Source organism: Cellulomonas fimi, from assembly GCF_012952065.1.
GTDB classification, from domain to species: Bacteria; Actinomycetota; Actinomycetes; order Actinomycetales; family Cellulomonadaceae; genus Pengzhenrongella; species Pengzhenrongella fimi_A.
The window spans coordinates 1-42,584 of the sequence record NZ_JABCJJ010000022.1; the positions used below are offsets into that span (position 1 = coordinate 1).

48 protein-coding genes are annotated in these 42,584 nt (G+C 73.8%); 30 read left to right on the plus strand and 18 right to left on the minus strand.

Going from position 1 to position 42,584, the window contains the following annotated elements; translation table 11 throughout:
* A partial coding sequence (locus HIR71_RS12460; RefSeq protein ID WP_211374150.1) for a hypothetical protein occupies window positions 1-251 on the minus strand: 251 nt, incomplete at its 3' end.
* Between HIR71_RS12460 and HIR71_RS12465 the strand changes: the two genes are divergently transcribed.
* Together HIR71_RS12465 and HIR71_RS12470 are read left to right on the plus strand one after the other, a co-directional pair.
* The gene (locus HIR71_RS12465; protein WP_169325399.1) at window positions 235-669 is read left to right on the plus strand and encodes a hypothetical protein; all 435 of its coding nucleotides are present in this window, start codon (window positions 235-237) and stop codon (window positions 667-669) included. The genes HIR71_RS12460 and HIR71_RS12465 overlap by 17 nt on opposite strands.
* Before the next feature lie 7 nt (window positions 670-676).
* The gene (locus HIR71_RS12470) at window positions 677-1,942 is read left to right on the plus strand and encodes an MFS transporter (protein ID WP_169325400.1); all 1,266 of its coding nucleotides are present in this window, start codon (window positions 677-679) and stop codon (window positions 1,940-1,942) included.
* Between the two features lie 4 nt (window positions 1,943-1,946).
* Here the strand turns inward: HIR71_RS12470 and HIR71_RS12475 are convergent, their stop codons facing one another.
* The 6 genes from HIR71_RS12475 to flgN form a co-directional block, all read right to left on the minus strand.
* Window positions 1,947-2,255 (minus strand): DUF2530 domain-containing protein, encoded by a 309-nt coding sequence (locus HIR71_RS12475; protein WP_169325401.1) that lies wholly within the window; start codon window positions 2,253-2,255, stop codon window positions 1,947-1,949.
* A 15-nt stretch (window positions 2,256-2,270) separates the two neighbouring features.
* Complete coding sequence (locus tag HIR71_RS12480; protein WP_169325402.1) at window positions 2,271-3,503, minus strand: EAL and HDOD domain-containing protein; 1,233 nt, start codon at window positions 3,501-3,503, stop codon at window positions 2,271-2,273.
* Between the two features lie 83 nt (window positions 3,504-3,586).
* Entirely contained in the window at window positions 3,587-3,997 is a 411-nt protein-coding gene (locus HIR71_RS12485) for a flagellar assembly protein FliW (RefSeq protein ID WP_169325403.1), read from the minus strand.
* Window positions 3,994-4,914, minus strand: coding sequence for a flagellar hook-associated protein FlgL (flgL, locus tag HIR71_RS12490; RefSeq protein ID WP_169325404.1), 921 nt, complete (start codon window positions 4,912-4,914; stop codon window positions 3,994-3,996). The genes HIR71_RS12485 and flgL overlap by 4 nt, the downstream gene beginning before the upstream one ends.
* Window positions 4,915-4,916: 2 nt before the next feature.
* Window positions 4,917-6,329: a flagellar hook-associated protein FlgK gene (gene flgK, locus HIR71_RS12495; RefSeq protein WP_169325405.1), complete on the minus strand. Its 1,413-nt coding sequence runs from the start codon at window positions 6,327-6,329 to the stop codon at window positions 4,917-4,919.
* A 14-nt stretch (window positions 6,330-6,343) separates the two neighbouring features.
* A complete protein-coding gene (gene flgN, locus HIR71_RS12500) occupies window positions 6,344-6,826 on the minus strand; it encodes a flagellar export chaperone FlgN (RefSeq protein WP_169325406.1) in 483 nt (160 codons plus the stop codon).
* A 261-nt stretch (window positions 6,827-7,087) separates the two neighbouring features.
* On the opposite strand from flgN, the gene HIR71_RS12505 reads away from it, so the two are divergent.
* From HIR71_RS12505 to HIR71_RS12600, 20 genes are all read left to right on the plus strand, one after another.
* Window positions 7,088-8,005, plus strand: a complete 918-nt coding sequence (locus HIR71_RS12505) for a sigma-70 family RNA polymerase sigma factor (RefSeq protein ID WP_169325407.1) — start codon at window positions 7,088-7,090, stop codon at window positions 8,003-8,005.
* A gap of 217 nt (window positions 8,006-8,222) precedes the next feature.
* Entirely contained in the window at window positions 8,223-9,395 is a 1,173-nt protein-coding gene (locus tag HIR71_RS12510; RefSeq protein WP_169325408.1) for a flagellin N-terminal helical domain-containing protein, read from the plus strand.
* A 153-nt stretch (window positions 9,396-9,548) separates the two neighbouring features.
* Window positions 9,549-10,943, plus strand: coding sequence for a flagellar filament capping protein FliD (gene fliD, locus HIR71_RS12515; RefSeq protein WP_169325409.1), 1,395 nt, complete (start codon window positions 9,549-9,551; stop codon window positions 10,941-10,943).
* A gap of 29 nt (window positions 10,944-10,972) precedes the next feature.
* Window positions 10,973-11,431: a flagellar export chaperone FliS gene (locus tag HIR71_RS12520; RefSeq protein ID WP_169325410.1), complete on the plus strand. Its 459-nt coding sequence runs from the start codon at window positions 10,973-10,975 to the stop codon at window positions 11,429-11,431.
* Complete coding sequence (locus HIR71_RS12525) at window positions 11,428-11,769, plus strand: hypothetical protein (protein WP_249051844.1); 342 nt, start codon at window positions 11,428-11,430, stop codon at window positions 11,767-11,769. Before HIR71_RS12520 ends, HIR71_RS12525 begins: the two co-directional genes overlap by 4 nt.
* A 136-nt stretch (window positions 11,770-11,905) precedes the next feature.
* Window positions 11,906-13,390, plus strand: a complete 1,485-nt coding sequence (locus HIR71_RS12530; protein WP_169325411.1) for a lipase family protein — start codon at window positions 11,906-11,908, stop codon at window positions 13,388-13,390.
* Between the two features lie 112 nt (window positions 13,391-13,502).
* Window positions 13,503-14,174 (plus strand): L-aspartate oxidase, encoded by a 672-nt coding sequence (locus HIR71_RS12535; protein ID WP_169325412.1) that lies wholly within the window; start codon window positions 13,503-13,505, stop codon window positions 14,172-14,174.
* Window positions 14,161-15,606 (plus strand): hypothetical protein, encoded by a 1,446-nt coding sequence (locus HIR71_RS12540; protein WP_169325413.1) that lies wholly within the window; start codon window positions 14,161-14,163, stop codon window positions 15,604-15,606. Before HIR71_RS12535 ends, HIR71_RS12540 begins: the two co-directional genes overlap by 14 nt.
* Window positions 15,607-15,966: 360 nt before the next feature.
* A complete protein-coding gene (locus tag HIR71_RS12545) occupies window positions 15,967-16,308 on the plus strand; it encodes a flagellar basal body rod protein FlgB (RefSeq protein WP_169325414.1) in 342 nt (113 codons plus the stop codon).
* The gene (gene flgC, locus HIR71_RS12550; protein WP_169325415.1) at window positions 16,308-16,721 is read left to right on the plus strand and encodes a flagellar basal body rod protein FlgC; all 414 of its coding nucleotides are present in this window, start codon (window positions 16,308-16,310) and stop codon (window positions 16,719-16,721) included. Before HIR71_RS12545 ends, flgC begins: the two co-directional genes overlap by 1 nt.
* Complete coding sequence (gene fliE, locus HIR71_RS12555) at window positions 16,721-17,047, plus strand: flagellar hook-basal body complex protein FliE (protein ID WP_169325416.1); 327 nt, start codon at window positions 16,721-16,723, stop codon at window positions 17,045-17,047. The genes flgC and fliE overlap by 1 nt, the downstream gene beginning before the upstream one ends.
* Window positions 17,047-18,624: a flagellar basal-body MS-ring/collar protein FliF gene (fliF, locus tag HIR71_RS12560; RefSeq protein ID WP_169325417.1), complete on the plus strand. Its 1,578-nt coding sequence runs from the start codon at window positions 17,047-17,049 to the stop codon at window positions 18,622-18,624. Before fliE ends, fliF begins: the two co-directional genes overlap by 1 nt.
* Window positions 18,621-19,712 carry a flagellar motor switch protein FliG gene (fliG, locus tag HIR71_RS12565; protein WP_169325418.1) on the plus strand — a complete coding sequence of 364 codons (1,092 nt, stop codon included), beginning with the start codon at window positions 18,621-18,623 and terminating at the stop codon, window positions 19,710-19,712. The genes fliF and fliG overlap by 4 nt, the downstream gene beginning before the upstream one ends.
* Entirely contained in the window at window positions 19,705-20,430 is a 726-nt protein-coding gene (locus tag HIR71_RS12570; RefSeq protein WP_169325419.1) for a FliH/SctL family protein, read from the plus strand. The genes fliG and HIR71_RS12570 overlap by 8 nt, the downstream gene beginning before the upstream one ends.
* Window positions 20,431-20,602: 172 nt before the next feature.
* Window positions 20,603-21,931, plus strand: a complete 1,329-nt coding sequence (locus HIR71_RS12575; RefSeq protein WP_169325420.1) for a FliI/YscN family ATPase — start codon at window positions 20,603-20,605, stop codon at window positions 21,929-21,931.
* Window positions 21,931-22,404 carry a flagellar export protein FliJ gene (locus tag HIR71_RS12580; RefSeq protein ID WP_169325421.1) on the plus strand — a complete coding sequence of 158 codons (474 nt, stop codon included), beginning with the start codon at window positions 21,931-21,933 and terminating at the stop codon, window positions 22,402-22,404. Before HIR71_RS12575 ends, HIR71_RS12580 begins: the two co-directional genes overlap by 1 nt.
* The gene (locus tag HIR71_RS12585; RefSeq protein ID WP_169325422.1) at window positions 22,401-23,732 is read left to right on the plus strand and encodes a flagellar hook-length control protein FliK; all 1,332 of its coding nucleotides are present in this window, start codon (window positions 22,401-22,403) and stop codon (window positions 23,730-23,732) included. The genes HIR71_RS12580 and HIR71_RS12585 overlap by 4 nt, the downstream gene beginning before the upstream one ends.
* Window positions 23,733-23,803: 71 nt before the next feature.
* Entirely contained in the window at window positions 23,804-24,274 is a 471-nt protein-coding gene (locus HIR71_RS12590; protein WP_169325423.1) for a flagellar hook assembly protein FlgD, read from the plus strand.
* Window positions 24,275-24,299: 25 nt separating this feature from the next.
* On the plus strand, window positions 24,300-25,481 hold the full coding sequence (locus HIR71_RS12595; protein WP_169325424.1) for a flagellar hook protein FlgE: 1,182 nt from the start codon (window positions 24,300-24,302) through the stop codon (window positions 25,479-25,481).
* Window positions 25,482-25,588: 107 nt separating this feature from the next.
* Window positions 25,589-26,332, plus strand: coding sequence for a cytochrome c biogenesis CcdA family protein (locus HIR71_RS12600; protein ID WP_169325425.1), 744 nt, complete (start codon window positions 25,589-25,591; stop codon window positions 26,330-26,332).
* A 45-nt stretch (window positions 26,333-26,377) separates the two neighbouring features.
* Here HIR71_RS12600 and HIR71_RS12605 read toward each other — a convergent pair whose 3' ends face one another.
* The 11 genes from HIR71_RS12605 to HIR71_RS12650 all read right to left on the minus strand — a co-directional run bounded on the left by HIR71_RS12605 (window position 26,378) and on the right by HIR71_RS12650 (window position 36,034).
* Window positions 26,378-27,121, minus strand: a complete 744-nt coding sequence (locus tag HIR71_RS12605; protein ID WP_211374151.1) for a TlpA family protein disulfide reductase — start codon at window positions 27,119-27,121, stop codon at window positions 26,378-26,380.
* Window positions 27,118-27,960, minus strand: a complete 843-nt coding sequence (locus HIR71_RS17520) for a tetratricopeptide repeat protein (RefSeq protein ID WP_169325426.1) — start codon at window positions 27,958-27,960, stop codon at window positions 27,118-27,120. The genes HIR71_RS12605 and HIR71_RS17520 overlap by 4 nt, the downstream gene beginning before the upstream one ends.
* Window positions 27,957-28,430 carry a cytochrome c-type biogenesis protein gene (locus HIR71_RS12615; RefSeq protein ID WP_169325427.1) on the minus strand — a complete coding sequence of 158 codons (474 nt, stop codon included), beginning with the start codon at window positions 28,428-28,430 and terminating at the stop codon, window positions 27,957-27,959. The genes HIR71_RS17520 and HIR71_RS12615 overlap by 4 nt, the downstream gene beginning before the upstream one ends.
* On the minus strand, window positions 28,423-30,408 hold the full coding sequence (locus HIR71_RS12620) for a heme lyase CcmF/NrfE family subunit (protein ID WP_211374152.1): 1,986 nt from the start codon (window positions 30,406-30,408) through the stop codon (window positions 28,423-28,425). Before HIR71_RS12620 ends, HIR71_RS12615 begins: the two co-directional genes overlap by 8 nt.
* Window positions 30,405-30,818 carry a cytochrome c maturation protein CcmE gene (locus tag HIR71_RS12625; RefSeq protein WP_169325428.1) on the minus strand — a complete coding sequence of 138 codons (414 nt, stop codon included), beginning with the start codon at window positions 30,816-30,818 and terminating at the stop codon, window positions 30,405-30,407. The genes HIR71_RS12620 and HIR71_RS12625 overlap by 4 nt, the downstream gene beginning before the upstream one ends.
* A complete protein-coding gene (locus HIR71_RS17225; protein ID WP_282959289.1) occupies window positions 30,815-30,937 on the minus strand; it encodes a hypothetical protein in 123 nt (40 codons plus the stop codon). Before HIR71_RS17225 ends, HIR71_RS12625 begins: the two co-directional genes overlap by 4 nt.
* A gap of 1 nt (window position 30,938) precedes the next feature.
* Window positions 30,939-31,691, minus strand: a complete 753-nt coding sequence (gene ccsA, locus HIR71_RS12630) for a cytochrome c biogenesis protein CcsA (protein ID WP_169325429.1) — start codon at window positions 31,689-31,691, stop codon at window positions 30,939-30,941.
* Window positions 31,688-32,365, minus strand: coding sequence for a heme exporter protein CcmB (locus HIR71_RS12635; RefSeq protein ID WP_169325430.1), 678 nt, complete (start codon window positions 32,363-32,365; stop codon window positions 31,688-31,690). The genes ccsA and HIR71_RS12635 overlap by 4 nt, the downstream gene beginning before the upstream one ends.
* Entirely contained in the window at window positions 32,362-33,018 is a 657-nt protein-coding gene (locus HIR71_RS12640; RefSeq protein ID WP_211374153.1) for an ABC transporter ATP-binding protein, read from the minus strand. The genes HIR71_RS12635 and HIR71_RS12640 overlap by 4 nt, the downstream gene beginning before the upstream one ends.
* Before the next feature lie 268 nt (window positions 33,019-33,286).
* Window positions 33,287-34,885 carry a multicopper oxidase family protein gene (locus tag HIR71_RS12645; protein WP_249051845.1) on the minus strand — a complete coding sequence of 533 codons (1,599 nt, stop codon included), beginning with the start codon at window positions 34,883-34,885 and terminating at the stop codon, window positions 33,287-33,289.
* Between the two features lie 156 nt (window positions 34,886-35,041).
* Window positions 35,042-36,034, minus strand: a complete 993-nt coding sequence (locus HIR71_RS12650) for a prolipoprotein diacylglyceryl transferase family protein (protein WP_211374154.1) — start codon at window positions 36,032-36,034, stop codon at window positions 35,042-35,044.
* 1,070 nt (window positions 36,035-37,104) lie between these two features.
* Here HIR71_RS12650 and HIR71_RS12655 point away from each other — a divergent pair.
* The 8 genes from HIR71_RS12655 (at window position 37,105) to HIR71_RS12690 (ending at window position 42,416) form a co-directional block, all read left to right on the plus strand.
* On the plus strand, window positions 37,105-37,293 hold the full coding sequence (locus tag HIR71_RS12655) for a hypothetical protein (RefSeq protein WP_169325433.1): 189 nt from the start codon (window positions 37,105-37,107) through the stop codon (window positions 37,291-37,293).
* A gap of 114 nt (window positions 37,294-37,407) precedes the next feature.
* Complete coding sequence (locus HIR71_RS12660) at window positions 37,408-37,704, plus strand: flagellar FlbD family protein (protein ID WP_211374155.1); 297 nt, start codon at window positions 37,408-37,410, stop codon at window positions 37,702-37,704.
* Window positions 37,704-38,498, plus strand: a complete 795-nt coding sequence (locus tag HIR71_RS12665) for a motility protein A (protein WP_169325434.1) — start codon at window positions 37,704-37,706, stop codon at window positions 38,496-38,498. The genes HIR71_RS12660 and HIR71_RS12665 overlap by 1 nt, the downstream gene beginning before the upstream one ends.
* Window positions 38,495-39,367, plus strand: a complete 873-nt coding sequence (locus tag HIR71_RS17525) for an OmpA/MotB family protein (protein ID WP_169325435.1) — start codon at window positions 38,495-38,497, stop codon at window positions 39,365-39,367. The genes HIR71_RS12665 and HIR71_RS17525 overlap by 4 nt, the downstream gene beginning before the upstream one ends.
* 5 nt (window positions 39,368-39,372) lie before the next feature.
* Window positions 39,373-39,897, plus strand: coding sequence for a flagellar basal body-associated FliL family protein (locus HIR71_RS12675; RefSeq protein WP_169325436.1), 525 nt, complete (start codon window positions 39,373-39,375; stop codon window positions 39,895-39,897).
* 208 nt (window positions 39,898-40,105) lie between these two features.
* The gene (locus HIR71_RS17530) at window positions 40,106-41,038 is read left to right on the plus strand and encodes a flagellar motor switch protein FliM (protein WP_169325437.1); all 933 of its coding nucleotides are present in this window, start codon (window positions 40,106-40,108) and stop codon (window positions 41,036-41,038) included.
* Window positions 41,038-41,790 carry a flagellar motor switch protein FliN gene (gene fliN, locus HIR71_RS12685; protein WP_169325438.1) on the plus strand — a complete coding sequence of 251 codons (753 nt, stop codon included), beginning with the start codon at window positions 41,038-41,040 and terminating at the stop codon, window positions 41,788-41,790. Before HIR71_RS17530 ends, fliN begins: the two co-directional genes overlap by 1 nt.
* Window positions 41,790-42,416 (plus strand): FliO/MopB family protein, encoded by a 627-nt coding sequence (locus tag HIR71_RS12690; protein ID WP_169325439.1) that lies wholly within the window; start codon window positions 41,790-41,792, stop codon window positions 42,414-42,416. Before fliN ends, HIR71_RS12690 begins: the two co-directional genes overlap by 1 nt.
* The last annotated feature ends 168 nt before the right edge of the window (window positions 42,417-42,584 follow it).

Here is a 42,584-nt window from a genome sequence, read left to right on the forward strand (position 1 = left end):
CGCGCCTCGCGCAGGTGCACCGGCGGAACGTCGCTGCCTGCGTCGGAAGGGGTGTCCCACGCGGCGAGCTCGAAGCGGTCGCGGCCCGCGGCCTTGGCGGCGTAGAGCGCGGACGCCGCAGCGGCGGTCGCCGGCGTCGCGCTGGACCACGCGCCCGAGCGGCTGCCGGCGCTCGTCGGGCCGGCCGAGGCCAGGGTGGTCCACGCCGACGACGCCGCGGTCGCGCCCGCGCCGATGTGGCTCCAGCGCACGGACCTCGCCGCGCTCGTGCCCGCACCCGGCGCCGGCGCCGAGCGCCTCGCGTCCCTGCTCGACCTCCCGCTCGCCGACGAGCTCGGCGACGACGACGCCCGGGGCGGCCCCCACGCTCCCGCGCCCGACGACGACGGCGCCCCCGGCCCGACGCCCGACGCCGCGCTCGCCCTCCTCCCCGGCCTCCCCCGCACGTGGCACGAGCACGAGGACCTGCACGTCGGCGGAGCACCGGTCGACTGGTGGGTCGAGGGGGAGGGGAGCGACGCCGTCGTGCACGCGACGCAGCTCGCGGGACTCGCGCGTGGCCTTGCGCAGGCCGCCGGCCGGTGGGAGCTGCGGCACGCGCTCGAGGTCGTGCTCACGGAGCCGGAACGCGTCGCGGAGCTCCGGGCCGAGGCGGGGTTCGACCGGTGAGGCGACCATGACGCGCTCCGTCGTGCGCCAGATCACCCTGGGCGTCTACGCACCCGCGCTCGTGTTCGAGATCGGGATCGGCGCGATCATGCCGATCATCCCGCTGTCCGCGACGGCGCTCGGCGGCTCGCTCGCGACGGCCGGGCTGCTGGTCGCGCTGCTCGGCGTCGGGCAGATCATCGGGGACGTGCCCGCGGGCGCGCTCGCCGCCCGGCTCGGTGAGCGGAACGCGATGCTCGTCGCGGCGTCGACGTCGGTCGTGGCGCTGGCGGCGTGCGCGCTCGCCCCGAACCTGGGGGTGCTGGGCGCGGGGGTGCTCGCGGTCGGGGCGACCAACGCCGTGTTCCTCCTCGCGCGGCAGGCGTACCTCACGGAGGTGACCTCGGCGCTGCAGCGCGCCCGTGCGCTGTCCACGCTCGGCGGGGTCCAGCGGATCGGCGCGTTCATCGGGCCGTTCCTCGGCGCCGGGATCGTGTACCTGTTCGACCTGCGCGGCGTCTACTGGCTCGCCGTCGCGACGAGCCTGGCGGCGGGCGTGGTGGTGCTGGTCGTGCCCGACATCGCGGGTGCCGACACGCGCCTGCGCCGCGACCGGGCGCCCGTGAGCCTCCGGCGCGTGCTGCGCGACAACGCCCCGGTGTTCCGCACGCTGGGCTTCGCGGTGCTCGCCGTGAGCGCGGTGCGGGCGAGCCGGCAGGTCGTGCTGCCGCTGTGGAGCGAGCACCTGGGCTTCAGCCCCGCGACGACGAGCCTCGTCTTCGCGGTCTCGGGCGCCGTCGACATGCTCCTGTTCTACCCCGCGGGCTACGTCATGGACCGCCGCGGCCGGCTCTGGATCGGCATCCCGTCCATGCTCGTGCTCGGCGGCGCGATCCTCGCGCTGCCGTTCGGCACGACGCTCGCCGCGGTGACCGCTGCGGCGATCGTCATGGGCCTCGGCAACGGGATCGGCTCGGGGATCCTCATGACGCTCGGGGCCGACGTCGCGCCGGCGCCCGTGCGCGCGCAGTTCCTCGGGATCTGGCGCGTCTTCGCCGACGTGGGCAACGCGGCGGGGCCGCTGGTCGTCGCCGCGGGCGCGGCGCTCGGCAGCCTCGCGGCCGGGATCGGCGCGATGGGCGTGGTCGGGCTGCTCGCTGCCGGCGGGCTCGGCCGGTGGGCGCCGCGCTGGTCGGACCACGCGAACCGGACCACGCGGCGTCGGGCCGCGGAGCGCGCCGCGGCGGTCGCCGCCGCGCGGGGAGCCGAGGCTGCGCCGGAGCAGGGCGGCTGACGGCTCAGGCGGCGGGGCCGGGGAGGTCGACGTCCGCGGGCCGGTCGACGACCCCGGGCAGATCGAGGTCCTCGGGCCGCCGGTAGTGCTCCCACACGAGCGCGACGACGCCCAGCCCGACCCCGGCGACACAGGTCCAGACGGCCTCCGTCGGACCGTTGCCGTCGCCGCGCGCGAGCGCCCAGGTCACCACGAGCGCGACGACCCACGCGGCCAGGCCGGCCGAGAAGACGATGCGCAGGTCGACCCGCACGGGGGCCGGGTCGGGGCGGCGCCGGTCCGGGTGCAGGACCAGGTCGAGGACGGAGGGCACCGGCTCAGCGTACGGCTAGCGTCGCGCCGGACCCGCGAGCAGCGTCGCCGTGCCGAGGGCCTCGCTCACCGCGGCGAGGTAGGCGTGCGCGACCTCGAACGGGACGAGCCCGGTGGCCTCGACCGCGGCCACGTCGTTCTCCTCGTGCGCGAGCACGGCGGCGAGCACCGGGCCGTACGGGCCGGAGAGGTCGCACAGGGCGCTGCCGACCTCGTCGGACACCCCGGTGCGCGCGACCAGGTCGCTGGCCGGGACGCGGAGCTGCGCGGCGGCGGCGGAGAGCAGGCCGACCGTGTACCCGGCGTCGTCCCCGGCGAGCGTGGCGCACGCGATCGCGCGCGTGAGGACGGACCAGAGCGAGGCGATCGTGGCGCGCTCCGCGCCGGCGAGCGCCGACGTCGCGAGCGCGCCGAGCTGCCGCGGGCCGAGGAGGACCACGGCCTGACGCACCGAGTCGACCTCGTGCCGCACGGGGACCGCGCTCGAGTTGACGAGCCGCAGGACGCGCATCGCGAGCTCGGGGTCCGAGCCGACGACGCGGACGACGGCCTCCTGGTCGGGGGCGGGCGCGCTCAGCAGCTGCATGAGCTCGAGGCACTGGAGCTCGCCGGTCGTGTACTCGCGCTCGACGGTCGGGGCGTCGCGCTGGAACATCGGCCCCTGCTGCAGGTCGACGCCGGCCGACGTGCAGTACCCGACGCGGGCGTCGGTGTCGACGCGCATCGCGATCGTGGCGCGGGCCGCGGCCTGCGCCGCGCGGATCGCCGTCGTCGCGAGCTCCTGGCCGCGGCCGAGGTCGACCTTGACGAAGTGCACGATCGGCAGCAGCGGGTCCTGCCCGCCGCCAGGGACGTAGTCGTTCAGCGCGAGCCCGTACCCAGCGGCACGCAGGCGGCTCAGGTGCGCGCCCGCGCCCGGCAGGTCGGCGAAGTGCCGGGGCACCTCGAGCACGATGAGGTCGCGGTTCCCCGCGATCGGCTCGTCGCGCAGCAGCATGCCCTGGGTGGCCTGGACGAACACGGGCGAGCCGCCGCCGACCGCCTCGAGGTCGAGCCGCTCGTACTGCGCCTCGACCAGGGCGTCGAGCCGCTCGGTGAGGTGCGCGTGGGCGAGCGACGTCCGGACGACGACGCCGACCGCGTACCCGTGCACCGAGCCGTCGCGCCGGATGAGCGGCTGCCGATGGACGGTCACGTCGACGCCGGTCAGGGCAGCCGAGTCGGCGGGGCGGGTACCGGGGCTGGTCATCGAGGCTGTCCTGGTGGCGCGGGGGAGGGGGATCGTCCCTCCCATCGGCAGGACGCCGCGCCGGATGAGGCGTTCGCCGGCGGTCAGCCGAGCGGCGCGCGCAGGGGCCAGTCGCCGTCGAGCACGACCTGCGCCGCGGCGCCCGTCGCGGCGTTCACGACGACCGGGGCGAGGAGGTTCGCCGTCGTCGGCCGCTCGCCCTCCCCGGGGTGCACGACGACGAGGAGCAGCGCCGCGTCGTCGTCCCCGAGGGCGAGGGCCGAGCGGGTCGCGTCGTCGACGCGGGGCGTGTACCCGTCGAAGAAGGCCTCCGGGCGCACGACGAACAGGCGCACCGCGGGGTCGCTCAGGCTGCGCAGGGCGTAGAGGATGCCGGAGTCGTCCAGGCCGTCGAGCGAGTAGTCGACGTGACCCGGGAGACCGGGCAGCGGGGCCACGGCGTGCAGGGCGTGCGGGGCGGGGTGCGCGGCGGCGGGGGCGGGGGCGGTGCTCATCGCAGGTAGTCCATCAGACTCGGCTGGAGGACGCGGGACGCGGCGCCGAGGGCGGACTTGTACGCGACCTCCTGCATCTGGAGCTCGATGATCGTGCCCGGCAGGTCGACGTCCTCGATCGTGCTGAGGCGGCCCGCGAGCTCGGTCTTCGTGTCGAGGGCGCGCAGCTTCGCGGTCTGGACCTGGCTCTGGCGCGCGCCGACGGCGGTGAGCTGGCCGAGCATCGCGTCGCGGTGCTCGTCGAGCGTGGTGAGCTCGCCCGAGACCGGCTCGTTCGCGCGGAGCTTCGCGGCGATGCGGTCGAGGGTCGAGAAGACAGAGCCGGTTCCGGTGACGGGGTCGTCCTCGCCGAACGCGAGGGCGCCGTCGACGTCCACCCTCACCAGGGTGTTCGCGTCGATGCGGCGCTCGACGCTCGCACCGGTCACGCTGGTCGAGGTGTAGCTCGGCGGCGTGGTGGTCGTGTCCACCGTGACGGCGCTCGCCGCGTCGGAGGTCCCCGCGAAGACCGACCGGCCGAGGTAGCTCGTGTTGGCCTGGTTGAGCAGCGCGTCGCGCAGACCCTCGATCTCCACCGCGAGGGCCTCGCGGGCCTGTGCGTTGAGCACCCCCTGGTTCGAGCCCTGCACCGTGAGGTCGCGCGCCTGCCGCAGGGCGTCGAGCGAGCCCCGCAGCGCCGAGTCGACGTTGGTGAGCCAGCCGTCGCCGTCCGAGATGTTGCGCGCGTGCTGCTCGTTGGCGCGCAGCGCGCTGCGCAGGGCGATCGCGGAGCTCGTGCCGGCCGGGTCGTCCGACGGCCTGGTGATGTTCTTGGTGCTCGAGAGCTTGCCCTGCAGCGCGGCCATGGCGCTGAGGTTGGTCTGCAGGTTGGCGAGCGTGGAGCGCTGGACCGTCTGCTGGGTGACGCGGCCGATCATGGTCATCTCCCTACGACGCCGGTGCGGTTGATCAGGGTGTCGAGCATCTCGTCGATCGCCGTGAGCACCCGGGCCGCGCCCTCGTAGGCGCGCTGGTAGGCGAGCATGTTGACCGACTCCTCGTCGATGTCGACGCTCGCGTTCGAGAGCTGGAGGCGCTCGGCCGTGGTGCGGGTCGCCTCGGTGACGGATGCGCGCTGCGCGGCCGAGCGGGAGGTGACGCCGAGGTCGACGACGAACGACGACCAGGTCCGGTCGGGGCCGCCGGTCGCGGTGGCGATCGCCGACATCGGGTCAGCGCGCGAGCCGTCGAGCGGGCCCAGGCCGTCCGCCGCCACCGCGATGTCCTTGACGTCGGTGATCGCCACCGCGAGCGTCGCGGCGGTGACGCCCGTGGCCGGCTCGGTGAAGAACACGCCGCCTTGGGCCTGCGGGTCGCCGGCGGTGTACGACCCGGTGTGGATCCCGTTGACCTGGCCGACGAGGGCCTGCGCGAGCTTGTCGTACGACGCCGCCGCCTTGGCGAGGATCCCGCCGTCGGCCTCGGGCGCGAGGGCCGTGACCAGGCCGGCGACGCGACCGGCGTCGGCCCCGAGGGCGTAACCCGTGCCGGCCCAGCGCAGGGCGACGGGGGAGCCCATCGTCCACGTGCCGGGCGTCACCTCGACCGCGTGCGCCTTGTCGCCGCGGACCAGCGCGTTGCCGCCGACCATCACGTCGAGCGTGCCGTCCTCGCGCTCGACCGCGCTCGCGCCGACGAGCCCGGCGAGCCGGGTGACCTTCGAGCTGCGCGTGTCGATCAGCTCGTTGGCCGAGCCGCCCGAGACGAGCACACCGCGGATCCGCTCGTTGAGGTCGGCGACGGCGGCCGCGGTCGCGTTCACGTCGACCACGGCGGCGTCCAGCTCGGTGCGCGCCTGGTCCCACTGCGTGACGACGGCCGCGTAGCCCGACGAGATGCGCTGCGTGAGGGCCGACGCGTTCTCGAGCACGACCTTGCGGGCCGCGTCCGAGTCCGGCGTGTTGCCGAGCTCCTGCCACGCCGACCAGAACTCGCCGAGGGCCTGCGAGACGCCCTTGTCACCGGGCTCCGCGACGGTCGACTCGAGACGCAGGTAGGTCTCGCTGCGCGTGGCGGCGAACGAGGCGCTGCCGGTCTCCGCGCGCAGGCGCGCGTCGAGGAAGAGGTCGCCGAGCCGCTCGATGCCCGTGACCCGCGTCCCGTTGCCCGCGACGCGCCCGGCCGAGTACATCGACGGCGCGGAGAGCGCCTCGACCGAGGCGAGGTCCGCGCGCTGACGCGTGTAGCCGACCGTGTTGGCGTTGGCGACGTTCTGACCCGCGACGTCGAGCGCCTGCCGCTGCGCGATCAGCGAGCTGAGGGCGGTCGAGAGGCCGGAGAAGCTGCTGCTCATGGGTGTCGGGGCTCCTAGAAGGACTCGTCGATGAGCTGGGCGGCGGCGGTGCCGACCGAGGTCGCGCCGCGGGGGTCGTACGTGTGGACGGTCTCCTGGAGGCCGAGGATCGTCTCCTGCGCGGCGCGGTGCGAGCTGGTGAGGAGCTCGCGGTTGCCCTGCGCGACGCCCTGGATCTCGGACGTCAGCGTGACGAAGGCCTCGCGGTGGCTCGCGAGCAGCTCGTCCCACGGCTCGGGGGCCGCGTTCGCCAGCGCGAGCAGACCGCTGCCGGGCTCGATGCCGACCTCGCGCGCGGCGTCGTCGGCCTCCATCGAGCGGCCGAGCTCGGCCGAGCGGATCTGGTCGAGGACCTGCTCGACCTCGCGGGTCGCGTGGCCGAGCCAGCGGGTGCGGCCGCTCGAGAGCACCAGCTGCTCCTCCTCGAGCTTGAACAGCAGGAGCTCGAGCAGCTGCCGTTCGTGCCACAGCACGGCGGAGAGCTCTGCCAGTCCCATGAGGTCTCCTGTCCTTATGGTGCGTGTGCGGCACGTCGCGGCCGTTCAGGAGATGGATCGGACGGACACGCGCCGATGTGACGATTCCGCCCGAACGAGCGACGGGATGTGACCTCCGTCACACCCGTAAGGTCATGCGTTCAACAAAACCGCAGGCCGGAGGCTCTCGGCACCGTTGCGATCGGCCCGGCGTCGGGCAGATCAAGAACTTCGCATGGATCTCCCCCTCAAGCCGCGTCGGCGCTGCGCCGAAGGGATGGGGTGCGCAACTCTCCCGCTGAAGTAGACGCCCTCGTCACGGCCAACCTGCCGCTGGTCGGGTACCGCGTGTCCGAGCTCCTCGGCCGCGTCCCGGCCTACGTGTCGCGGGACGAGCTGGCCTCGGCCGGCTCGCTCGCCCTGGTCCAGGCGGCCCAGGCCTACGACGCCGAGACCGGGGTCCCGTTCGCCCGGTACGCCTCGCTCCGCATCCGGGGCGCGCTGCTCGACGAGCTGCGCGCGATGGACTGGGTCTCCCGGGGCGCCCGCCAGCGGGCCCGCCGCGTGAGCACGACGTCCGACGAGATGACGTCGCAGCTCGGCCGCACTCCGACGCGCGAGGAGCTCGCGACCGCGCTCGGCACCGACGTCGCCGAGGTCGACGCCGCCCGCGGCGACGCCGAGCGCCGCATCCTCAGCATCGAGGCGTTCGACAGCGCGATCGCCGACACGGTCACCGAGCCCGGCATGGGCCCGGAGGAGAGCCTGCTCGTCAACGAGAAGCTCCAGCACCTCAAGGCGGCCGTCACGGCCCTGCCCGAGCGGCTGCGCCACGTCGTCGAGCAGCTGTTCTTCCACGACCGCCCGGTCGTCGAGCTGGCCGAGGAGCTGGGCGTCACCCAGTCCCGCATCAGCCAGCTGCGCACCGAGGCGCTCGCGCTGATGAAGGACGGCATGAACGCGAGCCTCGAGCCCTCGCTGGTCCCGGTGGCCGAGCGGCCCGACGGCGTCGCCGAGCGTCGTCGCAAGGCGTACTTCGACCTCGTGGCGCAGCAGGCGTCGTTCCTGGCGCGGGCCTCGCAGCTCGCGGCGCCCGGGCCCGGCGTGCTTCCGCAGCAGCGCGACGAGGCGAAGGAGCTGGCCGCGGCGAAGGCCAAGGCGCGGTCCCGCGCCGGGGCCGCGTACGCCACGACGGCCTGACCGCAGGGCTCTTCACTACCGCACAGCAGCGCACATCGCCGAGGGCGACGCTCTTCCGGATCACCGGGGAGCGTCGCCCTTCGCGTTGGCGCAGGTGCGGCGCCAGAAAAGATCTTCGGCGGAATCCTTCACAACCCGGCGGGGTGACCGATGAGGGTGCTGTCAGCCCATGGATGGGCGTCAGCAGGTCCGACCCGAATCAAGGAGGAGTTCCATCATGGGTCTCTCGATCAACCAGAACATCGCGGCGGTCAACAGCTACCGCAACCTCTCCAACACGCAGAACGACCTCTCGAAGTCGCTCGAGAAGCTCTCGTCGGGCTTCCGCATCAACCGGGCGGCGGACGACGCTGCCGGCCTCGCCATCTCCGAGGGCCTGCGCTCGCAGGTCGGCGGTCTGAAGGTCGCGGCCCGCAACGCCCAGGACGGCATCTCGGTGGTGCAGACCGCTGAGGGCGCCCTGACCGAGGTGACCTCGATCCTCCAGCGTGTGCGTGACCTGGCCGTGCAGGCGGGCAACGACTCGAACAACGCCGATGCCCGCAAGAACATCGACACCGAGGCGACGCAGCTCGTCTCGGAGCTGGACCGGATCGCCGCGTCGACCAACTTCAACGGCACGAACCTGCTCGACGGTTCGGCCGGCGCAAACACCGGCAAGCTGAAGTTCCAGGTCGGTGCCGACGGCGACGCCAACAGCCAGATCGAGGTCGACCTGTCCAAGGCGAACATCAAGGCGATCGCCGCCGACCTCACCACGGGCTCGCTCGCGGTCGGCGGGACGAAGTTCGCCGTGGCGGCGACTGCCCTCGACGACGGCACGTACACGTTCTCCGTCGACAACGGCTCCGGTGTCACCTCGGACGTGGTCGTCACCGGCGTGGCTGCGCAGACGTCGGTCCAGGGCCTCGCGGACGCGCTCGCGGCGGACACGAACTTCGCGGCCAACTTCTCCGTGAGCGTCGACAAGGACGCCGACGGCGCCGCGACCGGCATCACGGTCAAGGCGCTCAACGGCGGGTCGGTGGCCGACACCGCGCCCAGCACCGACATCGCGGCCGGCACCGTCGTGGCGAACACGACCGCGGGACTCGACTTCTCCTCGGCCACCGCCGCCCAGGCGTCCATCGTCAAGATCGACGAGAAGATCTCGTCCGTGTCCACCGCTCGTGCGGGTCTCGGTGCCCTGCAGAACCGCTTCGAGTACACCATCAAGAACGTCAACGTCGCGGTGGAGAACCTGTCCGCGTCGGAGAGCCGGATCCGTGACACTGACATGGCCTCGGAGATGGTGCAGTTCACGCGGGCGCAGATCCTGTCGCAGGCCGGCACGGCCATGCTCGCGCAGGCCAACCAGATCCCGCAGGGCGTCCTGTCGCTCCTCCGCTGATCTGAGCGGGCGAAGCCCGCGCACGGCATGACCGCATGACCGCATGACCGACCGGCGGTGGGTTGACCTCGCGTCGCCCACCGCCGGTTCGCATTCCGGCCGCAGACCCCGCGGCCGCCCCGCACGAGATCGAGCACGGGACGGAGCAACCTGATGGCCGTGATGGGCATCGACGGGCTGGCGAGCGGCCTCGACACGACCGGGCTGATCAACAGCCTCATGAAGGTCGAGGCGATGCCGCAGACCCTCCTCAAGGCCAAGGTCACCACCACCCAGTCCTACATCTCGGCCCTGCAGTCCCTCAACACCAAGGTCTCCTCGCTGGCCGAGGCCGCGAAGACCGCCGCGACCCCCGCGAAGTGGGACGCCGTCACCGCGAATTCGTCCGCGAAGACCGTCACCGCGACGACCTCGGCCGGCGCTCAGGCCTCGTCCCTCAGCTTCACGGTCGACGCGCTCGCCACCGGCCAGACCTCGGTCAGCGCGGCCGTCACCGACCTCGCCGGCTTCTTCGGCCCGGGCACCGTCCCGGGGAGCGTCACGCTCGTGAGCGGATCCGGACCCGACGCGACGCTCACCGCGGTCGACCTCGACGGTGTCACCGACCTCGCCGGCTTCGCCCGAGCGGTCAACGAGGCCGACGCCGGCATCACCGCCACCGTCGTCAAGGTCTCCGACACGCAGTCGCGGCTCCAGCTCACCTCGAAGGCGACCGGAGAGCCGGCGGCGTTCGACGTCTACCGCGACACGGTCACCGCGGACACGCTCGCGACCGGCACGAAGGTCGTCGACCGCGCTGCCGCCATCACCTCCGCGGCAAACGCCCGGATCACCCTCTGGAAGGGCACCGCAGCCGAGCAGTCCGTGACGTCGGCGACCAACACCTTCAGCGGCGTGCTCACCGGGGTGGACCTCACGGTCACCGCCAAGGAGGCCGACCCGGTCACGCTGACGATCGCGCGCGACGACGCCGCCGTGAAGAAGCTCGCCTCCGGCCTGGTCGGCGCGCTCGGCGTCGTGCTCTCGGAGGTCAGGTCCCGCACCGCGACGACGACCACGACCTCCGAGGACGGCCGGACCGTCATCAGCGGCGGCGTCCTCTCGGGCGACAGCGCCACGCGCGCGCTCCAGCAGTCGGTCCTCAACGCCGCGTCCTACCCGGTGGACGGCGTCTCCCCGTCGGAGGTCGGCATCGTGCTGGGCCGCGACGGGACCGTGACGTTCGACGAGGCCAAGTTCAGCGCCGCGATGGCGGCGGACCCCGCGAAGGTGCAGGGCGTCGTCGTCGGCCTCGCTGCTCGCGTCGAGACGGCCGCGAAGACGGTCTCGGACCCGATCGACGGGACGCTCTCGCTGCAGATCAAGAACCAGGAGAGCTTCAGCAAGAGCCTCTCGGAGCAGGTGTCGGACTGGGAGCGCCGCCTCGAGCAGCGGCGCGAGGGCCTCCAGCGCACCTACGCGGCGCTCGAGGTCACGCTCAGCGGCCTCAACTCGCAGTCCAACTGGCTCGCCGGGCAGCTCGCCGGCCTCTCGTCCAGCTCCGCCTGACGGCGTCGACCCGACCGATCGGAGACCCCATGAACCTCGCCCTGACCCGCAGCCGGTTCCTCGACAACGCCGTCGCGACCGCCGGTCCGCAGCAGATCCTCACGATGCTCTACGACCGCCTGGTGCTCGACATCGACCGCGCGGAGGCGGCGCAGCGCGAGGGCAACCGCTCCGCCGCGGCCGACCAGCTCGACCACGCGCAGGACGTCGTCTCCGCGCTCGCCTCGACCCTCGACGTCGACGCCTGGGCCGGCGGCAAGGGCCTCATGGAGCTGTACATGTACCTGCTGCGCGAGCTGATCGGCTGCTCGATCGCCGGCGACCCCGAGCGCACCGCCAAGGCCCGCGAGCTCGTCGCCCCCCTGCGCGACGCGTGGCACGAGGCTGCCGCGACGGTGGCCGCGTCGTCGGCCCCGGTCGTCCCGACCCAGCGCACCGTGGCCGCCTTCGGCGAGCGCGCGGTGGGCGGTGAGCTCGGCGTCGGATGACGACCGCGCTGGTCGGGCCCACTGGCGCGGCTCCAGGCTGGGACGTCGCGTGGTCGGACGCGCTCGCTGACCTCGAGCTGAGCGTGGCCGACGCCGAGGCGCTCCTCCGTGCCGGGCACGCGACCGGACCGGTGGGGCCGGGCTGGGTTCCACCGTCCCACCTCGGACAGCTCCCCGCGCCCCTGGTCGAGCGGGCCCAGGCACTGCTGGACCGGCAGGTGCGGGTCGCACGCGGACTCGCGGCAGCCGCCGCGCAGAGCCGTCGCGAGCTGCGCGCCGTCGAGCAGCTGCGCGCGACCCCCGAGGCCACCCCGGTCTACCTCGACACCGCCGGCTGACCCCGCCCGCGCGTCGTCGCCGGCGAGGCACGTCGTCGCAGGCGAGGCGCAACCCGGGCGCGGCGGTATCCAGCCGACCGCCCGCCGGCACCTTCCCCCAGGCGCGACGACGCGCCGCCTCGGGAAGGTCGCCGCCATGTCCCTCACGCTCACCCGGTTCGACGGCATGGTGGACGCCCAGGTCGAGGGCCCGCTGGATCCGACGCTGCCGCTGGTGATCCTGCTGCACGGGTTGTCCGGCACGAGCGGCGACATGACGTCACCGCTGACCGCGCGCCCCGGAACCGCGTTCGACCGCACCGCCAACCCCGGCGGGTACATGGACCGCGGGTTCGCCCCCACCCCACCCCTGCTCCCGGCGGACAGCTTCTTCCTCGACCCGACGCCCGCGAGCCTGACGAGCTGGCAGGACGCGCTCCTCACGAGCGGGCTCAGCACCGTGGTGTACAGCCAGTCGGGACCGCTCATCGCGAACGACGCCGCCCAGCTCACCGCCCTCGCGCTGGCAATCGACGCGCACCCCCAGCTCATGGGTCTGCGGGTGGCGATCGTCGCGCACAGCCGCGGCGGGCTCGTCGCGCACAGCCGCGGCGGGCTCGTCGCGCGCACGTTCCTCCGCGGCGCCGTGGGGAACCCCGCACTGGCTCGATTCATGGGCCGGATGACGACGCTGGTCACCCTGCACTCGCCCCACCTCGGCTCGGGAGTCGCCTCGCTCGCGGCGAGCATCGACGGGCTGCTCGCCGGCGTGCAGGGGTCGGTCGCGGCGCTCGGGGCGCCACCGCCCGGCTTCCTCGCGATGATGCGCGGGATGGTGCTCAACCCGGCGATCGCGGAGCTGGTGATCGGCACCCCGACCGCGTCGATCGCGCCGGGCGAGCCGGTGCCGGGCGTCACGTACCACACGTTCGGCGGGACCAGCACGGTGTTCTCGCGGCTGTGGGCCACCATGTACACGCCCGACTCGTACCTCCCGTGGCCGGTGCCATGGCCCTTCTTCCACTGGGGCGTCGTGCCGGTCCCGGTCGGGGCGCCGCTCGACGCCGTGAGCTTCGGCCCGCTCGCCCTCGCGCTCGCGCCGTTCCCCCCGGTGACGCACCTCATCGCCGCCCTGACGGCTCTGGTGGGCTCTACACCGGAGCTCGCGCCCGGCGTCGGCGACGTGCTCGTGACAGACGCGCGATCGCGGCTGCCGTTCGCGGCGTCGCACACGACCAACCCCCTGAACCACGCCGAGGCCCTGTGGGACGCGACCCTCCAGGCGCAGGTGGCCGCCCTCCTGCTGCGGCTGCGTACCGCGCCGGCTCCCGTCCCCGGTCAGGCGGAGGCGCGCATCAACCCGTACCCGGCACGGTTGACCCCGGCCTCGCACACCGTCACGGCGAAGGACTCGGCCACCGGCGCCGCGATCACGAGCGGCACGGTGACGGTGTTCGACACCTACGGCAACGTCGCGCTCCAGGGCCAGGTGGGCGTGCCGGTCACCTACTCGTTCAAGGCCCGCAGGCTCATCCGGTTCGACGACAACGGCGACCGGGTCGTCGAGCTCCTGTATCCCACGGCGGAGGCGACCCTGCCGGCGCCCTACGGACTGGTCCCGGTCGACACCGGCCGGTTCTGAACGCCGGACACTCCTGGTTTCGTTGACACGGCCACCGGGGCGGCCCTACAACAGGAGACCTGACGGCCTCCGCCCCTCCGGCGGGGACTCACCGATCAAGACGGTGAATGCCATGGACGAGCGCTCGGGTCTCGGGCCTCCGTCGTCGCGCCTGGTCGTCCGGTTCTCCGACGACGAGTCGCGGCCCGTCCGCACGCTCCTCGCGGGGTTCGAGGACGAGCGGGCCGTCGACGAGCGACGCCTGCGCGCCGCCGAGGCGGTGCTCGAGCACGAGGGCGAGCTCCGCGAGTGGCTGCACGCCGACCCGGGGAACCCGCGCCGGCTGCTCACCGACCCCGGAGCCGTGCTGCGTGAGCTGCTCCCCGAGATCGAGCCGGTCGACCTCCCGCTCACGGGCCGGCACCTGGTCGAGCGGCTGCTCGCGTCGGCCGGGATGCTCGACGCCGGGATCGTGGTCTACAGCCCGCCCGAGGTGCTCGCGATCGAGCTCCTGCGTGACGTCGCGGTGCAGGCCGGGACCCAGCCCGACGGCTACGCGTCGCTCTTCGCGGACATCGAGGGCACGGTCGGTGCCGTGGCCGCCGGCCGGTACGGCCCCGACGTCGTCGCCCTCGTGGTGGCGGGCGTCAAGCGCGCGGTGCTCGGGCCACCGACGCCGGCGTCGCCCGCGGTGCCGATCGCCGTGCCCTCGGCGCTGCTCGCGTTCCTCGCGCGCGATCCGAACTCCTCGGTGCAGCTGGCCGCGGGAACGGTCGGGGAGGTGGGCGGCGATGACCTTCGCTGACCACGGCGGGTTCGACCTCGCGCTCGACGTGACCGAGGAGCTGCTGTCCCCGGCCCTCCTGGGCGCGGTGACCCTGCCGAACCCGCCGGACCGCGACCTCAACGACGCCGAGATGGACCTGCGGGTGCACGTCGTCTCGATCAGCGCCGCGAGCGTCGACGTGCTGGTGGGCGAGCGCGTGCTGGTCCGGGGGGACTACGTCGCGCAGATCACGGTCGTCGCGGCGCGGGTCGGGGGCTTCCCGGTGCCGATCCCGCCGGGGCTGTCGGTGGCCGACGTCCGCGGCACGTTCGCCGTGCCGCTGGCGGTCTCGGTCGGCACGGTGGGCGGCGGAGCGCGCGGCGTCGTGCTCGCCCCGGCGCCAGGGGGCGGGTCCGCGACCGTGGACCAGAACGCCCTCTTCGCCTCGCCCCCGGTCCAGCTCCTGCTCGCGATGGCGTACGTCGCGGCGGGCGGCGCGCAGGGCAACGGCGAGATGGCCTACCAGCAGCGCAGGCAGGACATCGCCGCCCGCGTGGACGGCGCCGTCGTGCAGCTGGTGCAGGGGGCCCAGGCGAGCATCACGAGGACGATGGTGATCGCCGAGCCGGCCGGCCTCACGTTCGGCGGGGTGCGCACGAGCGCCCGGTCCCTCAAGGTGCTCGCCTCGCTGCTCCTCGCGCCCGGGAACCCGGCGGCGGCCACGGCGGTCACCCTGCGGCGCAATGCTCTCGGGGCACCGCTCGACCACGTCGCGCTCGTCCTCAACAACGGCTCGCTCCTCTCGGCGGTGCGCGCCGCCGTCAGCGCCGGCCTCGGCATCCCGCCGACGTTCCCGCCGTGGGCGCCCGGCCATCCGTCCGTCATCCTCGCGAGCACCCCGGTCCCGACGCCGCCAGGGACCATCCCGACCCTGCCCAACGGCGCGCCTGCCGCGACGGTGTCGGTCGAGTTCCTGCTGGCGCAGGTCAACGCCGCCGGGCTGCTGCAGGTCGACATCCGGATCCAGGCCGTCGCGTTCCAGAGCCTGGCGACGGTGGTCGCGACCGCGACGGCGACGGCCCCGGTCGTGGCGACCGTGGCCGGCGGCGCGCTGACCGTCGGACTCGGCACGCCCGCGATCGCGGTGACGTCCGACGTGCAGATCAACCCGTTCCTCTACGTGATCGCCGTGCTCCTCGGCCAGTTCACGCTCTTCGCGATCCTGGCGACGCTCGACCTGTTCGCGGGCCCGTTCCTCACCTCGCTGCTGACGACGGCGCTCGGCGGTGCTGCGCTGCCGCTGCCGCCCGCGGTGGCGATCCCGCTCGCGGGGCCGTTCGCGGCGCTGACAGCGCTCTCCACGAGCGGGGTCGAGCCGGGGGCGCCGCTGCGGGTCGTCACGCTGCCGGGCCCGTTCCCGATCCCGCTGCCCCTCGACCGGGCGCAGGACGTGACCGCCCGCTTCGCCTGAACCGGTTCTCGCGCGGCGCGCCGATCCTCGCAGCCGCGCGAGTGACGGGCGGGGCGGGTGGGGCCGGAGTGATGCCCCACGGGCACCGCGAGCCCCCGCAGTCACTCGCGCGGCTGTCAGCACCGCCACCGCCCCTACGCGGGATCGCCCGTCACCCGTTCGGCCGCACGCAACCCCGGGCGCATCTCGGACACACCAGGCCCAGAAGCGGACACACCTCACCACCTGCGGAAACGTACGACCAAGAAACCTCACACCCGCCGCGGCGACACCGATGAACCCCCTGAGCACGGATCGCTCGACCCGCAGGCCAAGGATCGGCCGACACACCTGACATACGTCGCTGAGGTGATCGCTGCCGTGTTCGACTCCGTCGCTGCCGTCGCGCTGAACAGTGCGCTGGACGGCCTCGCGCTGCGCCAGCGCGTGATCGCCAACAACGTCGCGAACATCCAGACCCCCGGGTTCCTCGCCGGCCGCGTCGCGTTCGAGGACAGCCTCGCCTCCGCGGTCGCGGACGGCTCCGGCGCGGTCACCCCCACGGTCGCGCGCTCCCTCGAGCCGACCCGCATGGACGGCAACAACGTGAACCTCGACGCCGAGACGCTCCTCAACGTCGACACCAACCTCCGCTACCAGCTCGCCACGCAGGCGATCGACGGCAAGTTCTCGTCCCTGCGCATCGCGATGCGGACCGCCTGATGGGCACCTTCGGCGCGATCGGGATCGCCGGCACCGGTCTGACCGTCTACCGCAAGTGGCTCGATGCCGTCAGCGACAACCTCGCGAACATGAACACGGTCTCGAGCACCGACGAGGCCGCCTTCCAGGCGAAGTACGTCGTCGCGCAGGCGTCCAACGACGGCAACGACACCGACGACGGCGCCGGCGTCCAGGTCCGCGGCATCGCCCTGGGCAGCGCCGAGGGCCGCCTCACGTACGAGCCCGACCACCCCCTCGCGGACGCCGACGGCTACGTCCGCTACCCCGACATCGACATGGCCAGCCAGATGACGCAGCTGATCATGGCGCAGCGCGGCTACCAGGCGAACGCCGCGATCGTCGACCGCGCCCGCGAGACCTACCAGGCAGCCCTGCAGATCGGACGGTCCTGATGCCCATCGACGTGATCGGCGCCGTCACCGGCGTCGCACCCACCTCCTACCTGGGAGGGGCCGACGCCGTCGCCTCGGCCGGGACCGTCGCCGCACCCGCCGGCGGCCCGGGCTTCGCCACCGCGCTCACCGGCTCGATCGACCAGCTCCAGGGCCTGCAGTCGACGGCCGACGAGCTCGCGGTCCGCGCGGTCACCGGTGACCTCGACGACGTCCACGACTACACGATCGCCGCGAGCGAGGCCAAGGTCACGCTCGAGCTGACCGCGGCCGTCCGCAACAAGGCCGTCGAGGCGTTCACCGAGATCATGAGGATGCAGGCCTGATGCCCACGCAGATCGCCACCGCGCTGGACCGGATGCGCACGGTCACCAACCAGTTCAGCCTCGCGCAGCGGACGCTCGCGATCATCGGCGTCGCGGGACTCGTGCTCGGGCTCGTCGCGCTGTCCGCGTTCCTGACCAAGCCGACGATGAGCCCGCTGTTCGCGGACGTCTCGCCGGCCGATGCGAGCGCGATCGTCGACCAGCTCGACGGCGAGGGCGTGCCGTACGAGCTCGCCGACGGCGGCCGGACGATCCTCGTGCCGGCCGACCAGCTGTACGCGACGCGCCTGGCGGTCGCCGCGGCGGGCCTGCCGGCATCGTCCGACGGCGCGGGCTACTCGCTGCTCGACGACATGGGCATGACCGCCTCGGAGTTCCAGCAGCAGACGACGTACCAGCGTGCGATGGAGGGCGAGCTGGCCAGGACGATCGGCGCGATCAACGGCGTCGAGGCCGCGACGGTCAAGCTCGCCCTGCCCGAGGAGAGCGTGTTCGTCTCCGAGAAGGCGGACCCGACGGCGTCGGTGTTCGTCCAGACCGCGCGCGGCACGACGCTCGAGCCGGCGCAGGTCCAGTCGATCGTGCACCTGGTCTCGGCGGGCGTGCAGGGCATGAAGCCGACCGACGTCGCGGTGATCGACTCCGAGGGCCAGGTGCTCTCGGCGGTCGGCGGTGCCCCCGCGGGTGGCCTGTCCGACCAGAAGACCGCCGAGTACGAGCAGCGGGTCTCGACCGCGGTCCAGGCGATGCTCGACCGGGTCGTCGGTCCGGGCAAGGCCGTCGTCACCGTGAACGCGGAGCTGAACCTCGACAACACCGACCGCACGAGCGAGACGTTCGCCGCCCCGGAGGAGGTCCCCGCGCTGTCCTCCACCAGGACGACCGAGGAGTACGCCGGCACCGGCATGCCGGCGGGCGGGGTCCTCGGTCCCGACAACATCGCGGTCCCGAACGGCGGCACGGGCGAGAGCAGCTACACCAAGTCGAGCGAGACCCTCAACCCGGCGGTCAACAAGGTCACCGAGCGCACGACGACGACGCCGGGCACGGTCCGCCGGCAGTCCGTCTCGGTCGTGGTGGACCAGGCCGCGGGCGCCGACCTCGACATGACCGACCTGTCCGCGCTCGTCACCACGGCGGCGGGCATCGACCCGGCGCGCGGCGACACGGTCGAGGTCGCGCGGATGCAGTTCGACACCCGGACCGCCGAGGAGGCGCAGGCCGCGCTCGCCGCGGCCGCCGAGGAGACGAAGGCGGCCGCGCAGGCCGAGCTGCTCCGCACCGGCATCATCGCGGGCGCGGTCCTGCTCGCCCTCGTGCTCGCGTTCCTCGTGGCCAAGGGCCGCTCGCGCAGGTCGCGGCGGGAGGCGCTCGACATCGGCGAGCTCACCATGGTCAACGAGACCCCGGCGCTCCCCTTCGACGGCGGCGACACGATCGCGATCAGCGCGCCGCGCCCCTCGGTGGACGACGCCGCGATCAAGCGCGCGGAGATCGGCGCCCTCGCGGACGAGCAGCCGGGTGAGGTCGCCGACCTGCTGCGCGGCTGGCTCGTGGGCGGCGGGGCGAAGCGATGACCGTCGCGACCCTCCCCGCGTCGTCGGGCACCGTGACCACCGTGACGGCCCCCGCGCCGTCGACCCCCACGCTGCCCTCGGCGACCGCGGCCCTGTCCGGGACGCAGAAGGCGGCCCTGGTCCTGCTCCAGCTCGGTCGTGAGCGTGCGGCCCGCGTCATGGCGCAGCTCGACGAGCAGGAGATCGACGAGATCACCGCGGAGATCGTGCGGCTCGAGAACGTCGACCCGACGCTCGCCGACGGCGTGGTGGAGGAGTTCCACGCCGTCTCCATCACCGGGCCCGGGCTGATCGCACGCGGCGGCCTGAGCTACGCGCACCAGCTGCTCGAGGCGTCGCTCGGCGCCGACCGGGCGCGCAGCGTCATGGAGCGGCTCACCACGGCGATGGCCCCGCAGCCGTTCGAGTTCCTCCAGAACGCCGACGCCCGTCAGGTCATGGGGCTGCTCACGGGCGAGCACCCGCAGACGGTCGCGCTCGTGCTGGCGCACCTGCGACCGGAGCACGCGTCGGCGATCCTCGCGGGTCTGCCGGCCGACACCCAGGCCGAGGTCGCGCACCGCATCGCGCTGCTCGAGCGGGCGGCCCCCGACGTCGTCGCCGTGGTGGCAGGCAACCTGCAGCGCAAGGCGTCGTCGGTCCTCACGCCCCAGGAGCTGTCGGCCGTCGGCGGCGTGCAGCCGCTCGTCGAGATCATCAACCGCGCCGACCCGGGCACCGAGAAGCTGATCCTCGAGGGCCTCCAGGTGCGGGACAAGGAGCTCGCCGAGGAGGTCCGCAGCCGCATGTTCGTGTTCGGCGACATCGTGCTGCTCGAGGACCGCGCGGTGCAGCTGGTGCTGCGCTCGGTCGACGGCGCGACCCTGGCCGTCGCGCTCAAGAGCACGAGCGAGGAGGTCCGCGACAAGATCCTCGACAACCTCTCCGAGCGTGCGCGCGAGAACCTCGTCGAGGAGATGGAGCTGCTCGGGCCGACCCGCATGTCGACGGTCGAGGAGGCGCGCGCCGGCATCGTGCAGGGCATCCGCCGCCTCGAGGAGAGCGGGCAGATCGTCATCCGCCGCGACACCGAGGACGAGTATGTCTGAGCCCGTCGCGGTCTCGGCTCCGGTCGTGGCGCCCGTCGCGCGGTTCCGGCCCGCGCCGGTCGGGGGCGTGCTCGACGCACGATCCGACCACGGCGTCGAGCAGGCGCGCGCCGCCGGCTGGGCCGCCGGGTGGGCCGCCGGGACCCGTGCTGCGTCGGAGGCGGCGCAGCACCAGCGACGCACCCTCGACGACGCGTTCCGGGCGGCCGAGCGCGAGCGGGCCGCCGACGTCCAGGCGGCGCTGGCCGCGCTGGGCCGGGCTGCGGCGGCTGCGTCGGCCCGGGTCGACCCCGTGCTGGCCGAGTCGTCCGCGGCGCTCGACGCCAGCGCCGTCACGCTCGCCGAGGCAGTGCTCGGTCACGAGCTCGCCGACGGCGACGCCCGTGCGCGCGCCGCGCTCGCCCGCGCGCTCAGCCTGCCCGCCGAGCCGGCGGTCCACACGATCCGCCTCCATCCCGCCGATGTGCGGGCGCTGACCGCGCTCGGACTCGTCGACTCGCTGCCCGACGGCGTCACGGTCGTCCCCGACGCGTCGCTCGCCCCGGGCGACGCCGTGAGCGAGCTGCCCGACGGTTTCCTCGACGCGCGCATCGGGTCGGCGGTCGAGCGTGTCCGCCGCGCCCTGGCCGCGGACACCCCCGCCGCCGACGTGTCAGACCGTGCGCGTGCCCAGGCGCGCGCTGGGTCTGACACGTCGACATGGGGCGGTGCCCGTTGACCCGCAGCACCACACTCGCCCTCGACGTGTCAGACCGTGCGCGTGCCCAGGCGCGCGGCATGTCTGACAGCTCGCGTCAGGAGGCGCTCGCCCTCGACGTGTCAGACCGTGCGCGTGCCCAGGCGCGCGCTGGGTCTGACACGTGGGTCGGGGGTGCGCGGTGACCGCGACGATGACCCCCGCACGCGCGGCGCGGACGGATCGCTGGGAGCGAGCCCTCGCGGCGGCGCGGCCCGAGCGCATCGGGTCGGTCCGGACCGTCGTCGGCCTGTCGATCGAGGTCGCGGGCGTGGACTGCGCCGTCGGCGGGCTCGTCGAGATCGGCGAGCCGGGGGACACCGTGCTCGCCGAGGTCGTCGCGACCACGCGCGACGCCGCCCGCTGCATGCCGCTCGCCGCGGTGCACGGCCTGCGCGCCGGCACCCCGGCTCGCGCGCTGGGTCGCGCGATGACCGCGCCGGTCGGCCGGGGACTGCTCGGGCGCGTGCTCGACGGGCTCGGCCGGCCGATCGACGGCAAGGGCCCGCTGCGCGCCGCCGGCCAGGTGCCGGTCGACGCCTCGGCGCCGAACGCGCTCACCCGGCGTCGCGTCGACACGCCTCTCAGCCTGGGCGTGCGCGCGATGGACACCCTCACGACCGTCGGCCGCGGCCAGCGCATGGGCCTGTTCGCCGGCTCGGGCGTCGGCAAGTCGAGCCTGCTGTCGATGATCGCGCGCGGGACGGACGCCGAGCTCACCGTCATCGCGCTCGTCGGGGAGCGCGGGCGCGAGGTCCGCGAGTTCCTCGAGGACGACCTGGGCCCGGCCGGGCTCGCGCGCTCCGTCGTCGTCGTCGCGACGTCCGACGAGCCGGCGCTGGTCCGCCTGCGCTCGGCGTTCCTCGCGACCCGGATCGCCGAGTCCTTCCGCGACCAGGGCGGCGACGTCGTGCTCATGATGGACTCGCTCACGCGCGTCGCGATGGCCCAGCGCGAGATCGGGCTGTCGGTCGGCGAGCCGCCGGCGACGCGCGGCTACCCGCCGTCGACGTTCTCCGTCCTCGCGCAGCTGCTCGAGCGTGCGGGCACGGGGGAGTCGGGCTCGGTGACCGGCCTGTACACCGTGCTCGTGGACGGCGACGACCACAACGAGCCGATCGCCGACGCCGCGCGCTCGATCCTCGACGGGCACGTCGTGCTCGACCGCAAGCTCGCCGTCGCCGGCCACTTCCCGAGCATCGACGCGCTCGGCTCGATCTCGCGCGTCGCGTCGCGCGTGACGACCGACGAGCAGAAGCGCCTCGCGACCGTGCTGCGCCGGGTCATGGCCGCGCGTCGGCAGGCGCAGGACCTCATCGACGTCGGCGCGTACGCGGCCGGGACCAACCCGCTCGTGGACGCCGCCGTCGCGCATGCCGACCACATCGACCACTTCCTGCGTCAGGGCATGACGGAGCAGGTCCCGGCGACCGACTCGTGGCAGCGCCTCGGTGCGCTCGTCGCCCGGCTGGGGGTGGCGTGATGGAGCGTGCGTTCCGGCTCGCGGGCCTGCTGCGCCTGCGCAAGCTCCAGGAGGACGAGGCCGCCGGTCGCCTCGCGCTCGCCAACGCCGAGCTCCGGTCGGCAGAGGCGGTCCGCGTCGGCACGCAGGCGACGCTCGCCGCGCACTCCATGCCCGACGGCGATCGCCTCGCCTTCGCGCGTGGGGTCGCCGGTCGTGCGGCGCTCGGTGGGCTGGTGACCGAGGCCGTGACCGTCGCGGGCGCCGCCGCGGACGTGGCGCGCGTACGGACCGGGGAGTGGTCGGCGACCCGCTCCCGGTCGGTCGCGCTCGAGAAGCTCGAGGACACGCACCGCGCCGAGGTCCGGTCGGAGGACGACCGCCAGGAGCAGCTCGCCCTCGACGAGATCGCCTCGCGCCGCGCGGCGTCGGTCGGCGTGGGTGCGGGTGGCTCGATGCTCGCCGACGGTTCGAGGAACGGAGCAGTGCGATGAACCTCCAGCTGGTGCTACCGCCGACGCCGCGCACGGACCCGGTCGCGGCCGCTGCGGGCGGTCGGGGGTCGGCCGACCGGGCGTCGCGGGGCGAGGCGTTCGCGTCGGCGCTCGACGCGCAGGTGGCCGACCCGCGTCCCGGGTCCGACGCGTCCTCGGCGTCGGGCGACCGGCAGCCGGACCCTGCGGTCACGGAGCGTGCGGACGACGCGCCCGACGCGCGCGCGCTGCCCGACGGCGAGACTCCGACCTCTCGGGAGACGGCGGCCACGGTCGCGCCCGAGGCGGTCGTCGCCACGCCGGTCGTGATCGCGCTCGGCGGGACGCCCGACGCGGCCGACGTCGGAGCGGCAGGCACCGACGACGGCGCTCGCGCCGCGACCGCGACCCTCACGCCGGCGGGCGGTCCGCCGCCGACCACGGCCGCGGCGACCCCTGTCACGCAGACCCCCGCCGCGCCGACCACGGCCGCGCCGACCCCTGTCACGCAGACCCCCGCCGCGCCGACCACCGTCACGCCGAGCTCCGCGGCCCGGGACGTACCCGCACCGGGCGCGACGCCCGCCGTCGTACCCGGTGCGGCGAACGACGGGGCGACGGACACCGACGGCACCTCGGCCGGTGGCCACGGACCGCAGGACGACAGGGGCGCCCGCCCCGGCGTCGTCGGGTCGCTGACCGCGGCCCCGGCAGCGAGCGAGGCCGTCGAGAGGCCCGTCGAGAAGGTGACGACGCCCGCGGTCCCGGCCGCGGCGTCGTCGGCGGTCGGCGAGGGCGCGGGAGGCGGCGAGCGCGTCGTGGTCGCGGTGCCCGCGGGGACCTCGAGCGCAGCCGCCGCCGCGCCGGCCGCACCGGTGGCCGCGCCGTCGAGCGCGCTGCCCGACCGTCCCGTCGCCGCCCAGCTCGCCGGCCCCCTCGCGACCCTGCGGACCGCGGCGCCGGGCGAGCACGTCATCGTCGTGCGGGTCTCGCCCGACACCATCGGACCCGTGCGCGTGCTCGCCCACATCGGCGCCGAGGGCGTGCGGATCGAGCTGCTCGGCGGCTCGGACCACGCGCGTGAGGCGCTCCGGGCGGCGCTGCCCGACCTCCGCCGCGACCTCGCGGGTGCCGGCCTCCAGGGCCAGCTCTCGCTCGGCACGGGCAAGGAGCAGGCCGGGTCCGACGCCGGGGCCGGCCTGGGCGGTCACCGTGGCGGTGCGCAGGGCGAGCCGTCGGGCGCCGGGCGCGGGTCCGAGTCAGTGCGTGCGCCGCGAGCCGGCGCGATACCGCCGACGGGACCGCCGAGATCGACGACCGGGCTCGCCGGCCTGGACGTCACCGTCTGATCCGCCGGACCCCGCACCACCACCCAGCCACCTCACCCGTCGACCGCACCACCACCCAGGAGCCGCACCCCATGAGCATCGAGACGATCACGTCGGCCAGCTCCGGCATGTACTCGCCGGCCGCCGTCGAGGCGAGCGCGAAGAAGGACAACGCCACGCTCGACAAGCAGGCGTTCCTCGGGCTGCTCATCGCGCAGCTCAGCAACCAGGACCCGAGCTCGCCCATGGACAGCGACTCGCTCATGACCCAGACGACGCAGATGGCGTCCATGGAGGCGCTCACCGAGCTCTCCACCACCCAGCGCGAGAGCTTCGCGCTGCAGATGCGGGCCAACGCCGCGGCGCTCGTCGGGCAGCAGGTCAGCTACACGGGGGCCGACGGGAAGACCGTCTCCGGCGTGGTCGCGGGCGTGTCCTACGCCGGGTCCGTGCCGACGGTGACCGTGGGCGAGGACGAGATCCCGCTCGACGCCATCGCCTCCATCCGCTCCGCATCCACCCCCCCAGCCCCCGCGGCCCCCGCAGCTCCCGCTGCTTCCTGAACCACCCCATCGAAGGGAACCGACCATGCTCCGCTCGCTCTTCTCCGGCATCAGCGGCCTCCGCGCCCACCAGACCATGCTCGACGTGACCGGCAACAACATCGCCAACGTCAACACGACCGGCTTCAAGTCGTCCCAGACGCAGTTCCAGGACACGCTCTCGCAGGTCCTCACGAACGCAGGCGGCGCGCAGGAGGGCGTCGGCGGCACGAACCCCGCCCAGGTCGGTCTCGGCGTGCGCGTCGCGGGCATCACGACGAACTTCCAGCAGGGCGCCGCGCAGCTCACCAACCGCAGCACCGACATGATGATCAACGGCGACGGGTTCTTCACCGTCCGCAGCGGCAACGAGCAGCTCTACACGCGGGCGGGCTCGTTCAACTTCGACACGCTCGGGCAGCTCGTCACGCCCGACGGCGCCCTCGTCCAGGGCTGGGCCGCGGCGGGGGACGGGTCGATCGACACGAACGCGCCGCTCGTCGACCTGCAGCTGCCGATCACCACGCTGATGGGCGCGCGGGCGACGGCGGCCGTCGGGTTCCAGGGCAACGTCCCCGCCGACGCTGCTGACGGGACGATCCTGAACCGCACGATCGAGGTGTTCGACGACCTGGGCAACGCCCGCACGCTCTCGCTCCAGCTGACCAGGTCGGCGACGGGCTGGTTGGTCGCCGGCGGCGACGGCACGGCCGCCGACGGTCCCTACGCGATGACGTTCGACGCAACGACCGGGGCACTCACGTCGCCCGCCTCGCTCACGATCGGGGCGGTCGCGGTCGACCTGTCGACGATGACCGGCTTCGCGGGCCTCGAGACGGCCAAGGCCGCGTCGCAGGACGGGCGCGAGGCGGGCAACCTGCAGTCCTTCTCGCTCAACGCGGACGGCACGCTCATGGGCTCGTTCAGCAACGGGCTCAAGCAGGCGATCGGCCAGATCGCGCTCGCGACGTTCGCCAACTCGACCGGGCTCGAGAAGTCGGGCAACTCGCTCTACCGGACCACGGTCAACTCGGGTGCGGCGCAGGTCGGCACGGCGGGGACGGGCGGCCGCGGCGGGCTGTCGGGCGGCGCGCTCGAGATGTCGAACGTCGACCTGTCGTCCGAGTTCACGAACCTGATCATCGCCCAGCGCGGGTTCCAGGCGAACAGCCGCGTGATCACGACGTCCGACGAGCTGCTCCAGGAGCTGGTCAACCTCAAGCGCTGATGCCGGGCACGGGGCGGTGGTCCGCGCCACAGGCCACGGATGCCAGGCCCGTCGCACCCGGGCGGTAGTGTGCCGGGACGGCACTCATCGGTCGGAGGATCGCAGTCTTGGAGCTCTACGCGCTGATGTCCCTGGCGCTCGTCGCCGGGGTGATCTCGTTCACGTCGCCGTGCTGCCTGCCGATGCTGCCGGGCTACGTGTCCTACGTCTCCGGGCTGCGCCAGCCGGTCGCGGCGGCCGGCGGAACGGTTGCCGTCCAGGAGCGCACGCGGGTGATGACCGGCTCGGTGCTGTTCGTGGTCGGGTTCACGCTCGTCTTCACCGTGCTCGGGATCACGGCGTCGGCCCTGGGGTTGCTGCTGGTGCAGAACCGGCAGGTCATCAACGTCGTCGGAGGCTCGTTCGTCGTGCTGATGGGCCTGGTGATGGTGGGCGTCGTCCGGGTGCCGCTCCTGCAGCGGCGCTTCGCGATCGACACCGCACGGTTCAGCCGTGGCCCGGCCGGTGCGCTGCCGCTGGGCGCTGCGTTCGCCTTCGCGTGGACACCGTGCGTCGGCCCGGTGCTCACGGCGATCCTCGCGACCGCCGCCGGCTCGGGGACGCTAGGACGCGGCATGGCGCTCCTCGTCGCCTACAGCCTCGGCCTCGGCATCCCGTTCCTGCTGCTGGCGGCCGGGATGATCCGGGGCAAGCGGCGGCCGGAGTGGCTCGCGCGCAACACCCGCCGCATCGAGCTGGCCGGCGGGGTGCTGCTCGTCGTGACCGGCCTGGCGATGGCCACTGGAAGCTGGAACCAGCTCATGAGCTGGTTCCTGGCCTCGTACGCACGCATCGGCTGGCCGCCCATCTGACCTCGACCCCGGCGCTCGCCGCCGGAGGCCGCCCTCCGGCGGGCGTCAGCCGCCAGGCTCCCTCTGCACCGGACCGTTGACGACCTCGCCCGGCGACCTGCCGGCGAGCACCTGGTCGAGCGTGCTGGACAGCAGCGGAAAGTTCGAGGCACCCATGATCTTGGCCACGATGGTGCCCTCCCGGTCGATCACGAAGGTCTCCGGGACCCCGTAGACGCCGAAGTCGACGGCACCCCGGGACCCCGAGTCGGTGACGTACTCGTAGCTCTCGCCACGCCCGAGCTCGTCGAGGAAAGCCGTCGCGGTGGACTGCCGATCCTGGTAGTTCACGCCGACGAACGTGACGCCGGCGTCGGCGTAGGCATCGGAAGCGGCGACCAGCTCCGGATGCTCGGCGCGGCACGGGACGCACCAGGACGCCCAGAAGTTGACGACCACGACCCGGCCTCGCAGGTCCGCCAGCTTCAGAGCTCCCTCCCTCTCCAGGTACGGCCACTCGATGTCGGGCGCCGGCGTGCCGATCAGGGGCGAGCGCACGAGCGTCGGATCTGTGCCGAGCCGTGCCCCGAGCACCGCGCCCAGGCCCACCACCCCGGCGAGGACGAGCACCGCGAGCCACCTGAACATGCCCGCCCGCGACCGCGGGCGTCGGTCGGCGGTGACGAGGGCCGGGACGGCCGGCTCAGCGGAGGCGCCCGGCTGCTGCGTCGAGCGATCCTGCCCCAGCGACCGCGCACGCTCATCCGGCGGCGGGCCGACCTCGGCGTCGGCCGTCTTGTGCCCGCTCATCCGCCACCTCCGGCCGCCAGGCGCGCCTGGACCTCCTGCTCCAGCGCGGCCATCTGGTCCCGCACCTCCGGCTCGGCCGGCAGCTCCTGCATCCGCCGCACGGCCTCCAGCGCGCCGCCGGGGTCGTCCTGCCCGTAGAGCCGGACGTTGGCCTGCACCCACCACGCCAGGGACAGCTCGGGGTCGCTCCGGACCGCCTCGTCGGCGAAGCGTGCCGCCTGCCCGGCGTCGTCCAGCATGAGAAGGATCCAGCCCAGCGAGGCCAGCGCCTCCGCGTTCTCCGGCTGGCGGTCGAGCACCTGGCGGTAGTGCGGGACGGCCTTGTCGAACTCACCCTGGTCGCGGTAGCGCCCGGCCAGCGCCAGCCGCATGCCGATGACGTCGGGGTTGGCCACGACGACGCGCTCCATCTCGGCGTCGCTGACCTTCGACAGGTCACGCCCCGGTGGTGCCGACGGAGACGGCCCGGGCTCCGGGTCGACCTGCATCACCTCGTTACCGCTGACGAAACCGCCGTCCGGTCGCTCCTGCAGAGCGGGAGGGAGGACGACGACGAGCGCCACGACGGCCGCGAGCGCTCCGGCGCCGTAGACCGCGGCACGCCACGTCACCCTGCGCGGTGGTTCGCCGTCGGCCGCGACGCCGTCGTCGTCGCCGTCCAGCACCGCGAGCGCCTCCGCCGCCGTGCGTTCGTAGCGCCGCCTCAGCGCCACGGCCGGGCCGGGCGGCACGTCCCCCGCGCTCACCTGCTGCTCGAGCTCGAGCAGGTCACGCAGCGCCTGGTCCCGCTGCTGCTCCATCCCGGCGCGGCTGGGGAGGCGTGGCCGCGGTGCCGTCACGGCTCCTCCTCCACGGTCGTGACCGACCGCAGCCGGTCGAGCTCGCGCCGGACGCGCTCGCGGTCCTCCTCCGGCAACGGCGGCACCTGCCGTCGGGGCAGGGTCGCCAGGACGCCGAGTGCGACCGCCGCAGCACCCGCCGGCAGCAGCCAGACGAGCAACGTCACGCCCTGCGCCGGCGGGTCGAGCACCACCCAGTCGCCGTAGCGGGCGCGGAAGTAGTCGAAGACCTCCTGGTCGCTGCGTCCGGCAGCGACCTGCTGGGCGACCTCGAGCCGCATGGCGGCAGCCGTCTCCGACGGGGAGTCCGCGATCGAGACGCTCTGGCACGTCGGGCAGCGCAGCAGCTGCTCCAGCGCGTAGGCGCGGTCCGCCGCAGGGCCCGGTCGGCCCAGCAGGCCCCAGGCCACGACCGCGAGCGACACCAGCAGCAGGAGGGGCAGGACGGCACGCCGGACCTGGCTACGCACGTGGGGACACCTTCTCGACGGACCGGACGGACCCCGATCCCGGCGTGACGGCTGCCGGTCCTGTACGCCGCCCCACCAGAGCCCACACCCCGCCCACCGCGACCAGGGTGCCCGCTGCCCACATGAGCCACATGAACGGCTTCGTGGACACGTTGATCGCGATCGAGCCAGGCTCGAGCCGCGTGAGCGAGATGTACACGTCCTCCGAGGGCCTGGTCCACACCGCGGGCGTCGCGACCGCCTGCGGCTGGTTGCGGAAGGCCGTGAGGGCAGGCTCCATCGTCCGGACCACCTCACCGTCCCGGCTGACCTCCAGGCGGGCGGCTCGGCGCGTGCGGTCGGGCATCTCGCGCTCGACGTCCTGCACGTAGGTGACGGTGTAGCCGGCGACGGAGAGGCTGTCGCCGATCTCGAGGTCGGCGGAGTCGCGCTGGGCCAGCCCGCTCGACGTCGCGACGCTGACGGCGAACAGCGCCACGCCGATGTGGGCGAGCTGTCCGCCCCAGTAGCCTCGGCGCCCCCGCGCGACGCGCCACACCCCGCGCAGCGAGCGCCCCGGCGCAGTGACGAGGAGCTCCCGCACGCTGGCCGCGGCGATGGTGGCGGCCAGGAGGACCGCGAGGACGACGGCCGCGTCGGTCACGCCCGCGACGACGAGGCCGACCGCGGAGAGGCTGCCCACCAGCAGCGGCCACGACACCTTCCGCCAGAGCACCCGCCCGCTCGCGCGGCGGTACGGCATGAACGGCCCGACGCCCATCGCGAGGAGCAGGGCGAAGGACAGCGGCACCGCCATCCGGTCGAAGAACGGACGGCCGACCGAGACCTGCTGCCCGGTCACCGCCTCGACGAGCACCGGGTAGAGGGTGCCGAGGAGCACCACGAACGCGTACAACGACAGCAGGACGTTGTTGACGAGGAACGCACCTTCCCTGCTGAGCAGGGACTCGGGCCGTCCGCCACCGACGAGGTCCGCCCCGCGCCAGGCGATGAGCCCGAACGAGACCACCGCCACGAGCAGGAAGAATCCCAGCAGCACCGGCCCGACCGCGGACTGGGTGAAGGCGTGGATCGAGGCGATGACGGAGGAGCGGGTCAGGAACGTGCCGAGCAAGGTGAGCGAGAACGTCGACACCACCAGGACGAGGTTCCACAGCTGAAGCATGCCGCGCCTGAGCTGGACGACCGCGGAGTGGATGAACGCCGTCGCGACCAGCCAGGGGATGAGGGCCGCGTTCTCCACCGGGTCCCACGCCCAGTAGCCGCCCCAGCCCAGCACGTCGTACGACCACCACGCACCGAGCACGAGGCCGCCGGTGAGGCCGGTCCACGCGACGAGGTTGGCGCGGCGGGTGCGGCGCAGCCACTCCACGCCGCCCTGCCGCAGCAGCAGCGCGGAGATGGCGAACGCGAACGGGACGGTGAAGCCCACGTACCCCAGGTAGAGCAGCGGCGGGTGGAACGCCACCATGAGGTGGTTCTGCAGCAGCGGGTTCGCCCCTGGCCCGTCGAGCGGCGGGTCGGCCAGGATCTGGAACGGGTTGGTCACCGTGGTGACGAGCCCGAAGAAGAAGACGGACACCAGGGCCATGACGCCCAGAGCGCCCGTCCCGAGCCGATCGGCCGTGCTGGGGATGCCTCGCGCGACCGCGACGACGAAGCCGGCCAGTACCAGCACCCAGAGCACGGAGCTGCCGTCGAGAGCCGACCAGGCCGCTGTCACCTTGAACAGCAGGGGGGTGGTGCGCGAGCCCGTCTCGGCGACGTAGGACACCTCGAAGCTGTTCGTGAGCAGGGCCGCCACCAGGGCGCCCTGGGCGAGCAGGCCGCCCGCCAGGATGCACGCGGCAAGGACACGCAGACGTCCGATCGGCACCGCGGCGGGACGTCGCTGGGCCCGCAGCGCCCACCACGCCAGCACGGCGGACCCGGCCAGCCCGAGCATGGCACCCGTCCAGCCGGCAGCAGCCCAGATCACGACGTCGTCCCGCCTGCCTCCGTCGCGGGGGCACGGTACTCCTCGTCGTGCTTGACGATCATGGTGTCGGAGACGAACACGTCCGCCCGCCACCTCCCTTCGACGACTACCCCGATGCCCTCCTGGAAGAGCTGGTTGGGCGCACCGCTGTGCTCGACCTGCACGGTGCCCCCGTCGGACTCGCCCACCACGGTGAACCGCACGCCGTCGGCGGTGGGGACGACGCTGCCGGCCTCGACGAGACCACCGAGACGGAAGCGCTCGCCGTTCGAGGCGGCCGCCCGCCCCGAGACCGCCTCGTCGGGCGTCAGGTAGTAGACGAGGTTGTCGTTGAGGTTGCCGAACATCAGCGTCCCGGCCAGCACGGCGGCCAGCCCGACCCCCGGCACGACGAACGCGCGCGCTCTCATCGCAGCTCCTCCAGCCGGCGCCGCGCCCGTGCCGTGCGGGCACGCAGGACGGTCAGGTAGACAGCCATGGCGCCGTACGCCACGGAGAAGCCCAGCAGGACCCAGCCCCAGTCAGTCACGTCATCCCTCTCTCTGGTCCATCTGCCTGGTCACAGCCGCGACCTGCGCGGCGGGCGCCGTGACGGCGGACCCGGCCACCGGCCGTCCCGGTGCCTCCGTGGCGGCGGCGAGCTCGGCCTCGTCGCGCGCCAGACGCATCCGCATCCGCAGGAACACCGTGAAGACGGCGCTGAACGCCACCACGTTCACCACGAGAGCAGCGAGCATGACGTGGTCGATGGTGGGGTCGCCTGGACGCAGGACGGTCGGTGGCTGGTGCAGGCTGCGCCACCACAGCACCGAGAAGTGCACGACCGGGACCTGGACGAAGCCGACGACCCCGAAGAGGGCGCTGTTGCGGGCGCGCCGGGTCGCGTCCACCGTGGCACGGCGCAACGCGAGGTACCCCAGGTAGACGAAGAGCAGCACCGCGGTGGTCACGAGCCGTGGGTCCCAGGTCCACCACACGCCCCAGACCGGCTTGCCCCAGATGGCGCCGAGGGCGATCGCCAGTCCCGTGAAGAAGACGCCGACCTCCGCGCTCGAGGCCGCGAGGCGGTCCCACCGCTCCTGGCGCGACCGCAGCCAGGCGACGCTGCCGACCAGGGTCAGGCCGAACGACAGGTACGCGAGCCACGCAGCAGGCACGTGCACGTACATGAGCCGCTGCAGCTCCCCCTGGAGCCGATCCGGCGGAGCCGACACGGCGGCCGCCAGCCCGGCGAGCACGAGGGCGCCCGTGGCCGCCCCCAGATAGCGGTCGATCCGGGTCATCCTGCCTCCTCCAGTGCACGCGCTGTCAGCACCGTGGCCAACAGCGCGAGCAAACCCGCCAGTCCCATGAGGACCAGCCATGGCCACGGTGCCCGAGCATACTTGGCCGCCTCGATGACCTGGGTGGCGCCCAGCAGGAGCGGCACTGCGAGCGGCACGACGAGCAGCGGACCCAGCACGGCGCGGCCGGGGACGCCGGCGGACACGGCTCCCGCCAGCGCGCCGAGCGCCGCCAGCCCGACCGCGACCAGCGGCAGCACGAGGAGAAGCGCCGGCCACCCGGGGATCCTGGGGTCGTACAGCGCGACCGCAACCGGTGCGAGGAGCAGCTGGAAGGCCAGCAGCAGCACGGCGTCCGCGACGACCCGGGCCAGAGCCCGAGCGACGGGGTCGACCCCGCACTGCGCGAGCAGCGCTCGAGGTCCGGGCCCGTCCTCCGCGCTGTGCCGCACCGTCAGCATGACCCCGAAGAGCAGGACGACGAGCCAGTAGAAGCCCGGTCCCACCTGGCGCAGGAGCGGGACGTCCGTCCCGACGGCCATCGGGAGCAGGAGCAGCGCGACCGCACCGAACGGCGCGACGACGAGCAGGGCCTCACCGGTGCGCCGCTCGAGCGCCAGCTGCAGACCCACGAGCGCCCGGACCTGCTCTCCTGCGCCGACTGCCCTGCTCACGGCACGCTCACGGAGGCAGGGACGACCGCGCCGTCGACGAGCTCGACCGCCCGGTCCACCATCGGTCGCAACCGGTCCCGCTCGTGCGAGACCAGCACGCAGGCACCCGACCGGGACCGCACCGCTTCGGTCAGGACCTGGACCAGGTGCACGCTGTCGCGATCAAGACCTGCGTGGGCCTCGTCCAGGAGCAGCAGGTGAGGTTCGGTCAGCAAGGCCCGGGCGAGGTCCGCCCGGCGAAGCATGCCGTGGGAGCACTGGTCGGCCCTCCGGTGCGTCGCCGCCGCGAGCCCGACCGACTCCAGCGCGGCTGTCGCGTCGGTCTCGTCGCGACCGGTCAGCCGCGCGACCAGGCGGAGGTTCTCCCCGAGCTCGAGCTGCGGGTACAGCGCGGGCTGGTGCCCGATGAGGGTGACGGAGGTGCGGACGGCGGCGCGGGCCGCGCGCCCTGCGGCGCCGTCGGCGCTGATGTCGGCCCCCAGGACCCGGCACCGTCCCCCGGCCGGCGGGATGAGGCCCGCGAGCATCCGCAGCAGGGTGCTCTTGCCGGAGCCGTTCGGTCCGAGCAGCCCGACGACCTCGCCCGCCTCCAGCCGCAGGTCCAACCCTCGCAGCACCGGGGTGCCCGCGATGTCGACGCGGACGGACTCCACGACCGCCACGGGACCCTGCGCGGGTCTGGACGCACGCCCGGTGAGAGCATGCAGCGGCTCCGGCATCGGCTTCCTCCGTCGGGTTCGACCCGAGGGCGGCCATCGCGACCACCTCCGCCGGACGAACGGGCATCAGGTTCTGCCTTGCATGGTAGGCCGGGTCCGCGACGACTCGATCCGGCCCGCGCGGTGTCGAGGCGACCGCAGGGGTCACCTGTGGTGACAATCACCATGACCTCGCCGTGCGGCGTGCCCCGACGAGCTCGCGTCAGGCGAGGTACGACAGCACGGTCATCATGCCCAGCTCACCGTGGTAGATGTTGTGGCAGTGGATCAGCCACTGGCCGGGGTTGTCGGCCTGGAGGTCCACCGAGAGGGTCTCCATCGGGAGCACGTTGACCGTGTCCTTGCGGATGCCACGCCCGCCACGGGCCGCGAGCGCGAAGGTGTGGCCGTGGACGTGCATGGGGTGGAACATCATCGACTCGTTGCGCAGGACGAGCCGGACGCGCTCGTCGCGTCGGATCTCCAGCGGCTCGTGGTCCCCGAAGGCCGCTCCGTTGATGAACCACTGCCGACCGCCGTCCACCATCTGCAGCGCCAGCTCGAGCTCCCGGTCGACCCCGCGCGGTTCCAGCGCGGCCGCCTCGGTGGCCCGCAGGTCCGCGTAGCTGAGCAGACGGCCCCCGAGCTCCGCGGGGCGCGCGACCGCGGACGGCGTCTCGCCGGAGGCGGTGCGGAGGACGGCGAAGCCGGGCGCGGCGTCCTTGCCCTCGGGGACGGCGACGACCGGGAACGCGCCGTCGCCCGCGGTGATCACCACGTCGTAGCGCTCACCCATGCCGATGATGAGCGTGTCGACCTCCACCGGCTCCACCGGGAAGCCGTCGGTGTGCGTCACGGTCAGGCGGTGGCCGCCGACCGCGAACCGGTACGCGGTGTCGCCACCGGCGTTGATGATCCGCAGGCGGAGCCGGCGCCCGGGTGCCGCGTCGATGACGAAGGGGTTCTCGGGGACCCGCCCGTTGACCAGGTGTGCGGGGTAGACGACGTCGCCGGTGTCGGCACCGAGGGGCTGGGCCGCGGACGGCATGCTGCCCTCCATGTCCATCCCGTCCATGCCCTCCATCCCGTCCATGCCCTCCATGCCTTCCATGGAGTCCATGCCAGCCATGGAGTCGTCGCCCATCACCATCCCCTCGCGGCGCATGCGCTCGAGGACGGCGTCGGGAGAGTCGCCCCACCCGTCGGTCCAGTCGTCCAGCACCAGGACGACCTCGTCGTCGTAGCGCCCGGGCTCCGCCGGGTCCTCGACGATCAGCGGCGCCTGCAGCCCCCGGTCGAGCTGCACCCCGACGTGCGGGTGGAACCAGTACGTTCCGGGGTCGGGGACCACGAACGCGTAGTCGAAGCTCGCGCCCGCGGCCACCGGGTCCTGGGTCAGGCCGGGCACGCCGTCCATGTCGTTGCGCAGCGCGAGACCGTGCCAGTGCACGGTCGTCTCGGCGGGCAGGTCGTTGACGAGCCGGACCCGCAGCTCGTCCCCGGCCGTCACGCGGATCTCCTTGCCGGGGACGACGCCGTCGTACGCCCAGGTCTGCACCGCCCGCCCGGCGAGGTCCAGCGTCGTCGGGGCGGCGCGCAGCTCGCGGCGCACCACCGTGCCGGTGGCCCGCCGCGCCGCCTCGGTCTGGGCGACGGAGGCGGCACCTGGTCCGACGGGCGCCGCGCCGGCGAAGAGCCGGGTGCCGGCGAACGCGCCGCCGCCCACGACGACGAGCCCGGCGGCGCCGAACTGCAGGAATCGCCGCCGGCTCAGGTCCTTGCGGGCATCAGGCGTGGAACGCGGACCGGGCGTGGAAGGCAAGGGGGAGCTCCATCCGTCTCTCGGGATCGTGAAGGGTGCGCCACGGGGCGCCGGGACATCGTCACCGTGCGGCACGAAGGTTCTGCTTGGGGACGATGAAGATCTCATGAAGCCGCAGGCCCGAGCGGTCGGCGGCGTCCGGCCGACAGTGGTCGGTCACCCCAGCAGCAGCGGTCCCAGGGACGCGACGAGCGCGACGGCCGCTGCCACGAGGGAGACGACCCGTCCGTGCGCGGTGGCACGAGGGATGCTCCGTAGCGGGAACAGGACCTGTCGCCCGAGCACGTAGGCCGCCACCGTCGCGACCAGCACGAGACCGCTGCCCACGCCGGGCGCCGTGAGGACGGCCAGCAGGGCGAGAGCCCCGAGGGCTGCGGAGAACCCGGACTCGAGCAGCTGCACCGGGATCCGTCGGACCCCGACGCGTCTGTCGGAGGACCAGACGCCCCACCGCGACGACGTCGGCCGGCCCACGCAGCACCCGCCGAACAGGCAGCCGAGCCTGCCGACCGCCATCGCGAGGAGCAAGCCGGGCGCCGTGACGTCGAGCGACGTGCCCAGGGGCAGGTCGAGGAGGAACGTGCCCGCCACGAGCGTCGCGACGGTGGTGATGACGAAGCCCTGCACCGACAGGCCCTGCGTCACCGGACTGCGTCCTTCTCTGCGGTGCGTGAGCAGGTAGTAGAGCTTGGCACCCGCCAGCCCGAGAGCGCTCGCGATCACGGTGAGCAGGAACAGGCGCGGTCCGGCCAGGCCGACCTGGCGTGCCAGGATGCTCTGGAGCACGAGCGCGAGGACGAACCCCGTGCCGACCAGCGCGGGCCATGCGCCGAGGCGCACACCGGGCGCGAGGGCGCCGACGAAGGGCGAGAAGGCGGTGCGGCCCGAGGTCGCAGCCCGCGGCAGCAGAGGGTCGCGCACCTCCATCCACGGGCTGGGCGCGCCCGCGGGTGCAGGCCGCACCGGCGTGGCCACCACCTCCCACTGACCCGGCGCGACGTCGGGGATCCGGGTGGTGACGGCGATCCGTCCGGAGCCGGGCAGGACCTTCTCGAGCGTCGACGTCACGGCGAACTCCGTGCGGCCACCCGGTGTCGAGGAGGCGCCCTCGCCGTCGGCACCACTCTTCAGGCGACCGCGGAGATGCACGTTCAGGGTGTACGGCTCGCCGGCAGGCTCCGCGTCGAACCAGTACGTGACACCCAGGGACTGCTGGTCGGTGTTCTCGAGCGGGCTGCAGCTGAGCTCCGTGATCGCGACCGGGGAGGGCAGTGCGTGCCGCGCCAGCCTAGGCTGCGAGTCCCGCGGCTGCGTGGTGGCAGCGGGGGCCGCTTCCGCAGCGGCCGGGGTCGCCGACGGCGACGCGGGGAGGTCGGCAGCGGCGCGCGGTTCCGCTGCGCGTGGCCGAGCCGGTGACGGCGTGGCGGCGGCGCGAGGCTGGGCGGGTGACGGCGTGGCGGCGGCGCGAGGCGTGGCGGGCGACGGCGTGGCGGCGGCGCGAGGCGTGGCGGGAGCGGCTGGACGTCCCTGTTGCCGCGCCTGAGGCGCCTTCTTGCCGCCGGGATCGGGCCGCCGTGCCGGGCGCGCGTCTCGGCGAGGGGTCCGCGTCTCGCCCGTGCGGAGGGGAGCCGGTCGGTGGGGTTGGCTCGGGGGCGGCGCAGCGGCTCGGAAGAAGGAGGCGCCGGCAGGCTTCTCGCTCGTCGCGCCGCTCGTCGTGCCGCTCGTCGTGCCGCTCTTCGCGTCGTGGTCGCCCGTCGGTGCAGCCTGCCGGTCCTTCGGCTTGTCGGATCCGGCGGACATCAGGACTCGCGGTGGACGCCACGGTCCACGGTGGCCAGGTTGGTGCTGCTCATCGGCACAGTGTCGCCGCCCTTCCGCGCAGTCTGCAGTTCCGAGCATGGAGAAGTGATGAAGATGCCATGCGTGCCAGGACGACGATACCGGTCCGGCGCGCAGGCCCCAGGACCACCCCGTGATCTCGCCGCGCACCTGCTCCCGCCTGGCCCGGGCGACGAGCACGCCGCGGACCCGACGGCCGCCGAGCCGCGACCGCGCCTGGTCCAGGTGATCCACACGTGGGCAGCGGTCGCCGTCGACCAGGACGACGAGCCCGATCGCAGCGCGAGCGCCGCGAGCGAGACGGTCCGGGCAGCAGGCGATCGTCTCCTCGTGGCTGCGCCATCGACGCGCCCATCGGGGCGGGCCGCCTCGACGAGGCGGTGGAGCTCGCGCTCGAGCTGATCGAGCACCTCGGGCGCGTGTGGAACGACTACTTCCTCGGCGCGATCCGGCGCGCGGCACTGGCGATCGAGGCGCCGTCTCGGAGTGTGACGTTTCGCCGGGGAGTCCCCGCGGATGGGCGGGTCGACGTCGCACTCGCCGGCAGGGGTGCCGGGCTCCGGTCGTGAGTGTGCCGTCTCGCCGGGACCCGTCGGAACCCCTCACACCCGCCGACTCCCCGCCGATCAACCCTGCACAGGGCTCATGGATGGGCCCGCTACTGCTCGGGACCCACGGACGGGATGGACATCGTGATCATCGTGACGCGCCTCAACGGCCCGCAGTTCGCGATCAACCCTGACCTGCTCCAGCGCATCGACAGCGCCCCGGACACGATCCTCACGCTCGTCGACGGCACCAAGTACATCGTCCAGGAGTCGATGGCCGCGGTCATCGACCTCGTCACGACGTACCGCGCGACCCTCGTCGCTCGCAGCCAGGACGTGCAGCAGAGCTTCGGCCTGCGCGCTGCGCCGGACGAGCCCGACGACGACGCGCCGCTCGCCACCACCGTCCAGCTCTACCCGCGGAGGGGCTGATGGATCCCGCCTCCCTCATCGGGATCGTCGTCGCGCTCGGCGCGGTTCTCGCTGCGATCATCCTCGAGGGCTCGAGCCCGATGTCGGTGATCCTGCCCGCGCCCATGCTGCTCGTCATCGGCGGCACGCTGGGCGCCGGGCTCATGGGCAGCACCGTCATCGACGCCAAGCGCGCGTTCGGCTCGCTCGGCAAGGCGTTCACCTTCAAGCCCCCGAACCCGGAGAAGACGGTCGAGACCCTCGTCGACCTCGCCGACCGCGCCCGCCGCGAGGGCCTGCTCGCGCTCGAGGACGCCGCGCGCGAGATCGACGACGAGTTCCTGCGCAGCGGCCTCCAGGGCGCGATCGACGGCACCGACCCGGACGACCTGCGCACGATCCTCGAGGACCGGATCCAGACCAAGCGCGCCGCCGACCGGGGCGCGGCCAAGTACTTCACCGACATGGGCGGCTACGCCCCGACGATCGGCATCATCGGTACGGTCGTCTCGCTCGTGCACGTCCTCGAGAACCTCGCGAAGCCGGAGGAGCTCGGCGAGCTGATCGCGGCCGCCTTCGTCGCGACCCTGTGGGGCCTGCTCTCGGCGAACCTCATCTGGCTCCCGCTCGGCAGCCGCCTCAAGCGCGCCTCGGACCTGGAGTGCGCGCAGATGGAGGTCGCGGTCGAGGGTCTGCTGGCGGTCCAGGCGGGCGCCAACCCGCGTCTGGTCGGCGAGCGGCTGCGCTCGCTCCTGCCGGCAGCCGATCCGAAGGCGGCCGCCAAGGCGGGCGCCGCCAAGAAGGCCGCCGCGTGAGCACCGCGCACAGGACCGGTGGCAGGCAGGGCCGCAGCCGCGGCGGCGCCCACGAGGAGGAGCACGAGAACCACGAGCGGTGGGCCGTGTCCTACGCGGACATGATGACCGTGCTCGTCGGCCTGTTCATCGTGCTGTACGCGATGAGCCAGGTCGACCAGGTCAAGTTCGAGGCCCTCCGCGACTCGCTCGCCCAGGGCTTCGGCAACGCGTCCGCGAACGTCCTCGACGGCAGCGCCGGGGTGATGAAGGACGCCGGTGCGGTGCCGAACAGCCCGCAGGCCAGCGGTGAGACGGGGCCGATCCAACCCGTCATCGAGGGCGTGCCGGGCAAGGACCCGAACGTCGAGCTCGCCAAGCAGGAGGTCACTCGGCTGCAGCAGATGCAGGCGGAGATCGAGGCGCGGCTCGCCGCCGTCGGCATGGCGCAGCAGGTCCGGTACCGGATCGACGAGCGGGGGCTCGTCGTCGGGCTCGTGGCGGACGACGTCTTCTTCGACCCGGCCAGCGCCGCCCTCAAGCCCGCGGCCCAGGCCGTGCTCGACGCCGCCGCGCCGCTGCTCGTCGCGATCCCCGAGGAGATCTCGGTCGAGGGCCACGCCAACATCATCCCGGTCTCCGGCCGCTACGCGAGCAACTGGGAGCTCTCGGCCGACCGCGCCACCCAGGTGCTGCGGCGCCTGGTCGAGACGGGCGGGGTCCCGGGCCGCCGCATCTCGGCGATCGGCTTCGGGGACACGCGCCCCCTGCCCGACCCCGACGGGGACCCCCTCGAGGTCAACCGCCGCGTCGACATCGTGATCCACAGCGCCGTGCCCGAGCCCGTCCGGGCCCTGGTGCCGAGCGTCATCGCCGGAACGGAAGGATGACCCCGATGCCCACCGAGCAGCGCGTGATCGCCAGCACGCCCCGCCCCGCAGGCGGTATCCGGGCCGGGCGGTCCGGGATCTCCGTCGCGCCCGCGCCGGCGGAGGAGAAGGCGAAGCCGACGAGGTCGAGGAAGAAGCTGCTGCTGCTCCTCGGCGTCGTGGTCGTGCTCGTGGCGGGCGCCGCGGCGTACGTCTTCCTCCTCGCGCCCGACGACGGCGCGGCGCCTCCCCCCGAGCCGCCGCCCGTGGCGGGCGAGGTGCTGACGGTCCCCTCGATCAGCGTCAACCTCGCGGACGGCCGCTACCTGCGGCTCGGCCTCGGGCTCCAGCTCACGGCCGACGTCGAAGAGGCCCCGGAGCCGGCGCGAGCCCTGGATCTCGCGATCGCCCTGTTCTCCGGGCGCAGCATCCAGGAGATCTCCGACCCCACGATCCGCGCACAGCTCAAGACCGAGCTCGCGCAGCTGCTCGCCGAGGCGTACGAGGGCGAGGTGATGGACGTCTACCTGACCGACTACGTCACGCAGTGACGTGGTCCGCGTGACCACCCCGTGGTGCCACCCTGCGAGGTGACATCCCATCGGCACGGATGCCGATGCGTTCACGGCGCCATGGAGGGCGCCACACCGCTCGCGCCCCGCGCGAGACGAGGGGCACGGCGCGAGACGACGCGACGTGAGCCGCCACGAGTCGGAGCCGGTTCCTCACAACCGTGCGCCCGCCGCCGATCACCCTCTCGTGACGGTCCAGGATGTCCAGCGCGCCACGTCGCGCCGCCGCAAGACCGGCCCCCCCGAGGTGTACGACTTCCGGCGGCCGATGACCCTCGTGCGCGAGCACGGGCGGATCCTCGAGATGGCCTTCGAGACGTTCGCCCGCCAGTGGGGCAACCAGCTGGTCGCCCGTCTGCGCGCGAGCGCCCAGATCTCGATCGACTCCGTGACGATGAGCTCGTACGACGAGTACGTCCGGAGCCTCCCGACGCACACCGTCATGGTGATGTGCACGCTCGACCCGAGCCGCGCGACCGCCGTCGTGCAGGTGCCGACCGCGATGACGATGAGCTGGGTCGACTACCTGCTCGGCGGCCCCGGCATGGTCTACGGCGAGCCGACCCGCGAGCTCACCGAGATCGAGTTCGAGCTGGTGCGCGACCTGCTCCAGCACTCGCTCGGCGACCTCACCTACGCGTTCGAGTCGATCCTGCCGATCAAGGTCGCGGTCCAGTCCGTGCAGTACGCACCGCAGTTCGTGCAGGCCGTCGCGGCGTCGTCGCCCGTGATCGTCGCGACGTTCACGGCCAAGGTCGGCGAGCTCGAGGACACCGCGACGATCATGCTGCCGGCCGACGTGATCCTCGCGAACCTCCGCGCGGGCGAGGCGACCGACAGCCGCACCGCCGACGAGCGTGCCGCGCACGCCGACGCCCTCGCGCGCCTCGCGCTCGGGATGGAGGACGTCCCGGTCCCGGTGGCGGTCCGCTTCGGACCGGTCACCGTGCGCCCCGCCGACGTGGTCGGCCTCGCCGTCGGCGACGTCCTCCAGCTGAACCACCCCACCACCCGTCCTCTCGACGTCGTCGTCGACGACGTCGTGCTCGCCCAGGCTGCGGCCGGGACCCAGGGCACGCGGCTCGCGTGCCTCGTCGTGAACTCCGAGGAGACCTCCTGATGCCCGCCACCGCTCCGCGCGCCGCGCAGACCGCCGCAGCCCCCGCGCAGACCGCCGCCGCACCCCCCGCCGCGACCGCACGCGCCGCCGCCGACCTGCTGGTCACGCTCCTGCCGTCGACCGTGCCGCTCGCGGTCGCGCCGCTCGGCCCCGGGCAGGGTCCCTCGCCCGCGGACTCCGCCGTCGTCGCGACGTTCGTCGGCGCGACGAGCGTCGAGCTGGTGCTGGTCGCCGAGCTCGCGGTCGCGCAGGCGCTCGTCGGCGACGGCGCCGCTCCGCTGTCGCTCGCCGACGCGCTGCGCCCGGCGCTCGAGGCCGCGGCGGGCGCGTTCGGCCCCGGCGTGCTCGACGTCGCGGAGGTCCGCCCCGTGGGCGGGGACCTCGCGGGCGACGGCCTCGAGGCCTTCGCGCTCGTGGCCGACGGCGCCCCCCAGGCCTGGTTCGGCGTCCGGGCCCGCACGAAGGCCCCCGTCGTGCCGCAGCAGCGCGACGGCGTCGAGCGCGCGGACCTGCGCCTGCTCTACGACGTCGACATGACGCTCACCGCCGAGATCGGCCGCACGAAGCTCCCCGTCCGTCAGGTGCTCGAGCTGGTGCCCGGCGCCGTGCTCGAGCTCGACCGCGCCGCGGGCGCGCCCGCCGACGTCATGGTCAACGGGCGTCTCATCGCGCGCGGCGAGGTCGTCGTCGTCGACGAGGACTACGGCATCCGCATCACCGAGATCGTCTCGGCCGACGCCGCCACCGCCTGATGGACGCCCTCCTCCTCGGGCTGCGCGTGGCGCTCGCCCTCGCGTCCGTGCTCGGCCTGATCTGGTTCGCCGGGCGCAAGCTCGCGGGCACCGCCGGCGTGCGCCGCACCCGCTCGGTCCCGCTCGCCGTGATCGGCCGGCAGTCGCTGGGCAAGGGTGCGGGCGTGGCTCTCGTCGAGGTCGCGGGCCGCGTCCTGCTGCTCGGCGTGGGTGACCAGGGTGTGCGCGTGCTCACGGAGATCGACGTGCCTGCGGCCGACGGAGCCGACGACGGCGCCGCTGCGCCCGCGGCCGACGCGCCACGTGCTGTGGCTGGGCTGGGCGGCGTGCTGGTGCCGGTGACCGAGGTGCGCGAGGAGCTCGACCTGTCGGTGCTCGAGCAGGACCCGACGGCGCTCGACGACCCCGAGCGGGTCGCCGAGCTCGCGGCGCTCGCGGGCCTCGCGGCGTCCACGAGCGCGCGGCGGTCCGGCGCGCTGCAGACCGGCGCGCTGCAGACCGGCGCGCCGACCGGCGCACGCCAGACCGGCGCACGCCAGACCGCAGCGCTGCAGGGCTCGATCCTGTCACCCGAGACGTGGCGTCGTGCGGTCGACGTGGTGCAGCAACGGACCGTGCGCCGGTGACGGCCACCCAGCGCCTCGTGCGGACCGTGCTCGCGGTCGCTACTGGGACGGCCGCGACACCGTGGAGCAGATGCGCGCCGGCGGGTCGCGGAACTGGCGGCAGATGGAGTGGCCCGGGTTCCACTTCGAGGAGCAGGTCGGCGCCCTGCTCAACGTCGCCTACCCGAC

What these genes read in the sequence shown, in the direction of transcription:
- HIR71_RS12465 (WP_169325399.1), top strand. Translation starts at nt 235, where the DNA reads ATGTGGCTCCAGCGCACGGACCTCGCCGCGCTCGTGCCCGCACCCGGC.
- HIR71_RS12470 (WP_169325400.1), top strand. Translation starts at nt 677, where the DNA reads ATGACGCGCTCCGTCGTGCGCCAGATCACCCTGGGCGTCTACGCACCC.
- HIR71_RS12480 (WP_169325402.1), bottom strand. Translation starts at nt 3,503, where the DNA reads ATGACCAGCCCCGGTACCCGCCCCGCCGACTCGGCTGCCCTGACCGGC.
- HIR71_RS12485 (WP_169325403.1), bottom strand. Translation starts at nt 3,997, where the DNA reads ATGAGCACCGCCCCCGCCCCCGCCGCCGCGCACCCCGCCCCGCACGCC.
- flgL (WP_169325404.1), bottom strand. Translation starts at nt 4,914, where the DNA reads ATGATCGGCCGCGTCACCCAGCAGACGGTCCAGCGCTCCACGCTCGCC.
- flgK (WP_169325405.1), bottom strand. Translation starts at nt 6,329, where the DNA reads ATGAGCAGCAGCTTCTCCGGCCTCTCGACCGCCCTCAGCTCGCTGATC.
- flgN (WP_169325406.1), bottom strand. Translation starts at nt 6,826, where the DNA reads ATGGGACTGGCAGAGCTCTCCGCCGTGCTGTGGCACGAACGGCAGCTG.
- HIR71_RS12510 (WP_169325408.1), top strand. Translation starts at nt 8,223, where the DNA reads ATGGGTCTCTCGATCAACCAGAACATCGCGGCGGTCAACAGCTACCGC.
- fliD (WP_169325409.1), top strand. Translation starts at nt 9,549, where the DNA reads ATGGCCGTGATGGGCATCGACGGGCTGGCGAGCGGCCTCGACACGACC.
- HIR71_RS12520 (WP_169325410.1), top strand. Translation starts at nt 10,973, where the DNA reads ATGAACCTCGCCCTGACCCGCAGCCGGTTCCTCGACAACGCCGTCGCG.
- HIR71_RS12525 (WP_249051844.1), top strand. Translation starts at nt 11,428, where the DNA reads ATGACGACCGCGCTGGTCGGGCCCACTGGCGCGGCTCCAGGCTGGGAC.
- HIR71_RS12530 (WP_169325411.1), top strand. Translation starts at nt 11,906, where the DNA reads ATGTCCCTCACGCTCACCCGGTTCGACGGCATGGTGGACGCCCAGGTC.
- HIR71_RS12535 (WP_169325412.1), top strand. Translation starts at nt 13,503, where the DNA reads ATGGACGAGCGCTCGGGTCTCGGGCCTCCGTCGTCGCGCCTGGTCGTC.
- HIR71_RS12540 (WP_169325413.1), top strand. Translation starts at nt 14,161, where the DNA reads ATGACCTTCGCTGACCACGGCGGGTTCGACCTCGCGCTCGACGTGACC.
- flgC (WP_169325415.1), top strand. Translation starts at nt 16,308, where the DNA reads ATGGGCACCTTCGGCGCGATCGGGATCGCCGGCACCGGTCTGACCGTC.
- fliE (WP_169325416.1), top strand. Translation starts at nt 16,721, where the DNA reads ATGCCCATCGACGTGATCGGCGCCGTCACCGGCGTCGCACCCACCTCC.
- fliF (WP_169325417.1), top strand. Translation starts at nt 17,047, where the DNA reads ATGCCCACGCAGATCGCCACCGCGCTGGACCGGATGCGCACGGTCACC.
- fliG (WP_169325418.1), top strand. Translation starts at nt 18,621, where the DNA reads ATGACCGTCGCGACCCTCCCCGCGTCGTCGGGCACCGTGACCACCGTG.
- HIR71_RS12570 (WP_169325419.1), top strand. Translation starts at nt 19,705, where the DNA reads ATGTCTGAGCCCGTCGCGGTCTCGGCTCCGGTCGTGGCGCCCGTCGCG.
- HIR71_RS12575 (WP_169325420.1), top strand. Translation starts at nt 20,603, where the DNA reads ATGACCCCCGCACGCGCGGCGCGGACGGATCGCTGGGAGCGAGCCCTC.
- HIR71_RS12580 (WP_169325421.1), top strand. Translation starts at nt 21,931, where the DNA reads ATGGAGCGTGCGTTCCGGCTCGCGGGCCTGCTGCGCCTGCGCAAGCTC.
- HIR71_RS12585 (WP_169325422.1), top strand. Translation starts at nt 22,401, where the DNA reads ATGAACCTCCAGCTGGTGCTACCGCCGACGCCGCGCACGGACCCGGTC.
- HIR71_RS12590 (WP_169325423.1), top strand. Translation starts at nt 23,804, where the DNA reads ATGAGCATCGAGACGATCACGTCGGCCAGCTCCGGCATGTACTCGCCG.
- HIR71_RS12595 (WP_169325424.1), top strand. Translation starts at nt 24,300, where the DNA reads ATGCTCCGCTCGCTCTTCTCCGGCATCAGCGGCCTCCGCGCCCACCAG.
- HIR71_RS12605 (WP_211374151.1), bottom strand. Translation starts at nt 27,121, where the DNA reads ATGAGCGGGCACAAGACGGCCGACGCCGAGGTCGGCCCGCCGCCGGAT.
- HIR71_RS12625 (WP_169325428.1), bottom strand. Translation starts at nt 30,818, where the DNA reads ATGAGAGCGCGCGCGTTCGTCGTGCCGGGGGTCGGGCTGGCCGCCGTG.
- ccsA (WP_169325429.1), bottom strand. Translation starts at nt 31,691, where the DNA reads ATGACCCGGATCGACCGCTATCTGGGGGCGGCCACGGGCGCCCTCGTG.
- HIR71_RS12660 (WP_211374155.1), top strand. Translation starts at nt 37,408, where the DNA reads ATGGACATCGTGATCATCGTGACGCGCCTCAACGGCCCGCAGTTCGCG.
- HIR71_RS12665 (WP_169325434.1), top strand. Translation starts at nt 37,704, where the DNA reads ATGGATCCCGCCTCCCTCATCGGGATCGTCGTCGCGCTCGGCGCGGTT.
- HIR71_RS12675 (WP_169325436.1), top strand. Translation starts at nt 39,373, where the DNA reads ATGCCCACCGAGCAGCGCGTGATCGCCAGCACGCCCCGCCCCGCAGGC.
- fliN (WP_169325438.1), top strand. Translation starts at nt 41,038, where the DNA reads ATGCCCGCCACCGCTCCGCGCGCCGCGCAGACCGCCGCAGCCCCCGCG.
- HIR71_RS12690 (WP_169325439.1), top strand. Translation starts at nt 41,790, where the DNA reads ATGGACGCCCTCCTCCTCGGGCTGCGCGTGGCGCTCGCCCTCGCGTCC.